We start from the raw sequence: 57671 nt of genomic DNA, 5'->3' as shown, positions 1-57671 counted from the left end.
CCAAGGCCGTGCGCAGCACCCGCGCAGCGGCTACCGCCTGCGGGCCGGTCAAGGGGCATGTGATCTACGTCGATAGCCAGGGTGTGCGGCATGAACTGGACTACATCCGTGTCGGTGACGCCTGCCCCCACAGCTGAGCTCATCTACAGATCGAAACGATCCACCGCGCGCCGCCGCTCATTGTCGTCGCGCACGTCATAACTGGCCGTGGTCTGGATATTGGTGTGGTGCGCCAGTTTCTGGGCGATCGACAGGTCATGTTCTTCAATCACACGGGTGATGAACGAACGCCTGAAATCATGGGGCATGATCTTCACGCCCACCTGCTCGCCGCGCTGGCGGGCGATGTAATAGATCGCATGCTTGGTAATACGCTCCCGGGTGATATGGCTGCCCCGGCGGATGCGGTTGAACAAAAAGGTATCGTCCTCTTCCCCCTCTTTGAGTTGCTCGCGACGAAACGCCAGCCACGCCTGCAACTTGGCGAAGGCCCACTGTGGCGCGTACTTGAGGAGTTCTTTATGACCCTTGCCGGTCACGCGCAAACTGCGTTCCTCGAAGTTGACCTGCGCCAGATCCAGGTTGACCGATTCCGACTTGCGCATGCCTGAGCCATACAGAATGCCGATGACGGCAGCGTCGCGCAGGCCCTGAGGGCGCGGGTCGGCGGCGCAGACTTCCATGAGTTCGCGGATCAACGTGCGGCGCAGGTTGCGCCCCTGTCCCAGGCGCGTGCCGGAGGCGGCCTTGACCGAACGCATCTTGAGCAGATGGTCCTGGCTGATCAGGCTCATGCGCCAGGCTTCGTTCATCACGCCACGCACGGCGTTCACATACAGCGACGAGGTGTTCGGCGCATAGCCGTCCTCGCGCAAGGCTGCAATCAGGGCGATCACGTGTTCCGGTTGCAGCAGGTGCCAGTCGATCTCTTCGAGGTTGATGTCTTCGAAACCGAGGCGGTCGGCGGCATCCTGCAGCACGTAACGCATGGTCAATTGGCTGGAGGGCGCCAGGCGGGTGAGGTAGAGGGTCAGCGGGTTGCGGATAGTCTCAGTCAAAACAGTTTAGCCTTTGGATTAAATACACCTATCAACTCGTTGATTAATAGGTGTATTTAGTGAATTGGCGAAGGCCGAGTCTAACGCAGGACCGGCCCAGGCACAAAATCACGGCTATTGATCGTCCTCGACCGGGTCCTGGGCCTGGGACTGTGACTGGCTCCAATCCGCGTCCTGCGCCTGCATCAGGGCAAACCAATGCTGGCGCATGAACGCCAGGTAGCTGTCCGGTGCCTTGGCAAAGTCCTTCTCATCGCCATAACAGCCCGGCAGCGGCAGTTCGGTACCCTGCTCCTGGTACTGACTCACCAGCGCCTGTTGCGCAGCGACGCTGCAATCCTTGGGCAACGGCATACCACGCAACGCACCGGCTTCCTCATCCCACCAGCTTGCGCCCACACGATCGACGCCGCGCAGGCGGTATTTCTGCGCTTTCCCCACATGCATGATCAGCTTGAATTCACGCGGGCTGACGTCGCTGGTGCAGGTGCGCGAGTAGCCCACTGTGGCCTGGGTGATGCCATCTCCCGCCAGGTCGGTGACTTTGGTGGCGGCCCGGTCAAAACGCAGCGCGGCATCGAACTCGCAATGCTGTACATCGTCGTAGAGCATCCAGACACGTTTGGGATGGTCGCCATCCAGCAAATACTGGGCAGCGTAGACAAAGGCCGACTGAGTGCCGTCGTCGTCCCGCTCGCTGACCTGCTCGGCGAGTACCAGCAGGTTCTTGCCCTGGCGGTCGTCCCAGGTGTAGGCCGCGACCTGCTTGCCGCGCACCTCGACGCCTTCCGGCACCTGGTCGATCGTGGTCAGCGTTACACCGTCGTCGGCATACACGGTTGTAGGACCGGCCACGCTGAGCAATAACCCCATCAACGACCCTATCAAGGCTGGCCGCAACTGGCCGCGAAAAAGCTGCACGCTGTTCATCCGAGTATCCAGGCAAGAGATGGCTTACTTTACCGGCACTTGAGGGCTAATGCAGAGAAGATTGTTGAATGTGGGGTTAAAATCGCCAGGTGACTGCGTAGGAAATCTATCCCTTGGCGCGTCAGCTACTTAGCTGAACCCTGGCTGTCTATTTGTGAAAAAAACGAGTTTTTCATATGCCTTTCATATTCGTTGCACATTTTTCCGCTTAACCTTGGGCGTATGACTTCAGAACGAACCGCGTTTTTCCCAACTAAGCTGTTGATCTTTCCTATATTTCGTCTTTACTCTGCTGGCCCATGGAAGAAACTCGCGACCGTCCCCAGGAATGTCAAATGAACGCCGCAACCCCACGCTACGTTTAATCTGCACGCTGTCCATCAGCCCGGATTACTGCTGTTTTCACGCTTCAATTGCTCTAGCCCCGAGGTCTTGAATCTTTGAAACCCTACCCTATTGATCTCGTGTCGATCGTTATCCCGGTCTACAACGAAGAAGACAGCTTGCCTGAATTGCTGCGTCGTACGACGGCAGCTTGCAAGCAACTGGCCTACAAATACGAAATCATCCTGGTGGATGACGGTAGCCGTGACAGTTCGGCCCAGTTGCTGGAAGACGCCGCCGCCGAAGACGGCAGCAACGTAGTGGCGGTGATCCTCAACCGCAACTACGGCCAGCATGCCGCGATCATGGCCGGTTTTGAGCAGTGCCGTGGCGACGTGGTGATTACCCTCGACGCCGACCTGCAAAACCCGCCGGAAGAAATCCCGCGTTTGGTGGAGCAGGCCGCCCTCGGCTACGACGTGGTTGCGACCGTGCGCAACAACCGCCAGGACTCGGCCTTCCGCCGCTGGCCTTCGCGCCTGATCAACCTGGCCGTGCAGCGCTCCACCGGCGTGGCCATGACCGACTACGGCTGCATGCTACGCGCCTATCGCCGCACCATCGTCGACGCGATGCTGGCCTGCCGCGAACGCAGCACCTTCATCCCGATCCTGGCCAACGGCTTTGCCCGCCACACCACGGAAATTCTGGTGCACCACGCCGAGCGCGAGCACGGTGAGTCGAAATACAGCGCCATGCGCTTGATCAGCCTGATGTTCGACCTGCTGACCTGCATGACCACCACCCCGCTGCGCCTGCTGTCCATCGTCGGCTTCAGCCTGGCGGCACTGGGCATGCTGTTCGCCTTTGCATTGGTCTTCCTGCGCCTGGTCTTCGGCGCCGAATGGGCCGGCTCAGGCATGTTCGTGCTGTTTGCCGTGCTGTTCGTGTTCACCGGCGGTCAATTCATCGGCATGGGCCTCTTGGGTGAGTACCTGGGTCGCATGTACAGTGACGTGCGTGCCCGTCCACGCTTCTTTATCGAAAAGGTGTTGCGCAACCAGCCCGCAGCACCGGCTCCGGTCGTCGTGGTCGACGGCCTGGCAACTTCTCACACTTCCACTTCTCCTTCCGATCAGGTTTCGTCATGAATTCAAAAGCTGTTGTCTTTGCTTATCACGATATTGGCTGTGCAGGCATTGAAGCCCTGCTGGCCGCCGGCTACGACATTGCTGCCGTGTTCACCCATGCCGACGATCCCAAGGAAAACAACTTCTACGGTTCCGTCGCCCAGCTCTGCGCGCGCAATGGCATCCCGGTACATGCGCCGGAAGACGCCAACCACCCGCTGTGGATCGAGCGCATTGCCAAGCTGAACCCGGATTTCATCTTTTCCTTCTACTACCGCAACCTGCTGAGCGAAGCCCTGCTGGCCACCGCCAAAAAAGGTGCGTTCAACCTGCACGGCTCCCTGCTGCCTAAATATCGTGGCCGCGCTCCGGCGAACTGGGTGCTGGTAAACGGCGAAACCGAAACCGGCGTGACCCTGCACCGCATGGTCAAGCGCGCCGATGCCGGCGCGATCCTGGCCCAGCAGAAAGTCATCATCGACCGCACAGATACTGGCCTGACCCTGCACGCCAAGCTGCGTGACGCCGCTACCAACCTGCTGCGTGATGCGCTGCCGCAACTGGCTCAAGGCAAGCTGGCTGAAACCGCCCAGGACGAAAGCCAAGCCACCTACTTCGGCCGCCGTACCGCCGCCGATGGCAAGCTGGACTGGAAAAAACCGGCTGAAGAGCTGTTCAACCTGGTTCGCGCCGTCACTCAACCTTACCCGGGTGCTTTCTGCGCCGTGGGCGAGCACAAACTGATCGTTTGGCAGGCCGAAGTGCTCAAGGGCAACGAAGGCCTGGCGCCGGGCCGCGTGATCAGCGTCAACCCGCTGCGTATCGCCTGCGGTGAAGACTCCCTGGTGGTCAAGTTCGGTCAGCGTAACGCCGACGGCTTGTTCCTGGCCGGCCCGGCACTGGCGGATGCGCTGGGTCTGGTGGACGGTTCGGTACTGCGCGGCGCCGAGTCCGGCCGCAAGCCACGTCGTACCCGTGTCCTGATCCTGGGTGTGAACGGTTTCATCGGCAACCACCTGTCCGAGCGCCTGCTGCGTGACGACCGTTACGAAATCTACGGCCTGGACATCGGCTCCGACGCCATCGAGCGCCTGCGCAGCCACCCGAACTTCCACTACGTGGAAGGCGATATCAGCATCCACACCGAGTGGATCGAGTACCACATCAAGAAGTGCGACGTGGTCCTGCCGCTGGTGGCCATCGCCACGCCGATCGAATACACCCGCAACCCGCTGCGCGTATTCGAACTGGACTTCGAAGAGAACCTGAAACTGGTTCGCTACTGCGTCAAGTACAACAAGCGCGTGATCTTCCCGTCGACCTCCGAAGTCTATGGCATGTGCCAGGACCAGTACTTCGACGAAGACACCTCCAACCTGGTGGTGGGCCCTGTCAACAAGCAGCGCTGGATCTACTCGGTCTCCAAGCAACTGCTGGACCGCGTGATCTGGGCTTACGGCGACAAAGGCCTGAAGTTCACCCTGTTCCGTCCGTTCAACTGGATGGGCCCGCGCCTGGACCGTCTGGATTCGGCCCGTATCGGCAGCTCCCGTGCCATCACCCAGCTGATCCTGAACCTGGTGGAAGGTACTCCAATCCGTCTGTTCGACGGTGGCGAGCAGAAACGTTGCTTCACTGACATCGCCGACGGTATCGAAGCCCTGGCACGCATCATTGATAACGAAAACGGCGTGTGCGACGGCCAGATCGTCAACATCGGCAACCCGGAAAACGAAGCCAGCATCCGTCAGCTGGGCGAAGAGCTGCTGCGTCAGTTCGAAGCTCACCCGCTGCGCAGCAACTTCCCTCCGTTCGCCGGTTTCCGCGACGTAGAGAGCAAGGCGTTCTACGGCACCGGTTACCAGGACGTGGCGCACCGCAAGCCAAGCATCGAAAACGCCAAGCGCCTGCTGAACTGGGAGCCGACCGTAGAGATGAGCGAAACCATCGGCAACACCCTGGACTTCTTCTTGAAAGAAGCCATGCTCGAAATCGCGGACAAGAAGTAATGCAGGCAGGTCTTCGCATCGACGTCGACACCTACCGTGGCACCCGTGAAGGTGTGCCGCGGTTGCTCGAGTCCCTGGATGAAGCCGGGATAAAAGCGACGTTCTTCTTCAGCGTTGGGCCGGACAACATGGGGCGCCACTTGTGGCGCCTCATCCGTCCGCAATTCCTGTGGAAGATGCTGCGTTCCAATGCGGCCGGACTGTACGGCTGGGATATCTTGCTCGCCGGCACCGCCTGGCCGGGCAAGCCGATCGGGCGTGACCTGGGGCACCTGATGCGCCAGGCCAAGGCCGCCGGCCATGAAGTCGGCCTGCACGCGTGGGATCACCACGGCTGGCAGGCCAACACCGGGCGTTGGAGCGATGCTCAACTGGTCGAACAGATCCGCTGTGGCGTCGATACCCTGAGCGACATCCTGGGCGAGCGCGTCGATTGTTCAGCGGCCGCCGGCTGGCGTGCCGATGAACGCGTGGTGCAGGCCAAACAAGCTTTCAATTTCCGCTACAACAGTGATTGCCGGGGCACCAGCCTGTTTCGACCGACGTTGGCCGATGGCAGCGCGGGCACCCCACAAATTCCGGTAGACCTGCCGACCTTCGACGAAGTCGTCGGGCCGGTAGTGACTGCCAAAGACTTCAACAACTTCATTCTCGACAGGTTTTCCTCGTCGAAACTGAACGTCTACACGATCCACGCAGAAGTAGAAGGGATTCTGATGGCTGATGATTTCCGCCAGTTGCTCGCCCAAGCCGGGCAGCGCGGCATCGACTTCAAACCCCTGGGCGACCTGTTGCCTGCGGATGTGACCACCCTGCCCCAGCAACAACTGGTGCGTGGTGCGTTGAGCGGCCGAGAAGGCTGGCTCGGAGTGCAGCAGGCATGATCCGGCGCTGGGCATTGCCCCTGCTCCTGTTGGCGTTTGGCGTGTTTTACCTGCTACCGCTGGCCACTCACGGCCTGTGGATTCCCGATGAAACCCGCTATGCGCAGATCAGCCAGGAAATGCTGCTGACCGGCAAATGGGCCTCGCCGCATTTCATGGGCATTCGCTACTTCGAAAAACCCGCGGCCGGGTACTGGATGATCGCGCTGGGGCAGGCGATTTTCGGGCAGAACCTGTTCGGCGTGCGCTTTGCCTCGGCCTTGAGCACCGGGCTGAGCATCCTGCTGGTGTATCTGGTCTCTCGCCGGCTGTGGAACGACCCGCAAAAGAGCCTGATCAGCAGCGTGCTGTACATGAGCTTCGTCAGCGTGGCGCTGCTCGGCGGCTATGCCAACCTGGACCCGCAGTTCACCTTCTGGGTCAACCTGACAGGCGTTGCCCTTTGGTTCTGCTTCGACAGCACCACCCGCGGTGGCCGTTTGTGGTCCTGGGCCCTGCTCGGTTTTGCCTGCGGCATGGGTTTCATGACCAAGGGTTTCCTGGCATGGCTGCTGCCGGTGCTGATCGCCCTGCCCTACGCCATCTGGCAAAAACGCCTGGGTGAATTGGTGGGTTACGGCATCGTCGCCGTGGTCGTGGCGATCGCCGTCAGCGTGCCGTGGGCCCTGGCCGTGCACCTGCAAGAGCCGGACTACTGGAACTTCTTTTTCTGGCACGAACACATCCAGCGGTTTGCCGGTGAAGATGCGCAGCATGCCGAACCCTTCTGGTACTACCTGCCGTTGATGGTGGCGTTCTCGCTGCCGTGGGTCGCCCTGCTGCCCTCTACCGTCAAACAGGCCTGGGTGGATAAGCGCCTGCCGAAAACGGCGTTCCTGTTGCTGTGGCTGTTGATGCCCCTGGCATTCTTCAGCCTGGCCAAGGGCAAGCTGCCGTCCTACATCATGCCGTGCCTGTTGCCGCTGGCCCTGCTGATGGGCTCGACCCTGAGCGACAAGCTCAGCCAGGGCAAGGCGCGTGCATTGCGCATCAACGGTGGGTTGAACCTGGTGATCGGCGTCCTCGCCTTGCTGGCGATCAGCTGGTTCCAGTTGAAGAAGCCGATCTACGAACCCGGGCAGGAAACCCTCAGCCTGGTGCTGGTGTTTACCTTCCTGTTCGGTTGGATCGTCGCCAACCTGCTGCAAGCTGCACGGCCGTTGACGCTGTGGGCGGCGCCCGTCGTCGGCAGTTGGCTGCTGGTGGCCCTGGTCCCGGCCGCGTTGCCGCATTCAGTGGTGTATAACAAGACGCCGGACCAGTTCATCATCGATCACTTGCAGGAACTGCAACCGACCACCGCGTTGCTGAGCAATGACCTGGGCGCCGCGTCGGCCTTGTCCTGGCGCGTGGCACGCCCGGAAATCACCCTTTACAACACCGTGGGTGAAGTGAAGTACGGCCTGGCCTACCCGGACACGGCCTACCGCAAGATCGACCCCACCCAAGTCCAGCAATGGATGAGCGATGCGCGCAAGCAAGGCGCCGTGGGTGTGGTGATGCGGGTCAAGGGTGAAGACGAAGTCGCTGAAGTCGAGTTGCTGCCCAAAGACGGCAAACGCTACGAGCAAGGCAACATCGTGATCATGATCTTCCCTCAGGTCACGCAATGATCACGCTGCTGCTATTGCTGAGCGCCTGCCTGCTCACCTGCATGGGCCAGGTCTCGCAAAAGTTTGCCGTCGAAAGCTGGCGCGACCAGCCGCCGGGCTGGGCACCGAAACTGCGTTCAGCATGGTTGTGGTCGGCGCTGTTTTGCCTGGGCCTGGGGCTGCTGGTGTGGCTGCTGGTGCTGCAACGCCTGGAGGTGGGTATCGCCTACCCCATGCTCAGCCTGAACTTCGTACTGGTTACGCTGATGGCGCACTTTGTCTTTCACGAACATATCGATGGCCGCCACTGGCTGGGGGTCGCCCTGGTCATCGCCGGCGTAGTGTTGCTGGGGCGCCAGGTATGAGCCGGGCGCGCGGTTTTGCCCTGGCCCTGGGCAGTGTCGGCCTGGTCAGCGCCGCCCAGTTGGGCATGCGCTGGAGCATGACACGCCTGCCGCTGCCCGCCGAATGGCTGACGGCCTTCAACCAGAATGCTATCGATCTTGGCGCCTTGGGCGTGGTGATCCTGGCGATCATTGCCTATGCGCTGTCGATGCTCTGTTGGCTGGGAGCACTCAAAGACCTGCCCCTGGGCCGCGCCTATTCGTTGCTCAGCATCAGCTATGCGCTGGTGTACCTGTTGGCCGCCAGCCTGCCGGTGTTCAACGAACATTTTTCGCTTTCAAAAACCCTGGGGGTGGCGCTGGTCATCCTCGGTGTACTGGTTATTAACTCTCGTCGTGCTAGCAGTATTAGTCCCAGGAATGCCCCATGAAAATCAGTGTATTTGGTAGTGGTTACGTCGGTCTGGTGCAAGCCACCGTGTTGGCCGAAGTCGGTCACGATGTCATCTGCATGGACGTTGACAAGAGCAAGGTCGAATCACTCCAGAAAGGTCACGTGACGATCTTTGAACCGGGCCTGGCGGCCATGGTCAAGGAAAACCTGGAAAGCGGACGCCTGCACTTTACCTATGATGAAAAGCTCGCCGTTGAACACGGTGAAGTGCTGTTTATCGCGGTAGGCACGCCTTCGGACGAAGACGGTTCCGCCGACCTGAAATACGTACTGTCGGTCGGTGATGCGGTGTCCCGCCACCGGGTGGAACCGGTGATCCTGGTGGAAAAGTCCACCGTTCCCGTCGGCACCGGTGACACGCTGCGCGCCCATATCGAGAAAAATCTGCAGGCTGCCGGTCGCCGCCTGGAGTTCGATATCGTCTCCAACCCGGAATTCCTCAAGGAAGGTACGGCCGTTGCCGACTGCCGCCGCCCGGACCGCATCATCATCGGCTGCGAGCGCGAAGAAGTGCGTGAAGTGATGCGCGACCTCTACGCGCCGTTCAACCGCAACCACGACCGCATCATCTTCATGGACCTGCGCAGCGCCGAACTGACCAAGTACGCCGCCAACTGCATGTTGGCCACCAAAATCAGCTTCATCAACCAGATCGCCGAACTGGCCGAACACCTGGGTGCCGACATCGAAGCGGTGCGCCTGGGCATTGGTGCCGACTCGCGCATTGGTTACCACTTCATCTACCCGGGCTGCGGCTACGGCGGCTCGTGCTTCCCTAAAGATATGCGCGCCCTGATCCACAGCGCCAAGGAAGCCAACTGCTCCAGCGACCTGCTCGAAGCCGTGGAAGCCATCAACCAGCGCCAGAAGAGCAAGCTGTTCGAACGCATCAACGCTTTCTTCAAGGGCGAGCTGAAAGGCAAGACCTTCGCGTTGTGGGGCCTGGCGTTCAAGCCCAACACCGACGACATGCGTGATGCGCCAAGCCGCGTGCTGATGGAAGCACTGTGGGCCGCCGGCGCCAATGTCCGTGCGTTCGACCCGGAAGCCATGCAGGAAACCCAGCGTATTTATGGCGACGAGCCACGCCTGGCCCTGCTGGGCACTCCGGAGTCGGCCTTGAGCGGCGCCGACGCGCTGATCGTCTGCACCGAGTGGCAGCAATTCAAGGCGCCGGACTTCGAACTGATCCAGCAGCGCCTGAAAAACCCGGTGATTTTCGACGGTCGCAACCTGTACGACGGTGAGCGCCTGGCGCGCAAAGGCTTCAAATACTTCCCGATGGGCCGGGGTGACTCCTGCGAATTGCCGATCCCCCAGCAAAACTGGACGCCACAGGCCAAGGAAGGCTGATACGTGAACAAAGCTCAGCCGCCCCTGCAGAATGCAACGATCCGTTATCAGTCGCTGGGGCTTGGGCTCCTGGCCCTGGTGCTGTTCATCGTCGGCAATTGGCACCAGGCGATCATCGGGTTTGACTCGCGCTTTGTGCTGTTTGCCCAGGAGATGCTGCGCCACGGCCCGAGCTTTTTCCCCACGACGTACGGCCAGCCCTATGCCGACTACCTGGCGACCTCGACCCTGCTGACCTGGCTGTTGTCCGTGCCGCTGGGCCAGGTCAACAGCTTCACCGCGTGGTTGCCGACGGCGGTCGCCTCGGCCGTTATCGTCATCCTGGTGTTTCGCCTGACAGCGCCCTACTCCCCGCGCTGGGGTGTGCTGAGCATCGCGATGTTGCTGCTCAGCAGTACGTTTATCAGCGAAACCCGTGCGGTTTCCCTGGACCAGATGCTCGCCGCGGTCGCACTGGCGGTGTTCTACCTGGGCTATGCGCATGATCATTTCGGCGCGGCGAAACGCCTGCATTGGCTGTTTCTGCTGCTGATTCTCGGCTTTGCCATCCGCGGGCCGATCGGCCTGGTGATCCCGACCGGCGTGCTGTGCAGCTATTACCTGATCAACCGCCAATGGCGGCAACTGTTCAGCTTTGGCTTGTTGGCACTGGCGCTGCTGGGCGCCTGTGTCGGGCTGCTGTTGCTGCTGGCCAAGCTCAGTGGCGGCGAAGTGTTCATGCAAGATGTGATTCGCATGCAGTTCCTCGGCCGTATGGATGGCACCGAAGGCTCCAGCGGTGTGCTGTATTACTTCACCAGTTCCATGGGCAACTACGCCTTGGCCTACCCGGTGGCGCTCCTGGTGTTGGTGGCCATCGCGGCCGGTGGCCGTCGCACTCCGGACCCGGCGCTGAAACTGGTGCTGTACTGCGCGGCGGCAGGTTTGCTGGTGATGCTGGGGCTGTCGGTGCCTCAAGCCAAAAAAGCACGCTACATCCTGCCGATGTTGCCGATGGCCGCCATTATCGCTGCGTACCCGTTCCAAGTGACTCAAGGGCGACTTTTCGCCTGGTTACGCGGTTTGATGCTGGGCATCTGGACGCTGTTGCCGACACTGTTGATCATTGGCCTGGTGGCTGCGCGCAAGCGTTACCCGGCGGAGCTGGAGAGCCTGGGTGCGATGTTTGCGCTGCTGGGCGTGCTCCAGGTGTTGGCACTACTAGCGTTGGCCAAGGCTCGTCTGCGAGCGTTCGGCCCGGCGCTGGCGGCGGTGTTGGCTATTTGGGCGACCTACATTGTGGTGGTCGAACCCTTGGAACGCTCGCTTTACGACACGCGGACCTTCAGCGTGGCGGTCAAGACCCGGATCTTGCAGCAACCCGCCCCGGTGGTACTGCATGGCCTGGGCAAAGACGCCAAAGCCATCAAGTTCATGGTCAACTTCGATTGCGACAAGGTGCCGTTGTTTACCCAGTCGCCTGCCGAATTGAACCTGATCCAGGCCCCAGCCTGGCTGGTGATGAGCCAGGCGGACTTCGAAAGTTTGACGGAGCCACGCCTGCGTTCCATCACGCCGACCCTCTCCGGGTCGTTCGACAAGAACCCCTACGTGCTGCTGCATCTGGAGAAAACGTCGTCGCCTTAATGACGTTTCCATAGGCCCCGTAAGAAACAACGCCCACTCCATAACGAGTGGGCGTTTTTCATCATGCCCACCAAGAAAACACCTACGGTGCTTTGCGTAACGGCTGCGGCACCGTCCCTTCCGGCGGCTGGATCCCCTATGTAGACTCGTTTGCCAAGTGCGTTAACTATCTACCACCCCCGCCGTTCAGGCATGTGGGTTGGAGCACCCTGCATAACAACAAGGACGCTGTAGGCCACCCAACAGACGGTTGGCTACTTCATTGAGAGGACAATGCCGTGCGAGAGAATCTACTGCCTATACCGGTGCCGAGGCTGGACCGATTGATGGAGCTGCGCGACGCGTTGGTGGCGTTGAAAGGACCGCTGGCCAATGACCAGGCGTTACGGGAGGGGCTGCAAAGGCGCTTGTTCAACGAGGAGACCTACTGCCGCGTGCTGGGTCACGCGAGTACCTCTGCGGCGCACACAGCGCGCTCGATTCGATACGACGAGGGACTCTAACTGCATTTTTTCTGCATTCAACCCTCATTAATATGCATTGGCGCCATTGCATCAAGCTGGGCAGACTGCACAGGTTCCTCCCCCAGATGTTGGAACGTTACAAAGGCTTTTCCGGGAAACCCGGCAGGCCTTTTTTTTCGCCCGCTGTTTACGGACCTTTTTAAATGCTCGCTCGTTGGTTACCTGCTGCAATCAATACCCGTCCCGCTGAATGGAGCCGTGCCGCCATCGGCATGGCCTTGGGCACCATGCTCAGTGTCTGGGTGTGCGCCCAGGTATTCGGCATGGAAGTCGCCCTGCATCTGCTAGGCCCGCTGGGGGCTTCCGCCGTGCTGTTGTTTGCGGTGTCTTCAGGTGCGCTGGCCCAGCCATGGTCAATTATCGGCAGTTACTTGTGCGCCGCAGTCGTTGCGCTGCTGGTGGCCCGCGTATTGGGGCGTACGTTGGGCAGCGCCTGCCTTGCCGCAGGCATGACCGTTATCCTGATCTGCTGGCTGCGCTGCCTGCACCCGCCCGCCGGTGGCCTGGCAATGACCCTGGTTCTGGCCGACCCGGCCTCCATCGCCCTGGGCTGGCAGGCGTTGGCGCCGGTCATGCTCGGCGCGGGCGCACTGTTGACTGCGGCATTGGTCTACAACAACGCCACCCGTACGCGTTATCCCAAGGGGCTGGTCGAGTCCCCCATAGCGCCGGTGAGCAGCCCTGCCCGCGTTGTCGATCCGATGATCACTGCGGCTGACTTGAAACTGGCCTTGGCCGAAATGGAGCAGTTTTACGATGTGGAACCGAGCGAGCTTGAACAACTGATCCACGCGGCGCAGAGCCATGCACGCCGGCGCAGTATCGGTGAAGTCCTCGCCCATCGCGCGGTGTGAACGCCCCTGCATAAATGCAAAAACGACCTGCACGATTCCGGGTTGTACTGGGCAAATTTGCACTGGTACGATCGCGAGACAGTTCGCCCGCGAATGTCGTGATAAAGAACAATAAAAGCAGGGAGTTAGAGATGACTGCTCAGGTTTCATCCCAAGCATGCAGCGCCGAGGACCTCCAGGATGAGGTATTGGCCGAAGTTCGCAACCATATCGGTCACCTTACGCTCAATCGCCCCGCAGGCTTGAACGCGATTACCCTCAACATGGTGCGGCGCCTGACGGCGCAGTTGCAGGCCTGGGCCGATGACCCGCAGGTGTTTGCCGTCGTACTGCGTGGGGCCGGCGAGAAAGCCTTCTGTGCCGGGGGCGATATCCGCTCGCTGTATGACAGCTTCAAGAATGGCGACACCCTGCACCAAGACTTCTTCGTCGAGGAATACGCCCTCGACCTGGCTGTTCACCACTACCGCAAACCCGTACTCGCGTTGATGGATGGCTTTGTTCTGGGCGGCGGCATGGGCCTGGTGCAAGGCGCGGATCTGCGCGTGGTCACCGAGCGCAGCCGTCTGGCGATGCCCGAAGTGGCCATCGGTTACTTCCCTGACGTGGGGGGTAGCTATTTCCTGTCGCGCATTCCCGGTGAACTGGGGATTTACCTCGGCGTCACCGGGGTCCAGATTCGGGCGGCCGACGCCCTGTATTGCGGCTTGGCCGACTGGCACCTCGACAGCGCCCATCTGGCCGAACTCGACCAGAAGCTCGATCACCTGCAATGGCATGACTCCCCGCTCAAAGACCTGCAAGGCGTACTCGCCCGACTCGCGGTGCAACAATTACCCGATCCACCCTTGGCGACCTTGCGCCCAGCCATTGACCATTTCTTCGCGTTGCCGGACGTGCCCAGCATGGTCGAGCAACTGCAGGCCGTGACCGTCGCCAATAGCCGCGAGTGGGCACTGACCACAGCCAACCTGATGCAAACCCGTTCGCCCCTGGCCATGGCTGTCACCCTGCAGATGCTGCGCCGTGGCCGTCGCCTGCCGCTGGAACAGTGCTTTGCGCTGGAGCTGCACCTGGACCGGCAGTGGTTCGAGCGAGGCGACCTGATCGAAGGCGTGCGCGCCCTGATCATCGATAAAGACAAGGCGCCTCGCTGGAACCCGCCAACGCTCGACGACCTGGACAGCCGCCAGGTCGAGAGATTCTTCCACCACTTTGCGCAGGTTGCGAAATAAGCCATGCAAGATCTTGAATACACAGAAGAACAAGTAATGATCCGAGACATGGCGCGTGACTTTGCCCGGGGCGAAATCGCCCCTCACGCCCAGGCATGGGAGAAAGCCGGCTGGATCGACGACGCGCTCGTGGCGAAAATGGGCGAGCTGGGGTTGCTGGGCATGGTGGTCCCGGAAGAATGGGGCGGCACCTATGTGGACTACGTCGCCTATGCCTTGGCCGTGGAGGAAATCTCCGCCGGCGATGGCGCTACAGGCGCACTGATGAGTATCCATAATTCAGTGGGTTGCGGGCCAATCCTCAACTTCGGTACACCAGCGCAAAAAGAAACCTGGCTGCCGGCCCTGGCCAGCGGCCAGGCGATTGGCTGCTTCTGCCTGACCGAACCCCAGGCCGGTTCCGAAGCCCATAACCTGCGCACCCGTGCCGAACTGCGGGACGGCCAATGGGTGATCAGCGGCGCCAAGCAGTTCGTCAGCAACGGCAAGCGCGCCCAGTTGGCCATTGTGTTTGCCGTCACCGACCCGGAGCTGGGCAAGAAAGGTATTTCTGCATTCCTGGTGCCCACCGACACCGCCGGCTTTGTAGTCGACCGCACCGAACACAAGATGGGCATTCGCGCCTCGGACACCTGCGCCGTGACGCTCAACCAGTGCAGCGTGCCCGAGGCCAACCTGCTGGGTGAGCGCGGCAAGGGCCTGGCAATTGCCCTGTCCAACCTCGAAGGCGGGCGCATCGGCATTGCCGCTCAAGCCCTGGGCATCGCCCGTGCCGCGTTTGAGGCGGCGCTGGCCTACGCCCGCGATCGGGTGCAATTCAACCAGGCGATCATCGAGCACCAGAGCGTGGCCAACCTGTTGGCGGATATGCAGACCCAACTCAATGCCGCGCGCTTGCTGATCCTGCACGCTGCGCGTCTGCGCAGTGCCGGCAAGCCGTGCTTGTCGGAAGCTTCACAAGCCAAACTGTTCGCCTCGGAAATGGCCGAAAAGGTCTGCTCCTCGGCCATGCAGATACATGGCGGGTATGGCTACCTGGAAGATTACCCGGTGGAACGTTACTACCGGGATGCGCGGATCACGCAGATTTATGAAGGCACCAGTGAGATTCAGCGCATGGTCATCGCACGTGAACTCAAGCACTACCCGTTCTGAATGACATCCGGGTAACGAAATGTGGGAGGGGGCTTGCTCCCGATTGCAATGTCTCAGTCGAAATATCTGTGACTGATGCACTGCAATCGGGAGCAAGCCCCCTCCCACACTTTAGCGTGTTACTGGTCTTTGAACTCTGGAGTGCGTTTGCCGACGAATGCGGCCATGCCTTCCTTCTGGTCCTGCGTCGCGAACGCCGCATGGAATACCCGGCGCTCGAAGCGCACGCCTTCGGACAGGCTCACTTCAAACGCACGGTTCACACTTTCCTTGACCATCATGCTGATCGGCACGGATTTGCCGGCAATCAGCGTGGCGACTTTCAGTGCTTCGTCCAGCAGTTCATCGGCCGGCACGATACGCGCCACGATCCCGCAACGCTCCGCTTCCACCGCATCGATAAAGCGCCCGGTCAGGCACATTTCCATGGCCTTGGCCTTACCCACGGCCCGCGTCAGGCGCTGGGTGCCACCCATGCCGGGCAGTACGCCGAGGTTGATTTCCGGCTGGCCGAACTTGGCGCCGTCACCGGCGAGGATGAAGTCGCACATCAACGCCAGCTCACAGCCTCCGCCTAGGGCGAAGCCGTTGACCGCAGCGATGATCGGCTTACGGCGGTTGGCCACGCGGTCACTGTCGCTGAACAGATCGTCCAGGTAGATCTGCGGGTAGGTCAGTTCGGCCATTTCCTTGATGTCGGCGCCGGCGGCAAAGGCTTTTTTCGAGCCGGTCAACACGATGCAACCGATCTGCGGGTCGGCTTCCAGGCGGTCCAGCGCGTGGTTCAGTTCGCTGACCAGTTGCGCATTCAAGGCATTCAGGGCTTGCGGGCGATTGAGGGTAATCAGCCCGACGCGGCCCTGGATTTCGAGCAAGACGGTTTCGTAAGTCATGTATCGGCTCCTTAAAGATTGCGTGAGATGACCATGCGTTGAATATCGCTGGTGCCTTCGTAAATCTGGCAGACCCGCACATCGCGGTAGATCCGCTCCAGGGGGAAGTCGTTCAGGTAACCGTAACCGCCCAAGGTTTGCAAGGCGGCCGAGCAGACTTTTTCAGCCATTTCCGAGGCGAACAGCTTGGCCATGGACGCCTCCACCAGCGCCGGCTTGCCGCTGTCGCGCAGGGCGGCGGCGTAATGCACCATCTGCCGGGCCACGGCGATTTGCGTGGCCATATCGGCCAGGCGGAACGCCACGGCCTGATGCTCGATCAGCGCTTTGCCAAAGCTTTCACGTTCACGCGCATAGTCGCGGGCCGCCTCAAACGCGGCGCGGGCCATGCCCACCGATTGCGAGGCGATACCCACGCGGCCACCTTCGAGGTTGGCCAGGGCGATCTTGTAGCCCTCGCCCTCCTCACCCAGGCGATTGCCCACCGGCACCTTCACGTCTTCGAACAGGATCTGGCAGGTGTCGGAGGCATGCTGGCCGAGTTTGTCTTCGACCCGCGCCACCGTGTAGCCCGGTGAGTCGGTCGGCACGATGAACGCGCTGATCCCGCGCTTGCCGGCGGCCGGGTCGGTAACCGCAAACACGATCACGATGCCGGCGTTCTGCCCGGAGGTGATGAACTGCTTGCAACCGTTCAGCACATAGTGATCGCCTTCAAGGCGGGCACGGGTTTTCAGGCTGCTGGCGTCGGAGCCGGCCTGGGGCTCGGTCAATGCGAAGGCACCCAGCATGGCACCGCTGGCCAGGGGCTTGAGGAACTGCTCTTTCTGCTGGTCGTTGCCGAACTTGAGGATCGGCACGCAACCCACCGAGTTGTGCACGCTCATGATGGTCGAGCAGGCACCGTCACCGGCGGCGATTTCTTCCAGGGCCATGGCATAGGCCAGGTAGCCGGTGTCGCAACCGCCCCACTGCTCCGGCACCAGCATGCCGAAAAAGCCCAGCTCGGCCATTTCGCCGATGGCCTCCTTGGGAAAGCGGTGGTCGCGGTCCCACTCGGCGGCAAACGGCTTCAAGCGTTCCTGGGCAAATTGCCGGGCCGCATCACTGATTTGCACGTGTTCTTCATTGGGCAGCATATAACGTCCTTAATCCAGGCATTCGACGGCCATGGCCGTGGCTTCACCACCGCCGATGCAGATGGCGGCAACACCGCGCTTGAGCCCGTTCTGGCGCAAGGCCGAGAGCAGGGTCACCAGGATCCGCGCACCGGAGGCACCGATCGGATGGCCCAGGGCGCAGGCGCCGCCGTGGATGTTGACCTTGCTGTGGGGGATTTCCAGTTTGGCCATGGTGACCAGGCTGACCACCGCAAAAGCTTCGTTGATCTCGAACAGGTCGACATCATTCAGGCTCCAACCGGTCTTGCTCATCAGCTTGCGGATTGCCCCCACCGGCGCGACCGGGAACAGACCCGGCTCATCGGCGAACGCAGCATGCCCGTGAATCACCGCCAGTGGCTTGAGACCACGCTTGCGCGCTTCGGATTGGCGCATCATCAGCAAGGCTGCCGCGCCGTCGGAAATCGAGCTGGAGTTGGCCGCCGTCACCGTGCCGCCGTCGCGAAACGCCGGTTTCAAGCTGGGGATCTTGTCCAGCTTGGCTTTGGGCGGTTGTTCATCGTGCAGGACGGTTTTCTGTTCTTTACCCACGGTGACCTGCACCGGGACGATCTCGGCGCTGAAGCTGCCCCGGGTGATCGCTTCCTGGGCACGCGTCAGCGAGGCGATGGCGAAGGCGTCCTGGGCTTCACGGGTAAAGCCGTTGTGCTCGGCGCAATCCTCGGCAAAGGTGCCCATCAGGCGGCCTTTGTCATACGCGTCTTCGAGGCCGTCGAGGAACATGTGGTCGAGTACCTTGCCATGCCCCATGCGGTAGCCACTGCGCGCACGGTCCAGCAGATACGGCGCGTTGGACATGCTTTCCATGCCCCCGGCGATCACCACATCGACGCTGCCGGCCACCAGCGCATCGTGGGCGAGAATGGCGGCCTCCATCCCCGAACCGCACATTTTGTTGAGGGTCGTGCAGCGAGTGGCCTTGTCCAACCCCGCGCCCAGCGCGGCCTGGCGTGCAGGTGCCTGGCCGAGGCCGGCCGGCAGCACACAGCCGAACAGCACTTCATCCACTGCATCGCCGGCAATACCGGCACGTTCGACGGCGGCACGAATGGCGGCGCTGCCCAGTTGGGGCGCGGTCAGGCCCTTGAGGTCGCCCTGGAAACCGCCCATGGGCGTGCGTACGGCGCTGACGATGACAATCGGATCAGTCATGGGAATACTCCTTACTTGGCCGCCATGCGCAAGGCGCCGTCGAGACGGATCACCTCGCCATTGAGCATGCTGTTTTCAATGATGTGACGTACCAGCGCCGCGTATTCGGCCGGTTTGCCCAGGCGCGGCGGGAATGGCACGCCGGCGGCCAGGGAGTCGCGAACTTCCGGGGTCATGCCGGCCATCATCGGGGTTTCGAAAATGCCCGGGGCAATGGTCATGACCCGGATGCCGAAGCGCGCCAGCTCGCGGGCGGCGGGCAGGGTCAGGCTGGCGATGGCACCCTTGGAGGCGGAATACGCCGCCTGGCCGATCTGTCCGTCAAAGGCGGCCACCGAGGCCGTGTTGATGATCACGCCGCGCTCACCGTCGGCATTCGCCTCGGTTTCAGCAATGGCCGCAGCGGCCAGGCGCAACAGGTTGAAGCTGCCGATCAGGTTGACGTTGATCACCTGAGCGAAGCTGGCCAAACCGTGGGGGCCGTTCTTGCCGAGGATTTTCTCGCCACGCACTACACCGGCGCAGTTCACCAGCCCATGCAACCCGCCAAACGCTGCGACCGTAGCTTCCACGGCGGCCTGGGCAGCGGCCTCCTGGCTGATGTCGGCCACCGCGCAACGCGCGTTATCACCCAATTGACCGGCCTTGGCCGCAACGGCCTCGGCGTTCAGGTCGACCAGCATCACCTTGGCGCCGGCCGCGACCAGCATGTCAGCGGTCGCCGCACCGAGCCCCGAAGCACCGCCACTGACCAGGAATATCTTGTTTTCAATCTGCATTATTGTTTCCTTCAAAGTGGATCAAGCGACCCTGGAAATAGTCACTCCAGAGCCGCTCGGCAGCAATGGTCAAAGCCATCAACCTGGCTGACTGGTTTGGCCATGATTGATCGCGCTGATCGACCGGTCGGCCCAACTGATTGGACGTCGGCGTGCGCGACTTCTACTCTGGGGGCCTGCGCCACCGAAGAAGTCTTGCCGCGATGATCGTGCGTTCCAAACCCAATCTGCTGGGCATCCTGTTTTCCCTCAAAGGCTCGATTGCCAAGCGCATTGCCTTGCGCAGCCTGTTGGTCACCCTGCTGGCTTCGGTGATCGTGCTGGTGGAAACCCTGCACCCCGCGTACTTCTCCAGGGTCAATGCGACGCCGTTCACGTTGCTCGGGCTATCGCTGTCGATCTTCATGAGTTTTCGCAACAACGCCTGCTATGACCGTTGGTGGGAAGGCCGCAAACAGCTGGGGCAGATGATCATTGAGGTGCGCTCGCTGATTCGTGAAACCCAGGTGCTGGGTGACAGCCGCGAGCGCAGCAACCTGTTGCGGGGTGTCTGTGGCTTTGCCCATGGGCTGATTGCGCGTTTGCGCCATGAAGATGAAGCGCGGGCGATAGCGCCATGGATGGCCGTGGACGGCAACCATCCCAACCCGCCCGACAGCCTGCTGCAAACCCTGGGTGCGCGCTTTTCCGAGCTGGCCCAGCGCGGTGTGATCAGCGACTGGCGCTACACCCAATTGGAAACCCGTCTGGTCGGCTTGAGCCAGGTGCAGGCGGCCTGCGAGCGGATCAAGCACACACCGCTGCCCTTCCCCTACACGTTGCTGTTGCACCGCACCATCTACCTGTTCTGCATTCTGCTGCCGTTCGCCATGGCCGAGCCGCTGGGATGGCTCACTCCCGTGTTCACGGCCATCGTCAGCTATACGTTCTTCGGCCTCGACGAAATCGGTGATGACCTTGAGGACCCCTTTGGCTTCGACGAAAACGACCTGCCGTGCAATGCGCTGCTGCGCACCCTGGAGCGTGAAGTCCTCGCCGCGCTGGGCGAAACCGATTTACCGCCGGCCCTGCAACCGATCGACTATGTGCTGAACTGATACGGGTTTGACACCTGCCGTGCTCTGGCCGAAGCTGATGGCTTTGCGATAGCTGCCCGGACGCCTGCATGTCAAAGTCACGCCGTTACTCCATCATCGGCCTGTGCGCCCTGTTGTTGATTGTGTCGATCACCTGGTATTTCTCCCGCACCGCTCAGGTCGCCGTGCCGCCGGCGATTGCCCATGGCTACGGCAAAGCGCTGAAGCAGGCGCATAACGGTGAGCCAGGCGCTGCGCGCGTGTTGTATCAACAGCTGGGGCGGCCGGACCTGTCGCCGGAACGTCGTGCCGCCCTGCATGCGGAACTGCCCAACTACCCCAGCCCGCAAGCGCTGAAGCTCGCCGACAAGGACTTGGCCAATGAGTCGCCGCTGGTACGCGAGGCGGCGATTCACAGCATCGTCGGCCTGGTGCCGACCGGCCAGCGCACTTTGCTGCTGGGCCCGGTACTTGAAGATCCCGAACAGAGTGTGCGCTTCGCCGCCGCCAACGCCTTGCTCGGCCTTTCGCCCGACACCCTGGGCCTTTATTTCGGCCCGCTGCAGCAAGTGCTCGACGAATTTGTGAAATATCTCAAGGCCCAGCCCGAGACGGCCGAAGGCTGGATTCAGCTGGCGCGCCTGTACATTCACAGCGCCCTGCTGCCGGACGCGCAACATGCCCTGGAACAGGCGATGCGCCTGCAGCCGGATAACCTGCAAACCGTGGTGGCGCAAATCGAGCTGCTGGACAAGCAGGGCAAAACCGATGAGTCCCGCCAATTGCTGGCGCGACAACTGGCCGAACACCCGGAGTCGGCCTACTTGCAACACGCCCTGGGCCTGTGGCTGTTGCACCACGGTGAACGCCAATATGCTCTGCTCGGCTTGTCCAAGGCGGTGGAGCTGGAGCCGGACAATCAGGATTACCGCTACGACCTGGCCACCACCCTGCACGCCCAGGAGGAATTGGAGGCGGCCCAACGCCAGCTGGAGGAGATCATTCAACGCCACCCCGCCAACCGCAAGGCGCGGGTGTTGCTGGTCAACTACTGGAAGGAAAGTGGTCAATTGCAAAACGTCCAGGTGCTATTGGCCCAGCTTGAACAGCAAAACCCGGACGATCCTGCGCTACAGCAAGGTCTCTGACCTGACAATACAAAATTGTAAAAACAGCGACTGGCTGCACAAATAACGCAAAACGTTGAACCGCCACGGGGCCGCTACGGTCAAGTAAATATGGCGCGCTCAAAGCAGCGCGCACCTACTTGTACGTGACCTGAGGGCACTTCTTGTCTACATCCAATACGCAGTTCGGTGAAAAGGCGGCCACCGGCATCGAAGGTCTTGATGACATTCTTGTCGGCGGGCTCTCGCGTAGCCACCTGTTCCTGCTGGAAGGCGAACCCGGTACCGGAAAGACCACCGTTGCCCTGCAATTTCTGCAAGCCGGTGCGAAAAACGGCGAGCGTTCGCTGTACATCACCCTTTCCGAAACCGAGCGCGAGTTGCGCCAGGGCGCCGAATCCCATGGATGGCACCTGGATGACAACATTCATATTTTCGAGCTGACCCCACCCGAAAGCCTGCTCAATGCCGAGCACCAACAGAGCCTGCTGTATTCCTCCGACCTGGAACTGGGTGAGGCCACCCGGCAGATCTTCGAGGTGGTCGAGCGTGTCAAACCGAGCCGGGTGGTGATCGACAGCCTGTCGGAGATCCGCCTGCTGGCGCAAAGCTCGCTGCGTTATCGCCGGCAGATCCTGGCGATCAAGCATTACTTCGTACGCTATGACACCACGGTCCTGCTGCTCGACGACCTGACCACCGAGGCGCTGGACAAAACCGTGCACAGCGTGGCCCACGGGGTGATCCGCCTGGAAGAGCTGACTCCCAGCTATGGCGCCGAACGTCGGCGCGTGCGCGTGATGAAGTACCGTGGCCAGAAGTATCGCGGCGGTTTTCATGATTTCACCATCATGGAAGGCGGTGTGCATGTATTTCCCCGGTTGGTGGCTGCCGAGCACCGCGCCGGCTACGTGCGCGAGACCTTGACCAGCGGCATCCAGGAACTCGATGCGTTGCTCGGCGGCGGTATTGAAACCGGCTCCAGCAGCCTGATTCTCGGCCCTGCCGGTACCGGTAAATCGCTTATCGCATTTGTCTTTGCCACGGCGGCGGTGGCCCGCGGCGAGAAGGCGGCGCTGTTTATTTTCGATGAGGAACTGGGGCTGCTGTTCGAGCGCATGCGCAAACTGAACATTGACCTTGAAGCACTGCAAGCGACCGGCAACCTGCTGATCGAACAGGTGGACGCCGCTGAATTGGCACCCGGGGAGTTCTCTCATCGCGTACGGCGTTGCGTGGACGAGCATGGCATCAAGACGGTAGTGATCGACAGCCTGAACGGCTATCAGGCGGCTATGCCGGAAGAGAACTCGCTGATCCTGCACATGCATGAATTGTTGCTGTACCTCAATCGCCGAGGCGCGGCGACCTTCATCACCATCGCCCAACATGGCCTGGTTGGGGACATGCAGGCGCCGGTGGATATTACCTACCTGGCCGACACCGTTATTTTGCTGCGTTACTTCGAAGCGCTGGGCGAGGTGCGTCGGGCTATCTCGGTCATCAAGAAAAGGACCGGCACCCATGAGACGACCATTCGTGAGTACCGCATCAGCAAACAGGGCATGACCATTGGTGCCCCGCTGAACAACTTCCAAGGCGTGCTGCGCGGTATTCCCACGTATGTGGGCAGCGCCGCTCCGCTGCTGGAGGATGAGGAGCAGTGACAGGCCTTTCACCGGTCTCCGAGCGCGCGATCATTCTGGCGCCGCTGGGCCGCGACAGTACATTGGCGTTGCAGATGCTCAACGAGGCGCACTACGACGGGATTGTTGCCCACAGTCTGGGTGCCCTGTGCGAGGCGCTGGAACAAGGCGCCGGGCTGTTGATCATCGCCGCCGAAGCGCTGCGCGGAGTCGAACTGGCACCCTTGCTGGACTACCTCGCCCGGCAACCGGCGTGGTCTGATTTGCCGATTGTGCTGATGACCCACCATGGCGGTCATCAACGCAACGGCTCAGCGCACCTGGGTGAGTTGCTGGGCAACGTTACCTTCCTGGAGCGCCCCTTTCATCCGGTGACCTTGATCAGTCTGGTCAGCGCCGCCCTGCGCGGCCGGCGACGGCAATATGAGGCGCGTGACCGGCTCATAGAACTGAGTACCAGCCAGCAGCGACTGCAAACGACCCTGGAATCTCTCGAACAGCAGGTCGAAGAACGCACCGCGCAATTACGCCATAACGAAGATGCCTTGCGGCAATCGCAGAAAATGGAAGCGGTGGGCCAATTGACGGGCGGTATCGCCCATGACTTCAACAACATGCTCACCGGCATCATCGGCAGCCTGGAGATGCTGCGCAGACGGGTTGCGCGCGGCAAGCTGGATGACCTCGACAGCCTGATCGACCTGGGCGTCACCTCGGCCAACCGCGCAGCCAGCCTTACTCACCGCTTGCTGGCGTTTTCCCGTCGACAATCCCTGGACGCCAAACCGGTGCAGATCAACCAGTTGGTGAGTTCCATGGGGGAGTTACTCAAGCGCAGCATCAACGAAAGCATCGTGCTGGATATGCGCCTGGCCGCCGGCTTATGGACTGCGGAAGCTGACCCCAACCAATTGGAAAGTGCCTTGCTCAACCTTGTGATCAATGCGCGGGATGCCATGCCGGGGGGCGGCAGGCTGGTGGTGGAAACCAGTAATCGGCATCTGGACAGCGTGTTTACCGCCGCCTATGGCACGTTGGAGCCAGGCGACTATGTGGAGTTGAGCGTCAGCGACACGGGGTGTGGTATCCCGGAAGGTCTGATGAGCCGGGTGTTTGACCCGTTTTTCACGACCAAGCCCATCGGCCAGGGCACCGGCCTTGGGTTGTCGATGATTTACGGGTTTGCCCGTCAATCCCACGGCCATGTGACGATTCACAGTGAGGTCGATAAAGGCACGACCGTCAGCTTGTTCCTGCCACGCTTCCACGGTGAAACCACGCAGGCCGAGGCCACCGACCCCGCGCTGCTGCCGTTCGCCGGTGCCGAAGAGACCGTGTTGATTGTCGAAGATGACCCGGCGGTCCGCGTGTTGGTCAGTACGGTGCTCAAGGAACTGGGCTACGCCTATGTCGAAGCTGAGGACGCCCCTTCGGCGTTGCCGATCATTGAGTCGGAGCAACGCATCGACTTGATGATCAGCGATGTCGGCTTGCCAGGCATGAACGGCCGGCAGTTGGCCGAGATCGGGCGGCAGATAAGGCCCGAGCTCAAGGTGCTGTTCATTACCGGGTATGCCGAGCATGCGGCGGTGCGCGGTGGGTTTCTTGACCCCGGGATGCAGTTGATCACCAAGCCGTTCACCTTCGATATGCTGACGGCGAAGGTCCGCGAGATGATCAACATACGTTCCCAGGAGCAGGCCGCGCCCGATCTAGAGTGAGGTCATAAACAGACTGGCTACGGTGTCGGAGTCAACCCCGACTTTGCTCAGCGCGTCGCTGCGGTATTCACTGACATTGAGGTTCAGCACTTTGGACGTAGGGTCTGTGTTGGCGTAGGGGCGGGGAAGGTCCTTGTTGGTGAATACACCTTTCATGGCTTTGCGCATACTGTCCAGTGTCGGAAATTCAGCCAGGCCGTAATTGGGCTCGAAGAAGAAATAAGTACGCTGAGCCCCTTCAACCCTGACCCCAGCGACCATGGCGTGCCCTTTATCGCTGACCAGGATGTATTGGGTCTGGGGAGCCGTGACCAGCTCATCAGCGATCACGTTGAACGGTTTGGAGGGCACATTGGATATGCCATGGAATGCAGTCGGTTGGGCGAACCTGCTTTGCACGCCCGTCAGCGTCTGGATAAAGCGTTTGGAAGCGGCGCTGTTCGGGTTGGCCGCCGCTTTAAAGAGGTTGTCGATGAACTGCTGCCCCCGGCCCCGTTTCATCGCCTCGATCATCACATGGGACATCGCCGCACACTGGCCTTGGGATAACGGCTGTACCTGGCTCAGATAGAACAATTGCGACATCGGCGTGACCCGGCCACCCGCGCTGCGCACGGTATTATTGAACACATCTACGCCTTTCAAACCGCTCTGAACCGCTACCCGTTCCTGCTGCCGCGCCAATATGCCGAGGTTTTTGGGCGTGTGTTTTTGGCTCACAGCCAGCTTCTTGATTTGGGCCGACTTCATGCCCGCTGAATAACCGGGCACATCGGCCGGGTTGCCATTCAAGTAGCCTTCGCGAAACGCGGCGGCGTGGGCGCCGTTTTCCGCCTTGCGGGTGACGTTCTGCCATTGGGTGTCCAGGTGGGTGGTTGTCGTGGGCTTGAAATCCGCCAAGGGCCTGCCGAAGGACTTGTTGGTGGCTGGGTTGTAGGCAAACCACCTGCCGGAGCCGGAATCGAACTTGGCAATGGTCGGGTAATACCCTCCAGCGCCGGTGGCTTTAGCCGTGCCCTCGAACAGATCGCTGCGCTGGGACACCACATTGGCCTGCTGCGGGGTCAGGCGTACGCCTGACTGCGTGGTTTTGCCGGAAAAACCTGTGCGTACGCGTCGAACGGCGTCAGTGAGCAATTTTGAGCCCGCCTTGGCGCCCGTTTTCGCACCATCGGCGAACCCCATCAGCAATGATTGCCCGAAGATTTTACGCAGGGGCGTGATGGAATCTTTACTTTGGGCGACGCTTTTAAGGGCTCCGCCCCCCGCTCTGCCAATGCCCGCCGTGGTGACCGTCACCACGACATCGAAGATGATATCCCCTGCCACAGCGATGTAATCACCCTTAATCAAGTTCCTGATCATCGAAACGCCGGGCACAAAACCGATAATGCGCTCGAAGTCGGCGTGTGCCTGAGCGTTTTCCTCATCGAAAGTCGTCACCGCCAGGGTGCTCTCCCGGACGTCATCAAGGTGATAGCCCTCAATGATCTCGTCCGCCAACTTCTTGCCGAGGTACTGGCTGCGACTGCTGGAAAAAGCGTTGGCAGACGTTTTGCTGTCAGGCCGGGCTTGTTGCTGGCGCGCCTCCTCGTCAGACTCGGGCACAACCCGAGTGATCTCGCGCGCGTCCTCCGTCTTCTCGTCAAATACCTCGCCAACCACTGTGTAGGGCTCTTGCAGCCCTTCCTTGAAGGTTTCTTGCCAGTCGTCGTGGCGTTGCACCCGATTATGGCGCGGGTCGAACTCGTAATAAGTCGCCTTGCCCTCATGCTCGGTTTTTATAATCAGCTTGCCCCGCTCTTCGAGTGGCTCGGGCTGGTAGTGCCTCCATTCCTTTGTTCTCTCTCGCTGCACGATGCGCCTCGAGATACCGGGTCGATAAATCGTCAACGTCCCGCTTTCGATATTCTTCCGATCTTGCGGAGCAAGATTGGCAATCATCGTGCGGGTCACGGTACTCCAGGCTTTACTCAGCCTGGCCCGATATTCATCGAACGCGGCTTTGTGTTCCTGGCCCGGGTCGGGCAGCTCGCGCAGGCGCTTGAACACATCCGCGTCGATCCTCGGATTGGATGAGGTCCAGCCGTAACGCCTCGTTTTCCCCTCCAAGTAAAGGTCCAATAACGAGTAAGTACCGTTGGGCTCCACGCTCGGTACCGGAGACAGCGTATGCGCCCCCGAGGCCACACTGCTGCTGCGGATCGTCTTCTCTTCGTAGTCGATGCCCTCGCCAAATTCCTGCTTGAGGCGGGCCAGTGCGACTGAACGCTGGGTCGGGGCCGGTGTGGCCAGGACCTCGATCGCCTCGACCAGCTCGTTCTGCTGGTCGCTGAGAGCCTGGCGGGTCGCGCTGATCTGCTGCTCGGTGTAGGGCCCTTGGGGGCCGAGCAGGCCATGCCCCCTGCCCCACTGGATAATCGCCGGCAACTGGGTCTGGTCCTGAATCAGTTGATCCTCTTCGCGAACCGGGTCGATCGCGTCAAACTCGACCACCTCGGTGAAGGTCATCTGCGCGCTGGCACCCGGGCTGGTGGCTTCAATACGCGCCACGGCAGACTTGAGGCTGAGCGAGGCGAACGAGTTGAAGGTTACCTCCGGTGGAACACCCTTGACCTGCAGTTCCGGGGCCTTGCGGCTGAGCAGCAGCATCGCGGCAATCGGTGCCGCCTCGGGCGTGGTTTTATTGGTATTCACCAGATGTTCGATCAGATGTTGCTTGATCACTGAAACCGGCTGGCGGTAGAACTGCGGGGCCGCCAAGTCGAATCCCGCCACATATTGCTCTGCGGGCTCCTTGGGGTCTGACAGGCTGGCAGCGTCGAGCGTTACGCCCAGGGCCGTCAGCAAGACTTCTTCGGGGCTCATGTTCGCGGCCACTTCGCCCAGGCGTGCTTTAAGCTGCGCGCCTAACTGCCTGCCGACACTCGAGTGCAGGATCCACTGCATCACGGCATGGGGGTCGCCGGTATTGAGCACACTGCGCGGCACGTTTTTTACCAGGGCGCCCAGCACATCGGTGGTGCCCAATGCTGAATCCGGGTCCAGCCCCGGCAACGGCGGCTTGTTCTCGGCAATGATCCGGAAGAGCTCAGCCTGGTCTTCAATGGACAGCGGCTGTGGCCATGCCAACGCCCCGCCATAGTTACCGTAGGGGGGAGCGGGCAATGCCGGGGCGGCCAGGGCGCGGATCAGGTTGTACATCTGCTGCGGATTTTGCGGAACCTGCCAGCCGCCGGCAGCCAGCACGTCCGCCAGGGTCGCTTCCGGCTGGTCGGAAGACTGCCCATACGTTGAATCGGGATGAATCGGCATAAAGCCGTTCAACAGATAGTTGACGTTCTCGCCCCGGTAGCGCTGCAAGTGTTTGAGCAAATTGAACTGATTAATGCTGTCGCCCAGGTCGTTCTTCTGCTGTTGCAGCAACTGCGGGGATTGATATTCAAGCCTCACATATGTCTCGCCGGGCTTGAGGGTATCGAACGCCTGGTTGTGCTCGAGCTGCGTCGCCCGTTCGAGGGTCTGGACGCTGTAGTGAGGCAGCAGCACCTCGCCATGAAAGCGCGCAACGATAATCAGCGGCGCCGATGTGGGGCTGGTCGGAAGGTCCACGGCCGAGGGGTAGAAGGCTTTCATCGCCGCCATCACCGGCGCCAGCGCAGCCTGCCACTGCGGTGCCTGATCCTTGAGTTGAAGCCGTGTACTTTCGCCGTTGATGACCACGGTCAGGGTCTCGCCATCAACGGTGATCGGCTGAGTGGTATCAATGTTGAGCGCCTTGGCCCAGGCGAGGAACATCGGGCTGTGGGAGGCGTTGTACAACGCCTGCCACCACCCGCCGAACGCCGTCTCCTGGGGAATATCGTGAAGCATTCCGGCGCTGGACTTTTTTTCAACGGCCTGCCGGATGCCGCTGATGTACAGCTGCAACAGACGCGGTTCACCGGCCGCTGCGGGCGCCGTTTCAGGCAACGATATCGGTTCGCCCGAGGCCGCTACGGAAGTCACAGGTGTCGGAATGGCAAAGCGCTGATTCGACGAAACAGGAGACGCAAACATGGGGAACCCTCTGACAGAAATAAGCATCGCCCGTGACGAAGGAACGCTCATCAAGGGCATCGCTTATTGGGCACTGGCTGTCAGACGGTTCCTGTTTGGGGATCAGAAGGATGTAACGGGACGTGCCCTTTTATCAGGCCAGCAAGTGCTGGATGTGCTCCTGCAGGGTATCGAGGTCAAACGGCTTGGCCAGGATCGGTGCATTCCGCGTGATCGGGCTGTTGCAGTCGAGGATTTCCTGCGGGTAACCACTGATGAAGATCACTTTCAGTTCAGGCCGCAGCTTGATGGCGGGCTCGGCGATCTGTACCCCGGAAATCCCGCCCGGCAGGCGGTAATCAGTCACCATCAGATCCAGGTGCGGCTTGGTCGCGAGGATCTCGAAAGCCTGCTCGCCATCGCTCGCCTTCAAGACCCGATAGCCCAGGCCCGCCAGGTATTCACCCAGCACGAACATAATGGATTCGTCGTCCTCGACGATCAGAACGACATCTTGCGCATCTTCACTCATGGGAAGCCTTTGTCCGGTCAATTGCTGCTGTTACGACCATGGGGTCACGCAGAGGTTGCGTCGAAGCGACGATTGATTTCATGCCGACACCGCCAGGGGCAGGCAGACGCGAAACAAGGCGCCCTCGCCTATCCGGCTTTCCACTTCGATGGTACCGCCGTGGGCCGTAACGATCTGCTCGGAAATAAACAGCCCCAGGCCAAGGCCGGCGGCTACCTGGCTGGCCGAGACGCGTTCGAACTGCTGGAAAATACGTTTCTGGTTTTCTTCGCTGATACCAATGCCATGGTCGCGTACCTCTACCCGCGCCTCGCCATGCTCGGTGTACACGCGCACCTCCACCGGGCTCTTGGCCCCGTAGCGCAAGGCGTTGGTCAGTAGATTGGTGATCACCTGCTCGATGCGGAACTCATCCCAGTGGCCCTCGACAGGCCCTTCACTCGCCCATTGCAGCGTCGAACCGGCGGCCGCCACCTGCGGCGCGAAGTTTTCCACCAGGTTGCCGACCAGTCGGGCCAGGTCGAAACGCGCCGGGCGGATCGAGAGCTTGCCGGTGCGGATACGCGACACGTCGAGCATGTCTTCGATCAGGCGGATCAGGCTGCGGATCTGCCGCTCGTCGCGGTCGACCATGGCGTGCATCTTGTCCAGGGTGAACGCCTCGGCATTGTCGCGAGCCAGGTGCATCTTGCGCAGCTGGGTTTCCAGGATCAGCCCATTGAGGGGCGTACGAACTTCATGGGCGACGATCGACATGAAGTCATCGCGCATGCGCACCGCCTGCTCCAACTCCGCCTGGGTCGCTTGCAGGCGCGCCAGCAGCAGCTCCTGTTCGCGTCGGCTGCGCTCCAGCTCTTCGACTTGCAGCTTCATCGCCTTGCTCTGGCGGTACAGGTCGACAAATACATTGACCTTGCTCTTCACCGCGTGGATATCCAGCGGCTTGTGCAGGAAGTCCACGGCACCGCTTTCATAACCCGTGAAGGCGTAGTTGAGCTCACGGCCGGCGGCACTGACGAACACAATCGGGATGTTCTTGGTCTTTTCGGTGCCGCGCATCAATTCAGCCAGCTCGAAACCGTTCATCCCAGGCATCTGTACGTCGAGAATCGCCATGGCGAACTCGTGTTCCAGCAACAGGGACAAGGCTTCGTCGGCGCTCAAGGCCTTGAAGACCTGACGGTCCTCGCGCTTGATCAATGCTTCAAGGGCCAGCAGGTTCTCCGGCAGATCGTCAACGATCAGCAGTTTGGCCTGGATAGTACTTAACATGAGGAATTTTCCAGGGTAGCCAGCAATGAGCTTATTTGGCTCAAGGTCAGAATATGGTCAGGTGTATGCAGTGCCAGGGCCGCCAGGGGCATCACGGCAATCCGTGCGTCCCTGGGGTCCTGGACCACGGTGGTGCCGCCCGATTGCTTGACGTAGGCCAGCCCGCTTGCGCCGTCCTGGTTGGCGCCGGTCAACAAAATCGCCAGCAGCCCTTTGCCATAGGCATCGGCGGCCGAAGAAAACAGAAAGTCGATCGAAGGTCGGGAGTAGAACACACGGTCTTCCTGGCTCAGCGACAGGCTGCGGTCCTGCTCCACCGACAGGTGATAGCCGGGACCTGCGAAATACAAAGTGCCCGCCTGCAGCGTTTCTTTGTCCCGCCCTTCGCGCACCGGGATGCGCAGGCGCCGTGCGAACACTTCGGCCAACTGGCTGCGCCGCTCATCCGGCAGGTGCAGTACCGCAATGATCGGCAGGCCGAAATCCTGGGGCAACGGCTCAAAAATATGCAGCAACGCCTCCACACCGCCGGCGGAGGCGCCGACGACGATGGCTTCAATCCCGTGAACCGGGTTGGCGGCAGCGTCGTTCATGATTTTCGGTAGATCCGCTCTTGCTTGACCAACGGCTCGAATTGTTTGCTGTAGGCGGAAAAATCCAGGGTTTCCTTGCTGCCCAGCACCAGGAAGCCGCGATGACACAGCGACTCATGGAACAACCCAAACGCCCGATCCTGCAATTTTTTATTGAAATAAATCAGTACGTTGCGACATGAAATTAATTGTGTTTCTGAGAATACACTATCGGTCGCCAAACTGTGATCGGCAAAGGTCACATTCTCGCGCAGGGTTTTGTCGAAGATCGCGTAATCGTAGGCCGCAGTGTAGTAGTCGGCAAATGACCGCTGCCCACCGGCCTGCTGGTAGTTCGCCGTATAGGCGCGCACGTTCTCCAGGGAGAAAATGCCCTGCTTGGCTTTATCCAGCGAGGCGGGGTTGATATCGGTGGCATAAATGATCGTGCGCTCCAGCAGCCCCTCCTCACGCAGCAGGATCGCCATGGAGTACACCTCTTCGCCCGTGCTGCACCCAGCGATCCAGATCTTGATCGAAGGGTAGGTCTTGAGCAGCGGCACCACTTCCTGGCGGATGGCCAGGAAGTGCGACGGGTCGCGAAACATCTCGCTCACCGGAATCGTCAGGAACTGCAGCAATTGCATGAACGCCGCAGGGTCGTGCAGCACCCGCTCCTGCAATGCCGAAATGGTCGCGCAGTCGAGCTGGTGCAAAGCGTGGGCTACGCGCCGTTTGATCGATGCCCCCGAGTAATCGCGAAAGTCGTAGCTGTACTTGAGGTAAATCGCCTCGATCAGCAGGCGCAGCTCAATATCGCTATCGCTGCTTTTGTCCAAAAAACATTGCTCCACTTAAATGCGTTCCATCTTGGGTAGCCACACCCGAATCAAGGAAAACAGGCGATCCAGGTCAATCGGCTTGGCCAGGTAATCGTTGGAACCGGCTGCGAGGCAGCGTTCCTGGTCATCCTTCATCGCCTTGGCCGTGACGGCAATGATCGGCAGTTTCTTCCAGCGCGGGTCCTGACGGATCAGCGCAGTGGCCTCATAGCCGTCCATTTCCGGCATCATCACGTCCATCAGCACCAGGTCGATATCCTCGACTTCATTGAGCTTGTCGATGGCTTCATGGCCGTTACGCCCGATCACCACCACCGCGCCCTTGTGCTCCAGGGCACTGGTCAGGGCGAAGATGTTGCGCACATCATCGTCCACCAGCAGGATTTTGCGCCCCTCGAACACCTTGTCGCGGCTACGCGCCGTCTTGAGCATCTTCTGGCGGTCATGGGACAACTGCGATTCGACTTTGTGCAGAAAGAGTGTGACTTCATCCAGCAGGCGTTCCGGCGAGCGTGCGCCCTTGATGATGATCGAGCGCGAGTATTTGCGCAGTTCAGCTTCTTCATCGCGGGTCAGGTTGCGCCCGGTGTAGACGATCACCGGCGGGAACGAGCAGATGTCCTCGGTGGCCATGCGCTTGAGCAACTCGTTGCCATGCATGTCCGGCAGCTTCAGATCGATGATCATGCAGTCGTAGATATTGGTACGCAGCAGGTCCAGCGCCGCCTGGGCGTAGCCGACGTCGGTGATCTCGATGTCATCGTCGCCGATCAGGCGGGCAATGCTGTCGCGCTGCAGATCATCGTCTTCCACCAGCAATACACGCTTGACCTTCTGGGTCAGCTTGGCTTCCAGGCGCGCAAACACGTCCTTGAGCTCCTCGCGAGTCGTGGGCTTGACGGCATAACCGATGGCGCCCATATGCATGGCGGCCTCGACGCGGTCTTCCACGGAAATCACATGCACCGGGATGTGGCGGGTGTTGGCGTGTTCCTTGAGGCGCTGCAGTACCGTCAGCCCGGAATGGTCCGGCAGGCGCATGTCCAGCAGGATCGCATCCGGAATATATTCCTCGGCCAGGCTGTAGCCTTCGTCCGCGCCGTGTGCCACCAGGCAGTGGTAGCCCAGCTCGTGGGCCAGGTCGAACAGGATACGAGCGAAGTTCGGCTCATCTTCCACCACCAGAATACAACGCGTGGCAAACGGGGCTTTGTCGCGGTCATCGGCGAAGCGCGGAATCTGCTCGGTATCGGCCACCGGCAGCGGGGAAATCCTGACCGGGGCCGGCGCAGGTGCTGCCACGACCTGGCGCGGCGCCTCGATCGGCGGGCTGTCTTGCGTACGTTCCACGTATTGCTGCGGCAACACCAGGGTGAACACACTGCCCTTGCCGGGCTCACTGGTCACGGTGATATAGCCGCCCAGCAAGGTAGCCAGGTCGCGGGAAATCGAAAGGCCCAGGCCCGTACCGCCGTAACGACGGTTGGTGGTGCCGTCGGCCTGGCGGAAGGCTTCGAAAATGCTTTCCTGCTGGTCCGGGGCGATACCGATGCCGGAATCGCGCACGGTAAAGGCAATGCTCTCCCCCGGCGCCTGGGAAACCGACAGACTCACCTCGCCCTGCTCGGTGAACTTGATCGCGTTGGACAGCAGGTTCTTGAGGATTTGCTCCAAACGCTGGCGGTCGGTGAACAGCAGCGCCGGCGCACCTTCGAGTATCTGCGCCTGAAAGCCCAGCTTTCGATCCGCCGCCAAGGGTTCGAACATGGCACGCAGGCCATCGACCAGGCGCGGGACGCTGGAACTCTCGGGACGCACTTCCAACTTGCCGGCTTCCACCTTGGAAATGTCCAGGATGTCGTTGATCAGGTTGAGCAGGTCATTGCCGGCCGAATAGATCGACTCGGCAAACTTGACCTGTTCGGCGCTGAGGTTTTCCTGGGGGTTCTCGGCCAGCAGCTTGGCCAGGATCAGCGAACTGTTCAGCGGAGTGCGCAGTTCGTGAGACATGTTGGCGAGGAATTCGGACTTGTATCGGCTGGAGCGCTGCAACTCGTCGGCGCGGTCCTCCAGTGCCGCCTGCGCCTGGTTGAGCTCGATGTTCTTGCGGTCCATGGCGTCGCGCTGGTCGGCCAGGGTCTGGGTCTGTGCGGCCAACTGCTCGTTGGTCTGCTCCAGCTCGGCCTGCTGGGTTTCCAGGTGGGCCTGGGATTCCTTGAGAATCCGCGACTGCTCTTCCAGCTCTTCGTTGGCGGTCTTGAGTTCTTCCTGTTGCACTTGCAGTTCTTCATTGAGCTGCTGGGTTTCGGCCAACACCTCCTGCAAGCGCTGGCGGTAGCGGGCAGCTTCGATGGAGGTGCCGATATTGTCGGCGATCAGCTCCAGCAACTCGATGTCGCGCTCTTGCAATGGGCGCAGGAAACCCAGCTCGATCACCCCGTTGACGCGTTCGTCATTGCTGGTCGGCGCTACCAGCACGCTTCGGGTGGGGCCATCGCCCAGACCCGAGCTGACCTTGAAGTAGTCCACCGGCACATCATCCAGGCGAATCAGGCGATCCTGCTGGGCCGCCTGCCCCACGATGCCTTCGTCGCTGTAGATCGATTGTTCCTGCTGTTCCTGTTCACGCGAAAAGCCATAGGTGGCCACACGCTTGAGGCCACCGTGTTCTTCGCGCACGTACAGCGCGGCAACCACCGAGCCCATGTACTGGGCAAAGAACTGCAGGATATTGCGCCCCAGCATATTCAGGGTCAGTTGGCCGAGTACCTGTTCTGCCAGTTCGGTCTGGCCGTTGCGCAGCCAGGCTTGCTGTTCCAGGCGCCGCGCAATCTTCTGTTGCGACGCGAGGTTTGCGTTGTAACTATTTGATAACGCAACAAGATTCTTGCGACCGATATACGCCAGAAAACCGCTCAGGCCGAGTACGAAGATCAGGTACAGCGTGACACTGGTCACGGTCGTACGGGTGACCTCTTCATTGCGCGCGATACGGAACTGCTGCTCCATCGCCACCGCGTTGTCGTATTCCTGACGGATTTCATCGGTCAGGCGTTTACCCCGGCCCGCCTTCACTGCGCTTCGGTAATCACCGCTGGCGCGCTGCATTTCAATCATCGACTGGGCGTATTGGTTCCACTCAATCTGCAGGGCTTCCAGGCGCTTGAGGCGGTCCACCTGTTGCGGGTTGTCCGACACCAGTTCCTGGAGGTTGCGCAGGTCGGCAATGATCCGGGGCTTGGCCACCTCATAGGGGTCGAGGAAGTGCTCGTCGCCGGTGATCAGAAAGCCGCGCATGCCGGTTTCCAGGTCAACGGTCAGCTTGGACGTCTCGTTGAGGTTGTTGATGACCCGGTCGGTGTGCTCCACCCATTGAATGACGGACAACAAATAGGTGATCAGACACACGAAGAACACGGCGCTGAGCACGCCCACGCCCAAGGGCAGCGCGACGTTTCGGCTCAATAGGTGACGAAAGCTCTTTTCATCGACGGACGATGCAGGAGTCATGGGCATGCCTTTGCCAAATGCGGAAAAAAACGGAGTTTGCCCCAAAGTTGCCCGGGAACGCCATTTTTCTACCGCATAACGACGAAAAGGATGACAGAGCGGGTTAAAACGTCCGACCTGCCAACCAAGAGCGGGAGTCGATCGCCTTACTTCTTTTCACACTTCCCTGCGCCGGGCACGGGAACGTCGGTGCTCAGGCACTCCACCTAGAGATGCGCCTGTGAACAGGGAGGCTCCACCGCAAAGGCGCCACTTCATTCCCATAAAGGTGCTCCCAGATGACAAGCTCTGTTCACCACCTGCCACGCGCAATCCCGACGCTTCCCACACTAGTACCCGCCCCTACGCCTGCGCCTACACCCGGCAACGCGGTCGCCAACCCCAAGCCCAACCTTAAAACCGCCCTGGCCGATAAACGAAACCTCATCACCTTGGGCGAAGCGCTCAGTCAACTGGCCAGGCAACTGGGCGCGGACGCCACCGCACCGGTGATATTGGCAGCGCTGAAAAGCACATCGATGCTGCTTGATCCTGACTCACATCCTCCTCAGGATGCCGGCCGGCACATCACCCTTGAGGCTTTCATCCACAGTCTCGGCTTGCCTTTACCTGACCGCCATTTCGCGCTCGACGGCCTCTCGGACGCCGTTATCGGCCGTGGCCAAGTGCATCCGTTGGGCAACCTGGGCGGCGCGCTGTCGTGGCCTGTGCCGCTGAGCGCCGATCAACAGCAACGCGTCCGGCGCATCGCCATGAGCCATGTCGACCCCCATGGCCAACAACCGCAAGTGATGCAGACCCAGGGCCTGTTGCTGGAGTTCTTGCGACTTCGCACGCCGCTCCCCGCAGGGCTGCTGAATGATCCGGCCAAAGCGCTGGAGGCCTTGATCAGTTCACCCGAAGGGCAATTACTCGGCGAAACACTGCGCGAAACCCTGCAGGGCGTTGCCACCGACAGCAGCACGATGGACTACCTGCTCGCTGCCGTGATCTTGCAACTGGACCCGGAATCCATCACCACACCGCATCGCAACGTTGTCGCAGGCTTCGATCTGGCCCATGACAAGCACTGGGGCAAGCCGCTGTCCACGCTGGTCGATGGTCTTGAACAGCATCTGGTCACGCAGGCAAAGACCAGCGCGGCCATGGCCGGCGTCGCCGCGCATCTGTTGTTGGCCAATCGCGCACCGGCCCTGCTGATCAAGGGCATCCCGGCCAGCGTCACCTATGGCAGCCCTGCCTGTGTCGACCTGATGATCGCGGCGGCCACCCTCGAGGCGCAGACGCCCGGCAGGGTCGCGAACATGACGTATACCGAAGTCATGTTCGCGGCGCGGAACGCGAGTGCGGCCGACCCGGCCGTGACCCTGCGCGTGCAACGGGAAATCCTGGTGGATTGGGGCGTGGCCAACGGGGTGCTGGCCAGGAAAGATGATCAACACTATAGCGCTGATGAGCTCACCGCCCTGCTCGGTGAATTCAATGCACGCAGAGCGCTGACCAGCGCCGCCACGCAAGCCTTGGATGCGCAGATTCCGTCGCGTCGAGAGATGGCGCTGGCCGAGCTGAAAAAACGCTTCCCCGAGCAACAGGCCCTGTTCGAGGAAAAACGGCTCCACATCAGCCGCCAGGAAACCACAGCCGATGGCGGCGTCGGCTATCGGACGATCGAGGTCGGGCCCCACTCGATGCTGGACATCGCCATGATGGACTTGCCGGACGCTGACTGCGTCTTCACCTCTGACGACACGCGCATGCCGCTGGCGGCCTTGAATGCCAACCCTCGGTTTGGCGTGGCCGACGCCTTCGAGGCGCAGTTCGCCGGCGCCGTCCAGCAAAAAAAGGCCGCCATCAATACTTACGTCAGGCACTTGATCAGCCAGGCGCCCCTGGCGATACGCGAAGATCTCGAATACGGCAAGATCAGCTTCTTCCAGGAGCATTCACACAGCTTGGGCACGGGGTTTACCGGGACCACGCCACACCCCAGAAATGAGGAACTGCTCGTCGAAGTCGAGCGCGACGGGGTGACCAGGGCCTACGCGATCAGCTTTAACAAAGGTGCGATAACACCGATCCGGCCGTCGCGGGCAAGCGCCCAGAGCCGTCGGGACGCCAGTGTCGTGCACGAAACACAAGCCTTTATCGCCAAGGGTGACGACGCCGCCCGTCGAGAGGCGCAACAGCGCCCGAATCAATCGCCACCCGACAGCTTCAATTCCGAGCGCACGGGCCTGATCGCTGACGCCTTCGTGCAGCATGTCGACCTGGATAACGAGGCGATCAAACAACAGGCCCGCGGCCTCACCACCGCCGATAACAATCGCAGGCGCGGCGAAGCGATCAGCGAGGCCATACTGGACCTGATCCCCTTTCGCGCGGCGTTCAATCACTTTCGCAAAGGGCATATCGGCGAAGGGTTGTTAGACCTTGGCATGGACCTGTTCGGCGTCTTGACCGCCGGCGTGGGCACCGCCGGCAAGGTTATCAAGATCGCCGGCACTGCCGCCGCAACCGCCACCAAGGTGGCGCGTACGGTCAAGGTCATCGGGATGGCCACCTTCAGTTCACTCAATCCTTTGAGTGGCCTGGGCGATGCGGCGGTGGGTACCACCCGCTTGATCGGCAGCGGGTTCTCCAAGAGCGTCGAATGGCTTAATCACCTGAGGGGCGCGAGCGGTGGCTATGACTTATTGAAGGCTGCCAGCAAGGAGCATGGGCCGACCTTGATCGGCACATACAAGGTGGGTGGGATCGAGACCGAAGGCGTCGCCGTCCTGAAAAATGATCACTGGTACCCCTATGATCCCGTCGCCAATAAACCCTATGGCCTGCCCATCGACGGTTTTTCCCCACGCGGAGCACCTGAGCTGCATGCCTTGAATGGGGTGGCCAACGAACCTGCGTATTTAAGACTGCACAACAACATCCTTAACGCACGGACAGCGGAAAACAGACCGGCCTTCAATCAGGGTTATTTGACCGGACGCTTGCACGAACTGCCGGGTTATCGCGATGGAATGGGCAGTTCACAACTCAGGAAACTGGCGGAAGCGCAGGGGCGACTGCCACGTGAGCTGGGCATCCTCAGCCGGGAGCTGAAACTTGCCTATATCCGGGACGGTGAGTACACCAGCACGTTACTGCGCCATGATGCGACGGGGCCAGGGGTATCGGTGCTGCCCTTTTCACAGGCCCGTTATAACGCACACGTTGACTTGCCCTCCGTCGGCGAGTGCGCCGGCATATCCTATGCCATGGCGCTGGCGCTGCATCTGGGCAGCGAAGAGCAGTTTGTGAAGAACCTGCTCAAGGTGAGCGACAACCCTTCAACGGCCGCCCACACACGATTCGCCACGCATTTGCGCGACCTGCAAGATGCGGTGAAAAAACCCAGTGCCTTCCATTTCGGCGGGCAGGTAGAAGTCGGGTACGACGAGATCATCGAGAAAATGCTCACGTCTGGAAAGTCGATGACTATCAGGATCGGTACTGTGGATCACGCGATGCTGGCTGGGGTGCGGATCAAAAACGGTAAGCCTGAGTGGTTCTTTTTCGACCCCAACGCCGGCCTGGTCAAATTCACAAACTTGCAGTCGATGGAAAAAGGCATGGAGGAATTGCTCAACAGCGGCCAATCCGCAGCATTACACAACACGCGTCGCACGCTGACGGGTAAACGCGCCTACAGCATTAGTACATTTGATCCCGGCCATGTGAATAATCGACCCGACATCAACCCGGATGCGGTCAGAGAACTTTCCAGCGTTACGTTGTAAACCATCAAGCGCCGAGGCATCCTGCCTGCCTAAAGTCACAGTGCCATTAAGTTTTTCGGAACTTGCTGGCATTGTGACTACTCATTAGTTGAGTTGCCTCAGCCCTACCTGGCCTCTGCACCTTTACTTTCAGGAATGTTCACTATGCCGTCCCCTGCCTCCACCATCCTTGTAGTCGAAGACGACGCCATCGTGCGCATGTTGATTGTCGATGTGCTTGAAGAGTTGGAGTTCTGTGTACTGGAGGCCGCTGATGCCGGCGAAGCGCTGGCCGTGGTCAACACCGACAAAGCCATCCACCTGATGATGACCGATGTCGGCCTGCCCGACATGGACGGCAAGGAATTGGCGACCCAAGTGCGTCAGCTCCGCCCCACCCTGCCAATTCTGTTTGCCAGTGGTTATGCCGAAAACATCGACGTTCCCGAAGGGATGCAAGTCATCGGTAAACCGTTCTCGATCGATCAACTGCGCGACAAAGTCAAATCGATGTTGCCCGCCGCGTAGCCCTCCTTCCCCAGGACAAACAGCACGGCCCCTCTGAACCTGGAGCCGTCTGCTAACCTGCACATCTGCGCCACGCCGTTATCACACTGACAGTTCAACTTGTTTGCAGGGATTAACGTGACGTCCGGCGAATAAAACTGGAAACTCGGCGTTTTAATCCCACGCCCTTGAAAAAGCACTCAGGAAGGACGCAACTACATGATTGGAAAACCGACGCGCCTGCTGTTGGCGAGCCTCTCGATATTCATGAGCACCGGTGCCTGGGCCGACTTCACGGCGACCCCGACCGAAGCCCGGGCCATCGCCAAGGAGGCCTACTTGTACGGCTACCCGGTGGTGGAGATGTACAAGACGCTCTACACCCAGGCCGTTGATAAAGGCGGCACCAATTTCAAGGCCCCGTTCAATCACATCGGTAACAGCGCCCAGCTGTTCACGCCCAAGGACACTGCGTTCACGACCCCGAACTCTGACACGCCCTACTCCTTCGTCTGGATGGACCTGCGCAAAGAACCCCTGGTGCTGACCCTGCCCAAGATCGAAGACAACCGCTACTACTCGGTACAGTTGATCGACCTCTACACGCAGAACATCGCCTACCTGGGTACCCGCAGCACCGGCAACAATGGCGGGCATTTCATGATCGCCGGGCCTGACTGGAAAGGTCAGCAACCGGTCGACATCGATCGCGTGATCTACAGCGAAAGCAACATCGCCTACGCCCTGTACCGCACGCAGTTGTTCGATGAAAAAGACCTGGCCAAGGTCAAGCAGATCCAGAACGGCTATAAAGTGCAGCCGCTGAGCAGCTACGTGAAGCAGCCCGCTCCGGCCAAAGTGGCCAAGATCGAATGGCCCAAGCCGATGGCAACCATGACCGACAGCCCGCAGCTGTTCCGTTACCTGAACTTCATGCTCAGCTTCGCCGCGCCCCAGGACAGCGAAAAAGACCTGTTGGCGCGTTTTGCCAAGATCGGCATTGCGCCGGGCGCACCGTTCAAGGTCAACCAGCTCAGCGCTGAACAGCGCAAGGCCCTGGAAGAAGGGATCGCCGATGCCAAGGCAGAGTTCGCAGCGTTCAAGAAAGACAAGCTCGACACCCAGCAAGTCTCCAGCACCGAACTGTTCGGCAGCCGTGATCGCCTGAAAAACAACTATCTGTACCGTTATGCCGGGGCCAACCTGGAGATTTTCGGTAACTCAAGCGATGAAGCCACCTACCTGACCTACTACGTCGACAGCGAAGGCAAACCCGCCAACGGCGCGCGCCACAGCTACACCGTACATTTTGCCAAAGACCAACTGCCGCCGGCCGATGCGTTCTGGTCGCTGACGATGTACGACGCCAAAACCAAGTTGCTGGTGCCCAACCACAAGAAGCGTTACCTGATCAATTCGCAGATGTTGCCCAACCTCAAGCTCGACGCCGATGGCGGCCTGACCCTGGCGCTGCAACACCACGAGCCGCCGAAGGCCGAGCAGAGCAATTGGCTGCCGGCGCCACCCGGTCCGTTTTATGCGGTGCTGCGCATTTACCTGCCCAAACCTGAGGTGGGTAACGGTCAATGGAAACTCCCACCCTTGACGCCCCTCAAGTAACGGGTTGTACAGGAGCGAGCCTGCTCGCTCCTGCTTGCACGCAATCATCAGTGTTTGAACTTGGCATAGGATTGATGCAGATCCGAAGCCCAGGCATCGATCACACTTTTCACATCATCGGCCTTCATGACCTGGGAATCATTGGACAGGGGCTTGCCGGTGCCTTTGCGCACCACTTGGGCGAGCACCTTGCCATTGCCACCGTCGAGGAACTGCGCTTCGGTGCCCAGGGTGGTTTCCTGATCGCGGATGCCGGCGCCGGTACTCACGGCCGCCGCCAACAGGGCCACGGGGACGTATTCGTAAGGCTTGAGGCTTTCGGTCTTGCTGCTTACGGCGGTGATGGCGGCACGCACCACAATCACCCCAGGCCCCGGCGCACTCGCCAGCGGCAACGACTTGACCAGCTCACGCTTGAGCGCCTGGTTGTAGTAGGCATTGATGCCGTCCAGGGTGCCTTGCGGGATTTTAGTGGTTGCCTGGGGCTTGGGGTAAAACTGGGTCGGCTCGACAAATACCGCCGTGTAGTTGCGCAGGTTCAGATTAGGCTCGACCCAGCGCATCACTTCAGCGCCCGAAGGCGACTTGGCTTCCTTGAGCTGACTGTAGTCCGATAGAAACCCCGAGTACTCGTCGGGTTGGGTGACCTTGCTCGCGCAGCCCGCCATTGCGAGCGAGGCGATGCACAGCGTGCTGATCATTAGCCTTGACTTCATCATTGAACTCCCTGTCGGTCATCACCGGAATATTGAGCTGTAGGTATAGCCAACTTTGCGCAATCAAGGGTTTCTGCCGGCAAGTTTTGCCGCAGTGGTAGAGGCGCGCTCTGTTGCGCTTGAGAGGTGAACTGCACCGGTCATTTCGCAGGCAACTGCGTATGACTAATCCACGAGCGGTGGGTAAGGTAACGCGACATTCCTCTTCAGGAGCATCGCATGCGCACCATTGGCCTTATCGGCGGCATGAGCTGGGAATCCAGCGCCGAGTATTACCGCATCATCAACCAGAGCGTGCGCGACCAGCTCGGCCCACTGCGCTCGGCGCAGTTGTTGATGTACAGCGTGGACTTCGGCCCGGTGGAACAAGCCCAGCATGCCGGGCGTTGGGATGACACCGCAGTGATTCTGCAAGACGCGGCGCGCCGCCTGCAGGCCGGCGGCGCCGATTGCGTGGTGCTGTGTACCAATACCATGCATTTGGTGGCGCCGCGCATCGAGGCCGCGGTGTCGATTCCGTTCCTGCATATCGCCGATGCCACCGCGGCCGCAGCCCTTGCGGCGGGCACCCTGACCGTGGGCCTGCTGGGTACGGCGTTCACCATGGAGCAGGATTTTCTCAAATCACGCCTGGCCGCCCAGGGTTTGAGCGTGCTGGTGCCTGATGCAGACGAACGCCAGGCCGTGCACCGGATCATCTACGAAGAGTTGTGCGTGGGGGTGATCAGCGAAGCTTCCCGCCAGGTCTACCAACGGGTGATCGACAGCCTCGCCGAGCGAGGTGCCCAGGCCATCATCCTGGGGTGCACCGAGATCTGCCTGCTGATCCAGCCCGAACACAGCAACCTGCCACTGCTGGACAGCACCGAGCTGCATGCGCGGGCGGCGGTGGCGTTTGCTTTACAGGACTAAGCCAAGGCCATCGACATTAATCCAAGCCATCTGAAGTCAACTGCGGGAGGGGGCGAGCTCAATTAAGGATGAACATTGTCCCTGTGGCGAGGGAGCTTGCTCCCGCTGGGTCGCAAAGCGGCCCCAGCTTTTGGTTTGAAACGACTGGGCCTGCTACGCAGTCCAGCGGGAGCAAGCTCCCTCGCCACAGGTTACCCGTTGTCCGCGCCTTTGCGCAGGCGCGCCATGCTCAGCGCGTCGACAAACACCCCATCGCGCACACCGTAATCGCGCAGGCAGCCCTCGACCTCAAAGCCGAACTTGCGATAGAGCGCGTGCGCGGCTTCGTTGTCGGCATACACCGTCAATTCGACGCGGCGCAGGTTCATCCAGTTGTCAGCCACTTCCAACGCAGCGCTCAATAGCTTCGAACCCACACCTTTGCCCTGCCAGGCGGTAGCGACCCCCATGCCCAAGCCGGCGATGTGGCTTTGGCGAACGCGGGCGTTCTGCTCCATACCGAGGTTGCCGATGACCTCACCGCCATGCACCGCCACCAGTTGCAGCCGCCGTTCGTTGTCCATCACCAGGCGCTTGCGCCAAGACTCCACGGATTGAAAAGGCATTTGCAGCACCTGACGGCACACAGCCGGGTCGTTATACAGCGCAGTAACGCCCTCCAGATGGGCCTCGGTAAAGCGCTGGATCACGATATGGGGTTCAGGTGCGTGCATTGTGTTTCATCCTTTGAAAGACACGTGGCCAGCCAGTGTAGAGGCCCAACCCGCCGGCTGGCTAGCGCGCTGGAGCGCTCGACCAGAGCGACGGCCAATCGCCATAACCCACGCCGGTACAGCGCGGCATCATCTTGAATTCGCTGAGCTGGAAGCCCTTGCCGTCATACACCCAGACGCCTCCAGCACCGCAATCCCCAATCCCACGCTGTTTATAGAAATAGCTCAACGTGCCAGTGGCTTCGTCATACCCGACCGAGCCTTGCAGCGCCGCGCCGTCCAACGGCAAGGGTTGCAGGGTCAGTGGGGTTTCGCCGTAAGGTGCCTGGCGCTGGCGGCTGGTGACATCGTACTCGCAGTTGTAGGCGGCGCAGTCATAGCGCACCACGCTCATGGCTTGCGCCGCACTCAGCGCGCCGACTTCAGCCTGCGGCGCCATCTCGGTATCGGTCTGCGTGATGGCTTTCACGGCGGCGGCCGCCAAGCCGGCCTGCTCCTGTGCAGTCAGCGGTGGCGCAGCCGGGAACTTGCGCAATAGCGGTAGCGGCAAACGCGCCGGTACTTCACTCGCCGCCCCTTTGCCCGGCCGCGCCAGTGCGGTGACGTTATCCAGGCGACCTTGCACTGCATCCATCAACAGCAGCGAAGCGCTCAGCCCGCTGAGCGATACATGCGCGCTCTCATCTCCCGGCACCTGCAAACGCTGACCGTTGCGCAACCGCTGCAACCAGAGGCGAGCCGGTGCTTCATCGATCACGCCGTAGGACTGAACCTGGGGGTCTTCGCCCTCATCGTCCAGCTCCACGTGCAATGCCTGCGTCAACTCCAGGCCCAGAGGCTGACCATCCAACAGCAATGTAGAAAGGTCCACCGCCTCACCACGATGATCAAAACGCAAACGCGGATACCCCTGCGGGCCGGCCTGATGCCAGATGTGCAAGGTCAGGGAGCTGTAGTCCTCTTCGTCGACGCCGCTGGGCGCACTGAGGGCATGGCAATTGCGCAGGTTGTCGCAGCCGGTCACCCATTGCTTGATTTCCCGCAGCAAGGGCACGGTTTCGGCGGGCGGTTGGGCGAAGGCTGGAAAGGTGGCGCCGGCCAGCGACAAGGCCAGTAATGCGGGGCGTAGCATGGGGACTCTCCGTGTCTGAAAGGCGCGGATTGTCCCATGTTCAGTGCATGGCGTCAGCGGCCGGAAGCGGTCCGCCACACCCGTGCAACATCTGCCGCCCGCTCGCGCAACAAACGCGGCGCCTCGGCGCAGGCCTGCTCCAGGCTCATCGGCCCGTTCGGCAAGGCGAACGCCGCCGCCACGCCATGGGCGTACATCTGTTCATAGCCATCGCCCAGGGTGCCGGCGATCACGATCACCGGCACCTGGTGCCGCTGGGCGATACGGGCCACGCCAAACGGGGTTTTACCGCGCAGGGTCTGGGCGTCGAAGCGGCCTTCGCCGGTGATCACCAGGTCGGCGCCGCGTACGGCAGCGTCCAGGCCCACCAGTTCGGCCACCACTTCAACGCCGGCCCGAAACTGCGCGCCTAGAAACGCCTTGGCGGCAAAGCCCAGGCCACCGGCGGCGCCGCTGCCGGGCTCGTCGCGCACATCCTTGGGCAGCACCCTGGCGCAGTGGTCGGCGAAGTGGCCGAGGGCTGCATCCAGCTGTTGGACCTGTGCGGGATTGGCGCCCTTTTGCGGGCCGAAAATAGCTGAGGCGCCCTGGGGGCCACACAGTGGGTTGTTCACATCCGCCGCGATTTCAAATTGCACCTGCGCCAGGCGCGGGTCCAACCGCTCCAGGTTGAGATGCGCCAGGCGCGCCAACGCCAGGCCGCCGTCAGGCAGCGGTTGTTGTCGGTCATCGAGCAGTTGCACGCCGAGGGCCTGCATGGCGCCGGCACCCGCGTCATTGGTGGCGCTGCCGCCAATCGCCAGGATGATACGGCGGGCCCCCAGGTCCAAGGCGGCACGGATCAGCTCGCCGGTGCCGTAGGTGGTGCTGGAGCATGCGTCGCGCTGCCCTGGCGGTACCCGTTGCAGGCCGCTCGCCTCAGCCATTTCGATCATCGCAGTGTGGCTGGCTGCTAACCAGCCCCAGCGTGCCTCGACTGTGCCGCCCAGCGGGCCACGCACCCATTGGCGGCGCAGTTCGCCGTTGCAGGCGGCGAGTACCGCATCCACCGTCCCTTCACCGCCATCCGCCATCGGACACTGGATGCATTGCGCATCCGGCCAGACCTCGGCCAGCCCTTCGGCAATGGCCTGGGCAACGCCTTCAGCACTCAGGCTGTCCTTGAACGAGTCGGGGGCGATGATGATTTTCATGGGCTTTCTCCGGTTTTTATAACGCCCATGCTGCCAGTTGTCTGCGGGGATGACGCCGGTCCGATGCACAAGTGTGGATGAGCTTTGTTGTTCATTCCGACAAAGCCTGGGGCAACAGCTGTACGCCCAGGTAGAGGGCGAGCATGCCGTCCAGTGTCAGGGGGTCGACCCCGCTGAGTTCGGCGATACGCTCCATGCGATAACGCAAACTGTTGCGATGGATGCCCAGGGCATCGGCGCACGCCTGGCTTTGGCCATCGTGTTCGCACCAACTGCGCAAGGTGGCGAGCAGCTGGCCGTTGCCGTCCTTGGCCAGGACTTTGCGCAGCGGGTTGAGCAATTCGTCCAGGGCATCATCGTTGCGATGACGCCAGAGCATCACCGGCAGGCGGTAACGGTTGAGGGTCAGCAGGCGTGACTGAGGTAGTACATCCCGGCCGTAGGCCAGCAGATCGCTGACACGTCGGTAGCAACGACGCAACCCGGCCAAGCCATCGGCCTGCCCGCCCACAGCTACACGCAGGATGTTCCAGCCCTGGCCATCGAGCTTTTCCAGCAGGCGCGGGTTGTCCACCGGCAAGATTGCCGGCCGACACCACAACAGCGAGAACTGCGCCGAGCTGACACACCAACTGTCCGGGTAGCGACTGCCCAGCCAGGCACTCAAGGCCTCGGCCGATTGCCCCGGCCCCAGCTCGAACAGGTACGGCGTACGGGGCATCTGCGGCTTGAGCCCCAACTGTTGGGCTTCGTCCACCAGCCGTGGTGAGTCGCCACTGTCGGCCAGCAACAAGGCGAGCAGATCATCACAGCGCTGCCGGCGCCATTGCTGTTCGGCTTGCTGGTGACGGTGGCTCACCAGCATTTCAGCGGTCATGCGCACCAGCTCGGCGTAGGTGCGCAGCCCTTCGGGTTCGCCGGTAATCCCCAGCACACCGATCAGGCGCTGGTCATGCAGCAATGGCAGGTTGATGCCCGGCTGCACCCCCTTGAGGTGCTTGGCGGTCTGGCCGTCGATTTCCACCACGCGACCATTGGCCAGCACCAGCTGCGCGCCTTCGTGGCGGGTATTGATGCGCTCCGGCTCACCACTGCCCAGGATCAGGCCCTGGCTGTCCATGACGTTGACGTTGTAAGGCAGGATTGCCATGGTGCGATCGACAATATCCTGCGCCAGGTCATGATCCAACTCGAACATGGGGCTATTTTCCTGGAAAGCGGTTGTTCAGCGGCACAGCGCAAAGGGCGCTCGACTGTGCGCGAGCACAAAGACAGTACCCCATCACGTCACCGAGACTGTTTGGGCGATCAACGTTACCCTCGCATCGCGAAAAATCATAATAAAGAGAGAACCCCATGTCACAGAGCGCCGCTGCCACACTGGCCACCGATGACGATAAAAACGCCATCTATCAGCGCATTACCCTGCGCCTGATCCCCTTCATCTTTATCTGCTATCTGTTCAATTACCTCGACCGGGTAAACGTTGGCTTTGCCAAACTGCAGATGCTCGATGCGTTGAAATTCAGCGAAACCGTGTACGGCCTCGGTGCCGGTATCTTCTTTATCGGCTACGTGCTGTGCGGCGTACCGAGCAACCTGGCGCTGACCCGGTTCGGCCCACGGCGCTGGATTGCGCTGATGATGATCGTGTGGGGCACGCTGTCTACCTGCCTGCTGTTCGTCACCACACCGACGCATTTCTACACCCTGCGCCTGTTGACCGGTGCCGCCGAGGCCGGGTTCTTCCCGGGTGTGGTGCTGTACCTTTCGCAGTGGTTCCCGACCTTTCGCCGTGGGCGCATCATGGCGTTGTTCATGTCGGCGATCCCGGTTTCCGGCTTGCTCGGCAGCCCGTTCTCCGGCTGGATCCTCAACCACTTCGCCGCCGGTCAAGGTGGCCTGGCGGGCTGGCAATGGATGTTCCTGTTGCAGGGCATCCCCACCGTGATCCTCGGCGCCCTTGCCTACTTCCTGCTCAGCGATAACTTCGCCAACGCCAAGTGGCTCAAACCCCACGAACGTGAGGTATTGGAAGCCGACCAGGCGACCGATTTGGCGAACAAACCGAAAACCACCAGCGACTCATTGGCCGAAGTGTTCCGAAACCCGGCGATCTGGGCGTTCGGCCTGATCTATTTCTGCATCCAGAGCGGCGTGTACGCGATCAACTTCTGGCTGCCGTCGATCATCAAGAACCTGGGTTTCAGCGATAACCTGGTGATCGGCTGGCTCAGCGCCATCCCATATTTGCTGGCGGCGGTGTTCATGCTGCTGGTGGGGCGCTCGGCCGATTTGCGTAAAGAGCGGCGCTGGCATTTGGTCGTACCGATGTTGATGGGCGCAATCGGCCTGGTGATTGCGGTGAATTTCGCCACCACGCCAGCCCTGGCGATTCTGGGCCTGACGATCGCCACCATGGGCGCCCTGACCGGCCTGCCGATGTTCTGGCCGGTGCCCACGGCAATGCTTAGCGCCGGTGCGGCGGCAGGCGGCCTGGCGCTGATCAACTCCATGGGCCAGATGGCGGGCTTTCTGAGCCCGTATATCGTCGGCTTTGTGAAAGATGCCACCGGCTCCACGGACATGGCGCTGTACCTGCTGGCGGCCGTGATTGTCGCCGGTAGCCTGTTGGCGCTGCGCATGACGCGTAGCCTCAGGACCTGAGCCGTCCATGGCTCCCACGCCTGTGAATGCGTGGGAGCCACTGATCAGTAAGTCACTTGAGCGGGTTGCGGCTGAATCGGCAGCCCGTTCAAGACTCGCTGCTGATCCTCGCTAAGCGGACGGTTTTCAACCGGCGGCTTGTTTTGCAGCGTGGCGATAATCGACTCGATCAGATGATTGGCGCTTGGGAACGCCGTCGGCTGGTTTACTGAGGACATGGGGTTTCTCCTTGGGATCATTGGATGAACACTGCCAGGCATCGGCAGTTACAGCCTGTGTGGTCTCACCGACGATTGCGTTCCCATCGACCTTGCCCGTGCCTACAACAGGCCGCCACCGTCAATGTCGATCACGGCGCCGGTCATAAAGCCATTTTCCATGGCCAGCACATACCCCGCCGCCACTTCTTCAGCCTGCCCCACACGACCTACCGGCAGGCCTTCGCCAGCCTTGGCGAACATCGCCAGGCGCTGTTCCTCGGCCAACCCGGCATACGCCGGTGTGTCAATCACCCCCGGGCTGACCACATTGACCCGACGTGGCGCCAACTCTTTGGCCAGTTGCTTGCCCAGCGCCTCGGTCGCCGCATTGATGCCGGTCTTGATGAACTGGCCGGGCGCCAACTTGCGCCCCAGTTGCCCCGAGGTCAGGCTGATGCTGCCGTGCTCATGCAAATACGGCAGCGCCTGCTGGATGGCGCGCAACGCGCCCCAGAGTTTCACGTTGAAATTGTCCTGGGCCTCGAGCAAATCGGTCTCGACCAGCGTCTTGGCACGCACCGACGGGCCGGACGTATACACCAGGTGATCAAAGCGCCCCACCGTCGCGAACAGACGCTGCAAGGACGCGGCGTCGGTGACGTCGACCGGTTCGCTGCGCAGACCGTTGTCTACGCCGGATGTCAGCCGACGCCCGGCCAGTACCACCTGTGCGCCACGCGCAGCGGCGGCCTTGGCGACTGCCGCACCGATCCCGCTGCTGCCACCGATCACGATGACGGTTTTACCGTTGAGGGAAGCGTTCATAGAGAAACATCCAAGGTCAGAAAGTGAGCGTTCATCTTCCTCGCTTGGCAATCCGCGAAAAATCCCGGTAAAACGACAAGATCTTTAAAGGAATTTTACAGATGAGCTCGACCCTGGACCTTGAAGTCTTTGTGCGCACCGCCGATAGCGGCAGCTTGTCGGCCGCAGCACGTGGGCTGGGCCTGACGCCGGCCGCCGCGAGCATCGCCCTCAAGCGCCTGGAGACCCGGCTTGGTGTGCGCCTGCTCGCGCGTTCCACCCGCAGCATGCGCTTGACCGAGGAAGGCCGGCGTTATCTGGACAGCGTACGGGTGGCACTGGAAGCCCTGGCGGAAGGCGAACAGGCCATCAAGCAACAGGGCCAGAGCCTGAGCGGCTTGTTGCAACTGGCGGCACCTTCGGATTTTGGGCGCAACGTGCTGCTGGGCTGGCTGGATGAGTTCAAGGTCGAACACCCGAACATCCGCTTGCAACTGCTGCTCAATGACAGCAACGCCGACCTGTTCCGCGACACCGTCGACATTGCCCTGCGCTTTGGCGTCCCCCGAGACTCAAGCCTGGTGGCGCTGCCGGTGGTACCGGGCCATCGGCGCATTGCCTGCGCCAGCCCCGACTACCTCGCGCGTCATGGCACACCGAGCCAGCCGGCGGATTTGGCGCAACACAGTGCATTGCGTTATATGCGCCGTGGGCAGGCCAATAACACCTGGTATTTTCGCCAGGGCACGCACCTGCAGGAAGTCGAGGTCACGGGCGACTATCTGAGTGACGATGGTGAAATCGTTCGGCGCTGGGCCCTGGCCGGCCATGGCATCGCCTATAAAGCCGCCCTGGACATCGCCCGCGATATCCAAGCCGGGCGGCTGGTGCCGCTGCTGACCGATTGGCAAGGCGAGCCGACGCCGTTCAACCTGATGTGCCCCCATCGCCTGCAAGTGTCGGAACGCGTGAAAGTACTGCATCGTTTTCTTCAGCTACGCTGCCAGGCGTTGCTGAGTGCATGAAGAAACCTGGGCAGGGCTTGTTCCAGAGCGGTCCGGTCTGGTATTGCAGGAGTTACGTTTCAACGCCACGAGGAGCTTTCCATGATTTACCGCACACTGGGCCAGTCCGGCTTGAAGGTCAGCGCACTGACACTCGGCACCATGATGTTTGGTGAACAGACCAGCACTGAAGACTCGCTGCGCATCATCGACAAAGCCTGGGACCAAGGCATCAACTTTATCGACACGGCTGACGTGTATACCGGCGGGCGCTCCGAAGAGATCGTGGGTGAGGCCATTGCGCGTAACCGCCAGGATTGGGTGGTGGCGTCGAAAGTCGGCATCGGCCCGGCAGAAGGTTTGCCCAACCGCAGCGGGTTGAGCCGCAAGCGTATTTTCAATGCGCTGGAGGCCAGCCTGGCACGCCTGGACACCGATTACCTGGATATCTATTACCTGCACCGTGAAGACCACGACACCCCCTTGGAGGCTACGGTGTCAGCCATCGGCGATCTGATCCGCCAGGGCAAGATCCGCTACTGGGGCCTGTCCAATTATCGTGGCTGGCGCATTGCCGAGGTGATCCGGGTCGCCGAGCATCTGGGCGTGGACAAGCCGATCATCAGCCAGCCGCTGTATAACATCGTCAACCGTCAGGCCGAGGTCGAGCAACTCACGGCGGCCGCCGCCTATGGCTTGGGCGTGGTGCCTTACAGCCCGCTGGCCCGCGGCGTGCTCAGCGGCAAGTACGCGCCTGATGCAACCCCCGAAGCCGGCAGCCGCGCGGCACGCCAGGACAAGCGCATTCTGGAAACCGAATGGCGCGTCGAGTCGTTGCGCATAGCCCAACAGATTCAGCAGTACACCCAAGGCCGTGGCGTGGGGATAGTCGAGTTTGCGATTGCCTGGGTGCTGAACCATTCGGCGGTGAGTTCGGCCATTGTCGGACCGCGTATCGAGGCGCAGTGGGATGCCTACACGGGAGCGCTGGACGTGAAGATCACGGCGCAGGATGAGGCGTTTATCGACGCGCTGGTGACGCCTGGGCATTCGTCCACACCGGGCTTCAATGATGTGGGCCATTTCGTCTCAGGGCGCATCGCCCGCTCCTGATGATCAACCCCTGTCGGCGCGCGCGGGTTTGCCGCCACCCGCCCGTGCCGCAGGCAGTGCGCAAAAAAATTCCATCAAACGCTCCAAAACAGCGCACAACCTGCCGCCAAAAGCACCATAATCGCCTGCTCTTTGTATCTAACAGTTTTCGCGAGGACGGCGTGTCTAAAGGTGTTGCGTTATCGGTCTTGGCCTCGGTGCTGTTTGCCGTGATGTATTACTTCACATCCCTGCTGACGCCCTTGAGTGGCCTGGAGATTTTCGGCTGGCGCATGTTGCTGACCGCGCCCTGCATGACGGTGTTCATGATCGTCAGCGGCGAATGGCGCCGCGTGTGGGACGTGCTGCGGATGTTGGCGGCCAAACCACGCTTGATCGTCGGTGTACTGCTGTCGTCGGCGCTGCTGGGCGCGCAGTTGTGGTTGTTCATGTGGGCGCCGCTGAATGGGCGCAGCCTGGACGTGTCGGTGGGGTATTTCCTGCTGCCGCTGAGCATGGTGCTGACCGGGCGCCTGGTGTATGGCGAACATCTGTCGCGCCTGCAACAGATTGCCGTGGTGTTCGCCGCCATCGGCGTGCTGAACGAGTTGTATCGGGCTGGCGGGTTTTCCTGGGCGACGCTGGTGGTGGTCATCGGCTACCCGGTGTATTTCGTGGTGCGCAAGTACCTGACCACCGACCACCTGGGCGGCCTGTGGCTGGATATGGCGCTGATGCTGCCGGTGGCCTGGTGGTTCGTGCAAAGTGGCGACCAGGGTTTCGCGGTGCTCGACGCCCAGCCGAGACTGTATGCGTTGATTCCCATCCTGGGCTTGATCAGTGCCTCGGCACTGGTGAGCTACATCATCGCCAGCCGTTTGTTGGCATTCAGCCTGTTCGGGCTGCTCAGTTACGTGGAACCGGTATTGCTGCTGGGTGTAGCGTTACTGCTGGGCGAAGGGATCAAGGACGGGCAATGGTTGACCTATATTCCGATCTGGTTGGCGGTGATGGTCCTGGTGTACGAAGGGTTCAAGCACCTGGTGCGTCAGCGTAGAGCCTGATAGCGGGCGCAGGCGGTCTGGCTGCCGGCTCAGCCGGTTCTCACCGTGGTGCTTGCAGGGCGCACCGGCGCTATCTGCTCAACACCATCAGCCAACCCCGTCAGTACTGTTCGGGTTGTACCATAATACGGGATCTCGCCTTGGGCTTGCTCACCGAGGTTTTCCAGTTGCGCATCCATCGTTTTCTGGTCCACACCGAACAACTTGCCGATCCGGTTATCCCTGTTCAACTCAACCAATGTGCCGCTCCCGGGATTGGTCAATTGGGCCTCAAGGGAATGTGCCACATCCTCGGGAACCCCCAATGCTGTCAGCGCCTTGCCAAGGCCATGGCCTGGGTTTCTGAGTTGCTTGAGGAGTTCTTCGTAGAGTCCGTTCAAGTCATTGGCACCAACGTTGTCGAGCGCAACGCTCGTCACCGTCTGGCGGTATTGATCGAATGAAAGCAATTGCAGCGGCTGATCATCGTTCAAAGCGTTTTTCACGAAGTAGAAACCGTCACGGGCTGCGCCATGCAGGTTTCCATAGGCGTCGTACTTATAGATAACCTCCTTGCCGTCGGTGCGCTTCCCTAGGTAAGTCGCGCTGCCATCGGGCGCAAGATTGTAAAGCCGAGTACCGGTCAAACCCTTGACGGGAGCCGGTGGCACGCTGCCTGTTCCGCTCAGATACGTGAAGACATCGCCTTTGACCCGAGCGAAACTGCCCACCACTGCATTGATATCGTTATCGGCAAAGTCAACCAGCCTCTGCCTGACCCGTTCGACCTGCTGGGGCGCCCTATCGTTGGAAAAGTGCCGCGCAAAACTATCCAGCTCCTTTGGGTCGCGGGCCATCGTTTTAACCCAGTCGGTCAGTTCCTCGCGGTCTTTGAACTCGTAGAATGCATACTGGCCCTCCTCCGGTACATACAGCAGGAAATTCGGCCCCTCAGCCGTGGCAGGCACGCGCTTGATCATCACAATGTCATTGGCTTGAACCCCATCGACCGCGAACGTAGACACTTGCACTCCGGGTGCCCCACGCGTGCCTGGATACACGACCGCATCCACCAGTTTCTTGCCTTCGACACTCAGGACATCATCGCGAAATGCCTCATCGGCTTCATCAATGAACCGACGGCGGGCCTGGTCACTGCGCTGCAACGTCTGCGCTGCGGGAGCTGGATCAGGCGGTTTGGATGTGACGGTGGGCGCCGGTGGGTGCCCAGGCAAAGATGCAATATTCATCAGAAAACCTCTTTAATCAGATGAAGATTTCCCTACATCGGACGCGACCGGCTACCTGCGTCACTGTCCTCTTTGTGGAGGGTCTTGCCCAACCGGTTCCGTTGTCCTGCCGGCCATGGTCAACCTATACAGCGCATACAAAAAAGCCCAGCAGGGAAGACTCCCGGCCGGGCTTTCAAGTATTGCGAACGAGTCGATCAGTCCGCCGTCAACACGCCCCGGCGCACCTGGTCACGTTCGATCGATTCGAACAGCGCCTTGAAATTGCCCTCACCGAAGCCGTCATCGCCTTTGCGCTGGATGAATTCGAAGAACACCGGGCCCATCAGGGTTTCCGAGAAAATCTGCAGCAGCAGGCGTTTGTCGCCCTCGATCGACGAACCATCGAGCAGGATGCCGCGTGCTTGCAGCTGATCCACCGGCTCGCCGTGGTTCGGCAGGCGGCCTTCGAGCATTTCGTAGTAGGTGTCCGGTGGCGCAGTCATGAAGCGCATGCCGATCTTCTTCAGCGCGTCCCAGGTCTTGACCAGGTCGTCGGTCAGGAACGCCACGTGCTGGATGCCTTCGCCGTTGAACTGCATCAGGAACTCTTCGATCTGGCCCGCGCCCTTGGACGACTCCTCGTTCAGCGGGATGCGGATCATGCCGTCCGGAGCACTCATGGCCTTGGACGTCAGGCCGGTGTATTCGCCCTTGATATCGAAGTAGCGCGCTTCACGGAAATTGAACAGTTTCTCGTAGAAGTTGGCCCAGTAGACCATGCGCCCGCGATAGACGTTGTGGGTCAAGTGGTCGATGACTTTCAAGCCCGCGCCCTGTGGGTTGCGGTCCACGCCTTCGAGGTACACGAAGTCGATGTCATAGATCGAGTTGCCTTCGCCGAAACGGTCGATCAGGTACAACGGTGCACCACCGATGCCCTTGATGGCAGGCAGGTTCAGCTCCATCGGGCCGGTTTCGATATGGATCGGCTGGGCGCCCAGCTCCAGTGCGCGGTTGTAGGCTTTTTGCGAGTCCTTGACGCGAAACGCCATGCCGCAGACCGACGGGCCGTGTTCGGCCGCGAAATACGATGCAAGGCTTTCAGGTTCGTTGTTGAGGATCAGGTTGATTTCGCCCTGACGGTACAGATGGACGTTCTTGGAACGGTGTGTCGCGACTTTGCTGAAGCCCATGATCTCGAAGATCGGCTCCAGGGTACCAGGGGTCGGCGACGCGAATTCGATAAATTCAAAGCCCATCAGGCCCATCGGGTTTTCGTATAGATCTGCCATGATTTGGCGCCTCATCATTCTTGTGGTTAAGCGGATTTCAACTGCCGGCAAGGATGAGGTGCAACGGTGGCGCGCAGGAGAGTCCTCGCACGCTGCGGGCGAGGAAGTCACCGAAAATGAGGGGGGAGCCGAGTAGCTTCATGGTTACATCAGTCTCTGACAGCCGAGGCCTGCGTGAGCGCAAGTCCATATTCTTGTATGCGTAAATCGATTCTACACAGCGTAACCTGATTTGTCCTATTCCTTATCAAATCCCTATGCCTTGGCGGTTGCAAGGGGTTTATTGCACCGGTAGATGCCCAGCAGAATCAACACGGCGCCGACATACATCACAGGCGTCAGTCGCTCGTCGAGCAGCAGCGCACTGCTGATCACGGCAGTCAGCGGGTTAAGCGCGATAAAGGCGCCGGACCGCGTCGCGCCAATCCGACGAATACCGTCGTAATAGCCGATGTAGGCCAAGGCCGAGCCCAACACACCGAGGTAAACCAGGCTGAACCATTGAACAGGCTGGATCGCAGCCAGCCGCTGCAGCGTGAAAGCACCCATCAGCGCACTCGTCACCGTCAGCATCAAGGTGCCCAGCAGGATTGACCAAGTGACGGTCTGCAAGGGCCCCAGGCTCTGGTTGAGGCTGCGCGAGAACAACGAGTAGACGCCCCACCCCACCACGCAGCCAAAGATCAACCCATCCCCCAGCCAGGCATGGGCCGCGCCCTGCAGCAAGTTCGGGTTGCGACTGACGATCACCAGCCCCGCACCGCCCAGGCACAGCAGAATGCCCGCAGCGCTCGCGCGTTCCTTGAACAACAGCCAGGCCGCCAGGCCAATCACGGCCGGATTCAAGGCGACGATCAATGAGGCCCGCGAAGCATTGGTGTAATGCAAGCCATAGAAAAAGCAGAGGTTATAGAAATAGATGCCGAAAAAGCCCAACACCGCCAGCTGTAGCAATTGCCTGCGGCTGGGGCGTGCCAGGGGAACCCGCGCCACGGCCAAAAACGCCAGCAACGCCAGGCTCGCCAGCACAAAGCGCACACTTGCGGCCAGCAAAGGGTCGACGTCAGGCGCCAGGTAGCGTCCTGCAACAAAAGTGCCGCCCCAAATGACAGTCACTGCGACCAGTTTCAGGTAGGTCAGATGATCATTCATACGCGTTCAAGCTCCTCAAGGGCTGGGATGCGCGTATTCTTCGGCTAATGATCTGTCATCGTAAAATGAGTAAACGTTCATGACCCTTACCCAGCTTGAGATATTCTCTCTGGTCGCCGAGCTCCAGGGTTTCACCAGCGCAGCCCATCGTCTCGGGATCAGCCAGTCGGCCGTGTCCCATGCGATTCGGTCCCTGGAGCAGGAACTGGGCGTCGAGCTGTTGCATCGTCATCAGGCCCAAGTGGAGCTCAGCGACATCGGCCGGCAACTGCTGGCGCGGGCGCGTGCGATGCTGGGGCTGGCCAACACCCTGCGCCAGGAGGCCGCCGATGCCCGGGGCATGCGCACCGGCACCCTGCGGATCGGCTCATTCGGGCCTACCTCATCGATGCAATTGCTGCCCAAGATCCTGCAGGGTTATCGCGCCGCTCATCCGGGGATCGAGGTGCATATCCACGAAGGCCCGGATCGGCAAGTGATCCAGTGGCTGGACGATCGGCGTATCGATGTCGGGTTCGTGGTGCTGCCCCTGGAGCGCTTTGATACCGTCCCACTGATGCAGGATCAGATGGTGGCATTGCTGCCTGCCGGACATCCCCTGGCCCAGGCCCAGGCCGTCAGCCTGGAACAACTGTGCAACGAGCCCTTTATCCTCACCGAAGCCGGCTCGTCCGAACTGGTTTCACACCTGTTCAGCAGCGCAAGGCTGAGCCCGAATGTGCGCTTTCACTGCTCGCAGTTGATCAGCACGCTGGATACCGTGGGTCGTGGAGACGGTGTGA

General features: G+C 60.8%; 48 protein-coding genes (2 of these 48 running past the window's edge). 26 read left to right on the top strand and 22 right to left on the bottom strand.

The window, feature by feature from the left end:
- A protein-coding gene (locus ACQRBV_RS21355; RefSeq protein ID WP_411984153.1) for a DUF2790 domain-containing protein crosses the window boundary here: on the top strand, positions 1-137 show its 3' portion. 127 nt of this gene lie to the left of the window's left edge; only the last 137 of its 264 coding nucleotides appear in the window; its start codon lies off the left edge, out of view; its stop codon occupies positions 135-137.
- Between the two features lie 6 nt (positions 138-143).
- On the opposite strand, the gene ACQRBV_RS21350 is transcribed toward ACQRBV_RS21355, so the two are convergent.
- Entirely contained in the window at positions 144-1058 is a 915-nt protein-coding gene (locus ACQRBV_RS21350; RefSeq protein WP_060753021.1) for a site-specific integrase, read from the bottom strand.
- Between the two features lie 114 nt (positions 1059-1172).
- Positions 1173-1988: a M949_RS01915 family surface polysaccharide biosynthesis protein gene (locus ACQRBV_RS21345; RefSeq protein ID WP_411984154.1), complete on the bottom strand. Its 816-nt coding sequence runs from the start codon at positions 1986-1988 to the stop codon at positions 1173-1175.
- A 440-nt stretch (positions 1989-2428) separates the two neighbouring features.
- On the opposite strand from ACQRBV_RS21345, the gene arnC reads away from it, so the two are divergent.
- From arnC to ACQRBV_RS21285, 12 genes are all read left to right on the top strand, one after another.
- Positions 2429-3463: an undecaprenyl-phosphate 4-deoxy-4-formamido-L-arabinose transferase gene (arnC, locus tag ACQRBV_RS21340; RefSeq protein WP_060753019.1), complete on the top strand. Its 1035-nt coding sequence runs from the start codon at positions 2429-2431 to the stop codon at positions 3461-3463.
- The gene (arnA, locus tag ACQRBV_RS21335) at positions 3460-5451 is read left to right on the top strand and encodes a bifunctional UDP-4-amino-4-deoxy-L-arabinose formyltransferase/UDP-glucuronic acid oxidase ArnA (protein ID WP_090371041.1); all 1992 of its coding nucleotides are present in this window, start codon (positions 3460-3462) and stop codon (positions 5449-5451) included. The genes arnC and arnA overlap by 4 nt, the downstream gene beginning before the upstream one ends.
- Complete coding sequence (gene arnD / locus ACQRBV_RS21330) at positions 5451-6335, top strand: 4-deoxy-4-formamido-L-arabinose-phosphoundecaprenol deformylase (protein ID WP_411984155.1); 885 nt, start codon at positions 5451-5453, stop codon at positions 6333-6335. The genes arnA and arnD overlap by 1 nt, the downstream gene beginning before the upstream one ends.
- Positions 6332-7987 carry a lipid IV(A) 4-amino-4-deoxy-L-arabinosyltransferase gene (arnT, locus tag ACQRBV_RS21325; RefSeq protein WP_060753016.1) on the top strand — a complete coding sequence of 552 codons (1656 nt, stop codon included), beginning with the start codon at positions 6332-6334 and terminating at the stop codon, positions 7985-7987. Before arnD ends, arnT begins: the two co-directional genes overlap by 4 nt.
- Positions 7984-8331, top strand: a complete 348-nt coding sequence (gene arnE / locus ACQRBV_RS21320) for a 4-amino-4-deoxy-L-arabinose-phosphoundecaprenol flippase subunit ArnE (RefSeq protein WP_060753015.1) — start codon at positions 7984-7986, stop codon at positions 8329-8331. Before arnT ends, arnE begins: the two co-directional genes overlap by 4 nt.
- Positions 8328-8741: a 4-amino-4-deoxy-L-arabinose-phosphoundecaprenol flippase subunit ArnF gene (gene arnF / locus ACQRBV_RS21315; RefSeq protein WP_060753014.1), complete on the top strand. Its 414-nt coding sequence runs from the start codon at positions 8328-8330 to the stop codon at positions 8739-8741. The genes arnE and arnF overlap by 4 nt, the downstream gene beginning before the upstream one ends.
- A complete protein-coding gene (locus ACQRBV_RS21310) occupies positions 8738-10117 on the top strand; it encodes a UDP-glucose dehydrogenase family protein (protein WP_060753013.1) in 1380 nt (459 codons plus the stop codon). The genes arnF and ACQRBV_RS21310 overlap by 4 nt, the downstream gene beginning before the upstream one ends.
- Before the next feature lie 3 nt (positions 10118-10120).
- On the top strand, positions 10121-11743 hold the full coding sequence (locus tag ACQRBV_RS21305; protein ID WP_411984156.1) for an ArnT family glycosyltransferase: 1623 nt from the start codon (positions 10121-10123) through the stop codon (positions 11741-11743).
- Between the two features lie 278 nt (positions 11744-12021).
- Entirely contained in the window at positions 12022-12246 is a 225-nt protein-coding gene (locus ACQRBV_RS21300) for a type VI secretion system contractile sheath small subunit (protein WP_411984157.1), read from the top strand.
- Positions 12247-12410: 164 nt separating this feature from the next.
- On the top strand, positions 12411-13121 hold the full coding sequence (locus ACQRBV_RS21295) for an HPP family protein (protein WP_060753011.1): 711 nt from the start codon (positions 12411-12413) through the stop codon (positions 13119-13121).
- 131 nt (positions 13122-13252) lie between these two features.
- The gene (locus ACQRBV_RS21290) at positions 13253-14356 is read left to right on the top strand and encodes an enoyl-CoA hydratase/isomerase family protein (protein WP_060753010.1); all 1104 of its coding nucleotides are present in this window, start codon (positions 13253-13255) and stop codon (positions 14354-14356) included.
- A 3-nt stretch (positions 14357-14359) separates the two neighbouring features.
- Positions 14360-15511: an acyl-CoA dehydrogenase family protein gene (locus ACQRBV_RS21285; RefSeq protein ID WP_060753009.1), complete on the top strand. Its 1152-nt coding sequence runs from the start codon at positions 14360-14362 to the stop codon at positions 15509-15511.
- A gap of 119 nt (positions 15512-15630) precedes the next feature.
- Here ACQRBV_RS21285 and ACQRBV_RS21280 read toward each other — a convergent pair whose 3' ends face one another.
- From ACQRBV_RS21280 to ACQRBV_RS21265, 4 genes are read right to left on the bottom strand one after another with little or no spacing between them, the layout of a single operon-like run.
- Complete coding sequence (locus ACQRBV_RS21280; RefSeq protein WP_060753008.1) at positions 15631-16404, bottom strand: enoyl-CoA hydratase; 774 nt, start codon at positions 16402-16404, stop codon at positions 15631-15633.
- Between the two features lie 11 nt (positions 16405-16415).
- A complete protein-coding gene (locus ACQRBV_RS21275; protein ID WP_060753007.1) occupies positions 16416-17543 on the bottom strand; it encodes an acyl-CoA dehydrogenase in 1128 nt (375 codons plus the stop codon).
- A gap of 9 nt (positions 17544-17552) precedes the next feature.
- Positions 17553-18737, bottom strand: coding sequence for an acetyl-CoA C-acyltransferase (locus ACQRBV_RS21270; RefSeq protein WP_161548031.1), 1185 nt, complete (start codon positions 18735-18737; stop codon positions 17553-17555).
- Positions 18738-18748: 11 nt separating this feature from the next.
- The gene (locus tag ACQRBV_RS21265) at positions 18749-19516 is read right to left on the bottom strand and encodes an SDR family NAD(P)-dependent oxidoreductase (protein ID WP_090371019.1); all 768 of its coding nucleotides are present in this window, start codon (positions 19514-19516) and stop codon (positions 18749-18751) included.
- Between the two features lie 203 nt (positions 19517-19719).
- Here ACQRBV_RS21265 and ACQRBV_RS21260 point away from each other — a divergent pair, with 203 nt between their 5' ends.
- The 4 genes from ACQRBV_RS21260 to ACQRBV_RS21245 all read left to right on the top strand — a co-directional run bounded on the left by ACQRBV_RS21260 (position 19720) and on the right by ACQRBV_RS21245 (position 25086).
- On the top strand, positions 19720-20613 hold the full coding sequence (locus ACQRBV_RS21260) for a bestrophin family protein (RefSeq protein WP_104993834.1): 894 nt from the start codon (positions 19720-19722) through the stop codon (positions 20611-20613).
- Between the two features lie 68 nt (positions 20614-20681).
- The gene (locus tag ACQRBV_RS21255; protein ID WP_090371014.1) at positions 20682-21740 is read left to right on the top strand and encodes a tetratricopeptide repeat protein; all 1059 of its coding nucleotides are present in this window, start codon (positions 20682-20684) and stop codon (positions 21738-21740) included.
- A 143-nt stretch (positions 21741-21883) separates the two neighbouring features.
- The gene (locus ACQRBV_RS21250; protein WP_411984158.1) at positions 21884-23386 is read left to right on the top strand and encodes an ATPase domain-containing protein; all 1503 of its coding nucleotides are present in this window, start codon (positions 21884-21886) and stop codon (positions 23384-23386) included.
- Positions 23383-25086, top strand: coding sequence for an ATP-binding protein (locus tag ACQRBV_RS21245; protein WP_411984159.1), 1704 nt, complete (start codon positions 23383-23385; stop codon positions 25084-25086). The genes ACQRBV_RS21250 and ACQRBV_RS21245 overlap by 4 nt, the downstream gene beginning before the upstream one ends.
- Here ACQRBV_RS21245 and ACQRBV_RS21240 read toward each other — a convergent pair.
- The 6 genes from ACQRBV_RS21240 to ACQRBV_RS21215 form a co-directional block, all read right to left on the bottom strand.
- Positions 25078-29145, bottom strand: coding sequence for a hypothetical protein (locus ACQRBV_RS21240; RefSeq protein WP_411984160.1), 4068 nt, complete (start codon positions 29143-29145; stop codon positions 25078-25080). The genes ACQRBV_RS21245 and ACQRBV_RS21240 overlap by 9 nt on opposite strands.
- Positions 29146-29278: 133 nt before the next feature.
- Positions 29279-29656: a response regulator gene (locus ACQRBV_RS21235; RefSeq protein WP_060752999.1), complete on the bottom strand. Its 378-nt coding sequence runs from the start codon at positions 29654-29656 to the stop codon at positions 29279-29281.
- Positions 29657-29734: 78 nt separating this feature from the next.
- The gene (locus ACQRBV_RS21230) at positions 29735-30928 is read right to left on the bottom strand and encodes a hybrid sensor histidine kinase/response regulator (protein ID WP_205343880.1); all 1194 of its coding nucleotides are present in this window, start codon (positions 30926-30928) and stop codon (positions 29735-29737) included.
- On the bottom strand, positions 30922-31521 hold the full coding sequence (locus tag ACQRBV_RS21225; RefSeq protein WP_060752997.1) for a chemotaxis protein CheB: 600 nt from the start codon (positions 31519-31521) through the stop codon (positions 30922-30924). Before ACQRBV_RS21225 ends, ACQRBV_RS21230 begins: the two co-directional genes overlap by 7 nt.
- On the bottom strand, positions 31518-32354 hold the full coding sequence (locus ACQRBV_RS21220) for a CheR family methyltransferase (protein WP_090371002.1): 837 nt from the start codon (positions 32352-32354) through the stop codon (positions 31518-31520). The genes ACQRBV_RS21225 and ACQRBV_RS21220 overlap by 4 nt, the downstream gene beginning before the upstream one ends.
- Positions 32355-35852 (bottom strand): response regulator, encoded by a 3498-nt coding sequence (locus tag ACQRBV_RS21215; protein ID WP_411984161.1) that lies wholly within the window; start codon positions 35850-35852, stop codon positions 32355-32357.
- A 278-nt stretch (positions 35853-36130) separates the two neighbouring features.
- Here ACQRBV_RS21215 and ACQRBV_RS21210 point away from each other — a divergent pair, with 278 nt between their 5' ends.
- The 3 genes from ACQRBV_RS21210 (at position 36131) to ACQRBV_RS21200 (ending at position 41737) form a co-directional block, all read left to right on the top strand.
- Entirely contained in the window at positions 36131-39631 is a 3501-nt protein-coding gene (locus ACQRBV_RS21210; RefSeq protein ID WP_411984162.1) for a hypothetical protein, read from the top strand.
- 144 nt (positions 39632-39775) lie between these two features.
- Positions 39776-40138 (top strand): response regulator, encoded by a 363-nt coding sequence (locus tag ACQRBV_RS21205; protein ID WP_060752993.1) that lies wholly within the window; start codon positions 39776-39778, stop codon positions 40136-40138.
- A 198-nt stretch (positions 40139-40336) separates the two neighbouring features.
- On the top strand, positions 40337-41737 hold the full coding sequence (locus tag ACQRBV_RS21200) for a DUF1254 domain-containing protein (protein ID WP_411984163.1): 1401 nt from the start codon (positions 40337-40339) through the stop codon (positions 41735-41737).
- Positions 41738-41784: 47 nt separating this feature from the next.
- Here ACQRBV_RS21200 and ACQRBV_RS21195 read toward each other — a convergent pair whose 3' ends face one another.
- The gene (locus tag ACQRBV_RS21195; RefSeq protein WP_411984164.1) at positions 41785-42453 is read right to left on the bottom strand and encodes a DUF3313 domain-containing protein; all 669 of its coding nucleotides are present in this window, start codon (positions 42451-42453) and stop codon (positions 41785-41787) included.
- Between the two features lie 219 nt (positions 42454-42672).
- Here ACQRBV_RS21195 and ACQRBV_RS21190 point away from each other — a divergent pair, with 219 nt between their 5' ends.
- Positions 42673-43365, top strand: coding sequence for an aspartate/glutamate racemase family protein (locus tag ACQRBV_RS21190; protein WP_411984165.1), 693 nt, complete (start codon positions 42673-42675; stop codon positions 43363-43365).
- Positions 43366-43556: 191 nt separating this feature from the next.
- Here ACQRBV_RS21190 and ACQRBV_RS21185 read toward each other — a convergent pair whose 3' ends face one another.
- The 4 genes from ACQRBV_RS21185 to ACQRBV_RS21170 form a co-directional block, all read right to left on the bottom strand.
- The gene (locus ACQRBV_RS21185) at positions 43557-44078 is read right to left on the bottom strand and encodes a GNAT family N-acetyltransferase (RefSeq protein WP_411984166.1); all 522 of its coding nucleotides are present in this window, start codon (positions 44076-44078) and stop codon (positions 43557-43559) included.
- Positions 44079-44139: 61 nt separating this feature from the next.
- Complete coding sequence (locus ACQRBV_RS21180) at positions 44140-45210, bottom strand: DUF1176 domain-containing protein (protein WP_411984167.1); 1071 nt, start codon at positions 45208-45210, stop codon at positions 44140-44142.
- Positions 45211-45263: 53 nt separating this feature from the next.
- A complete protein-coding gene (locus ACQRBV_RS21175) occupies positions 45264-46403 on the bottom strand; it encodes a glycerate kinase (RefSeq protein ID WP_411984168.1) in 1140 nt (379 codons plus the stop codon).
- Between the two features lie 91 nt (positions 46404-46494).
- Positions 46495-47601, bottom strand: coding sequence for a sugar diacid recognition domain-containing protein (locus tag ACQRBV_RS21170; RefSeq protein ID WP_411984169.1), 1107 nt, complete (start codon positions 47599-47601; stop codon positions 46495-46497).
- A 158-nt stretch (positions 47602-47759) separates the two neighbouring features.
- On the opposite strand from ACQRBV_RS21170, the gene ACQRBV_RS21165 reads away from it, so the two are divergent.
- Entirely contained in the window at positions 47760-49070 is a 1311-nt protein-coding gene (locus ACQRBV_RS21165) for an MFS transporter (RefSeq protein WP_060752985.1), read from the top strand.
- A gap of 44 nt (positions 49071-49114) precedes the next feature.
- Here the strand turns inward: ACQRBV_RS21165 and ACQRBV_RS21160 are convergent, their stop codons facing one another.
- Positions 49115-49288 (bottom strand): hypothetical protein, encoded by a 174-nt coding sequence (locus ACQRBV_RS21160; protein WP_411984170.1) that lies wholly within the window; start codon positions 49286-49288, stop codon positions 49115-49117.
- A gap of 102 nt (positions 49289-49390) precedes the next feature.
- Entirely contained in the window at positions 49391-50095 is a 705-nt protein-coding gene (locus ACQRBV_RS21155; RefSeq protein ID WP_161548019.1) for an SDR family oxidoreductase, read from the bottom strand.
- Between the two features lie 101 nt (positions 50096-50196).
- Here ACQRBV_RS21155 and ACQRBV_RS21150 point away from each other — a divergent pair, with 101 nt between their 5' ends.
- The 3 genes from ACQRBV_RS21150 (at position 50197) to rarD (ending at position 53234) form a co-directional block, all read left to right on the top strand.
- Positions 50197-51099: a LysR family transcriptional regulator gene (locus tag ACQRBV_RS21150; protein WP_104993847.1), complete on the top strand. Its 903-nt coding sequence runs from the start codon at positions 50197-50199 to the stop codon at positions 51097-51099.
- A gap of 81 nt (positions 51100-51180) precedes the next feature.
- Complete coding sequence (locus tag ACQRBV_RS21145) at positions 51181-52191, top strand: aldo/keto reductase (RefSeq protein ID WP_411984171.1); 1011 nt, start codon at positions 51181-51183, stop codon at positions 52189-52191.
- 161 nt (positions 52192-52352) lie between these two features.
- Positions 52353-53234, top strand: a complete 882-nt coding sequence (rarD, locus tag ACQRBV_RS21140) for an EamA family transporter RarD (RefSeq protein WP_205343891.1) — start codon at positions 52353-52355, stop codon at positions 53232-53234.
- A gap of 29 nt (positions 53235-53263) precedes the next feature.
- On the opposite strand, the gene ACQRBV_RS21135 is transcribed toward rarD, so the two are convergent.
- The 3 genes from ACQRBV_RS21135 to ACQRBV_RS21125 all read right to left on the bottom strand — a co-directional run bounded on the left by ACQRBV_RS21135 (position 53264) and on the right by ACQRBV_RS21125 (position 56889).
- Complete coding sequence (locus ACQRBV_RS21135) at positions 53264-54463, bottom strand: dermonecrotic toxin domain-containing protein (RefSeq protein ID WP_411984172.1); 1200 nt, start codon at positions 54461-54463, stop codon at positions 53264-53266.
- A gap of 197 nt (positions 54464-54660) precedes the next feature.
- Positions 54661-55737 (bottom strand): 4-hydroxyphenylpyruvate dioxygenase, encoded by a 1077-nt coding sequence (hppD, locus tag ACQRBV_RS21130; RefSeq protein ID WP_198761257.1) that lies wholly within the window; start codon positions 55735-55737, stop codon positions 54661-54663.
- Between the two features lie 255 nt (positions 55738-55992).
- The gene (locus tag ACQRBV_RS21125) at positions 55993-56889 is read right to left on the bottom strand and encodes a DMT family transporter (RefSeq protein ID WP_411984173.1); all 897 of its coding nucleotides are present in this window, start codon (positions 56887-56889) and stop codon (positions 55993-55995) included.
- A 79-nt stretch (positions 56890-56968) separates the two neighbouring features.
- Between ACQRBV_RS21125 and ACQRBV_RS21120 the strand changes: the two genes are divergently transcribed.
- Positions 56969-57671, top strand: partial view of a LysR family transcriptional regulator gene (locus tag ACQRBV_RS21120; RefSeq protein WP_411984174.1) — the 5' portion only. 164 nt of this gene lie beyond the right edge of the window; only the first 703 of its 867 coding nucleotides appear in the window; its start codon is at positions 56969-56971; the stop codon falls past the right edge of the window.

Origin of the sequence: Pseudomonas sp. R11F, assembly GCF_050312575.1 — a bacterium.
In the GTDB taxonomy this organism is placed as follows: domain Bacteria; phylum Pseudomonadota; class Gammaproteobacteria; order Pseudomonadales; family Pseudomonadaceae; genus Aquipseudomonas; species Aquipseudomonas palleroniana.
Note: the sequence above shows the minus strand (reverse complement) of the source record. Positions and strands in the feature narration are given on the sequence as shown.

What these genes read in the sequence shown, in the direction of transcription:
- ACQRBV_RS21345 (WP_411984154.1), bottom strand. Translation starts at nt 1,988, where the DNA reads ATGAACAGCGTGCAGCTTTTTCGCGGCCAGTTGCGGCCAGCCTTGATA.
- arnA (WP_090371041.1), top strand. Translation starts at nt 3,460, where the DNA reads ATGAATTCAAAAGCTGTTGTCTTTGCTTATCACGATATTGGCTGTGCA.
- arnD (WP_411984155.1), top strand. Translation starts at nt 5,451, where the DNA reads ATGCAGGCAGGTCTTCGCATCGACGTCGACACCTACCGTGGCACCCGT.
- arnT (WP_060753016.1), top strand. Translation starts at nt 6,332, where the DNA reads ATGATCCGGCGCTGGGCATTGCCCCTGCTCCTGTTGGCGTTTGGCGTG.
- arnE (WP_060753015.1), top strand. Translation starts at nt 7,984, where the DNA reads ATGATCACGCTGCTGCTATTGCTGAGCGCCTGCCTGCTCACCTGCATG.
- arnF (WP_060753014.1), top strand. Translation starts at nt 8,328, where the DNA reads ATGAGCCGGGCGCGCGGTTTTGCCCTGGCCCTGGGCAGTGTCGGCCTG.
- ACQRBV_RS21310 (WP_060753013.1), top strand. Translation starts at nt 8,738, where the DNA reads ATGAAAATCAGTGTATTTGGTAGTGGTTACGTCGGTCTGGTGCAAGCC.
- ACQRBV_RS21295 (WP_060753011.1), top strand. Translation starts at nt 12,411, where the DNA reads ATGCTCGCTCGTTGGTTACCTGCTGCAATCAATACCCGTCCCGCTGAA.
- ACQRBV_RS21290 (WP_060753010.1), top strand. Translation starts at nt 13,253, where the DNA reads ATGACTGCTCAGGTTTCATCCCAAGCATGCAGCGCCGAGGACCTCCAG.
- ACQRBV_RS21285 (WP_060753009.1), top strand. Translation starts at nt 14,360, where the DNA reads ATGCAAGATCTTGAATACACAGAAGAACAAGTAATGATCCGAGACATG.
- ACQRBV_RS21280 (WP_060753008.1), bottom strand. Translation starts at nt 16,404, where the DNA reads ATGACTTACGAAACCGTCTTGCTCGAAATCCAGGGCCGCGTCGGGCTG.
- ACQRBV_RS21275 (WP_060753007.1), bottom strand. Translation starts at nt 17,543, where the DNA reads ATGCTGCCCAATGAAGAACACGTGCAAATCAGTGATGCGGCCCGGCAA.
- ACQRBV_RS21270 (WP_161548031.1), bottom strand. Translation starts at nt 18,737, where the DNA reads ATGACTGATCCGATTGTCATCGTCAGCGCCGTACGCACGCCCATGGGC.
- ACQRBV_RS21265 (WP_090371019.1), bottom strand. Translation starts at nt 19,516, where the DNA reads ATGCAGATTGAAAACAAGATATTCCTGGTCAGTGGCGGTGCTTCGGGG.
- ACQRBV_RS21260 (WP_104993834.1), top strand. Translation starts at nt 19,720, where the DNA reads ATGATCGTGCGTTCCAAACCCAATCTGCTGGGCATCCTGTTTTCCCTC.
- ACQRBV_RS21255 (WP_090371014.1), top strand. Translation starts at nt 20,682, where the DNA reads ATGTCAAAGTCACGCCGTTACTCCATCATCGGCCTGTGCGCCCTGTTG.
- ACQRBV_RS21240 (WP_411984160.1), bottom strand. Translation starts at nt 29,145, where the DNA reads ATGTTTGCGTCTCCTGTTTCGTCGAATCAGCGCTTTGCCATTCCGACA.
- ACQRBV_RS21235 (WP_060752999.1), bottom strand. Translation starts at nt 29,656, where the DNA reads ATGAGTGAAGATGCGCAAGATGTCGTTCTGATCGTCGAGGACGACGAA.
- ACQRBV_RS21230 (WP_205343880.1), bottom strand. Translation starts at nt 30,928, where the DNA reads ATGTTAAGTACTATCCAGGCCAAACTGCTGATCGTTGACGATCTGCCG.
- ACQRBV_RS21225 (WP_060752997.1), bottom strand. Translation starts at nt 31,521, where the DNA reads ATGAACGACGCTGCCGCCAACCCGGTTCACGGGATTGAAGCCATCGTC.
- ACQRBV_RS21215 (WP_411984161.1), bottom strand. Translation starts at nt 35,852, where the DNA reads ATGACTCCTGCATCGTCCGTCGATGAAAAGAGCTTTCGTCACCTATTG.
- ACQRBV_RS21210 (WP_411984162.1), top strand. Translation starts at nt 36,131, where the DNA reads ATGACAAGCTCTGTTCACCACCTGCCACGCGCAATCCCGACGCTTCCC.
- ACQRBV_RS21205 (WP_060752993.1), top strand. Translation starts at nt 39,776, where the DNA reads ATGCCGTCCCCTGCCTCCACCATCCTTGTAGTCGAAGACGACGCCATC.
- ACQRBV_RS21200 (WP_411984163.1), top strand. Translation starts at nt 40,337, where the DNA reads ATGATTGGAAAACCGACGCGCCTGCTGTTGGCGAGCCTCTCGATATTC.
- ACQRBV_RS21195 (WP_411984164.1), bottom strand. Translation starts at nt 42,453, where the DNA reads ATGAAGTCAAGGCTAATGATCAGCACGCTGTGCATCGCCTCGCTCGCA.
- ACQRBV_RS21190 (WP_411984165.1), top strand. Translation starts at nt 42,673, where the DNA reads ATGCGCACCATTGGCCTTATCGGCGGCATGAGCTGGGAATCCAGCGCC.
- ACQRBV_RS21185 (WP_411984166.1), bottom strand. Translation starts at nt 44,078, where the DNA reads ATGCACGCACCTGAACCCCATATCGTGATCCAGCGCTTTACCGAGGCC.
- ACQRBV_RS21180 (WP_411984167.1), bottom strand. Translation starts at nt 45,210, where the DNA reads ATGCTACGCCCCGCATTACTGGCCTTGTCGCTGGCCGGCGCCACCTTT.
- ACQRBV_RS21175 (WP_411984168.1), bottom strand. Translation starts at nt 46,403, where the DNA reads ATGAAAATCATCATCGCCCCCGACTCGTTCAAGGACAGCCTGAGTGCT.
- ACQRBV_RS21170 (WP_411984169.1), bottom strand. Translation starts at nt 47,601, where the DNA reads ATGTTCGAGTTGGATCATGACCTGGCGCAGGATATTGTCGATCGCACC.
- ACQRBV_RS21165 (WP_060752985.1), top strand. Translation starts at nt 47,760, where the DNA reads ATGTCACAGAGCGCCGCTGCCACACTGGCCACCGATGACGATAAAAAC.
- ACQRBV_RS21160 (WP_411984170.1), bottom strand. Translation starts at nt 49,288, where the DNA reads ATGTCCTCAGTAAACCAGCCGACGGCGTTCCCAAGCGCCAATCATCTG.
- ACQRBV_RS21155 (WP_161548019.1), bottom strand. Translation starts at nt 50,095, where the DNA reads ATGAACGCTTCCCTCAACGGTAAAACCGTCATCGTGATCGGTGGCAGC.
- ACQRBV_RS21150 (WP_104993847.1), top strand. Translation starts at nt 50,197, where the DNA reads ATGAGCTCGACCCTGGACCTTGAAGTCTTTGTGCGCACCGCCGATAGC.
- ACQRBV_RS21145 (WP_411984171.1), top strand. Translation starts at nt 51,181, where the DNA reads ATGATTTACCGCACACTGGGCCAGTCCGGCTTGAAGGTCAGCGCACTG.
- ACQRBV_RS21135 (WP_411984172.1), bottom strand. Translation starts at nt 54,463, where the DNA reads ATGAATATTGCATCTTTGCCTGGGCACCCACCGGCGCCCACCGTCACA.
- hppD (WP_198761257.1), bottom strand. Translation starts at nt 55,737, where the DNA reads ATGGCAGATCTATACGAAAACCCGATGGGCCTGATGGGCTTTGAATTT.
- ACQRBV_RS21125 (WP_411984173.1), bottom strand. Translation starts at nt 56,889, where the DNA reads ATGAATGATCATCTGACCTACCTGAAACTGGTCGCAGTGACTGTCATT.